The 56,888-nt window shown below is 68.6% G+C and carries 53 protein-coding genes (1 of these 53 running past the window's edge); 25 read left to right on the top strand and 28 right to left on the bottom strand.

Features of this window, described 5'->3' with window-relative positions:
• A protein-coding gene (locus tag OCW50_RS17215; protein ID WP_262298406.1) for a methyl-accepting chemotaxis protein crosses the window boundary here: on the bottom strand, window positions 1–455 show its 5' end (the start). Its footprint begins 1,471 nt before the window's first position; 455 of the gene's 1,926 nt are visible here — the first part of the coding sequence; the start codon lies at window positions 453–455; the stop codon falls past the left edge of the window.
• A 409-nt stretch (window positions 456–864) separates the two neighbouring features.
• Between OCW50_RS17215 and OCW50_RS17210 the strand changes: the two genes are divergently transcribed.
• From OCW50_RS17210 to OCW50_RS17195, 4 genes are read left to right on the top strand one after another with little or no spacing between them, the layout of a single operon-like run.
• On the top strand, window positions 865–1,776 hold the full coding sequence (locus tag OCW50_RS17210) for a vWA domain-containing protein (RefSeq protein WP_262298405.1): 912 nt from the start codon (window positions 865–867) through the stop codon (window positions 1,774–1,776).
• A 31-nt stretch (window positions 1,777–1,807) separates the two neighbouring features.
• Window positions 1,808–3,109: a protein kinase domain-containing protein gene (locus OCW50_RS17205; RefSeq protein WP_262298404.1), complete on the top strand. Its 1,302-nt coding sequence runs from the start codon at window positions 1,808–1,810 to the stop codon at window positions 3,107–3,109.
• On the top strand, window positions 3,106–4,401 hold the full coding sequence (locus OCW50_RS17200) for a metallophosphoesterase (RefSeq protein ID WP_262298403.1): 1,296 nt from the start codon (window positions 3,106–3,108) through the stop codon (window positions 4,399–4,401). The genes OCW50_RS17205 and OCW50_RS17200 overlap by 4 nt, the downstream gene beginning before the upstream one ends.
• The gene (locus OCW50_RS17195) at window positions 4,398–4,985 is read left to right on the top strand and encodes a hypothetical protein (RefSeq protein ID WP_262298402.1); all 588 of its coding nucleotides are present in this window, start codon (window positions 4,398–4,400) and stop codon (window positions 4,983–4,985) included. Before OCW50_RS17200 ends, OCW50_RS17195 begins: the two co-directional genes overlap by 4 nt.
• A 394-nt stretch (window positions 4,986–5,379) precedes the next feature.
• Here OCW50_RS17195 and OCW50_RS17190 read toward each other — a convergent pair whose 3' ends face one another.
• The 4 genes from OCW50_RS17190 to OCW50_RS17175 form a co-directional block, all read right to left on the bottom strand.
• Window positions 5,380–6,192 carry a carbohydrate ABC transporter permease gene (locus OCW50_RS17190; protein ID WP_262298401.1) on the bottom strand — a complete coding sequence of 271 codons (813 nt, stop codon included), beginning with the start codon at window positions 6,190–6,192 and terminating at the stop codon, window positions 5,380–5,382.
• A gap of 34 nt (window positions 6,193–6,226) precedes the next feature.
• Window positions 6,227–7,105, bottom strand: coding sequence for a carbohydrate ABC transporter permease (locus OCW50_RS17185; protein WP_262298400.1), 879 nt, complete (start codon window positions 7,103–7,105; stop codon window positions 6,227–6,229).
• 88 nt (window positions 7,106–7,193) lie between these two features.
• Window positions 7,194–8,450: an ABC transporter substrate-binding protein gene (locus OCW50_RS17180; RefSeq protein WP_262298399.1), complete on the bottom strand. Its 1,257-nt coding sequence runs from the start codon at window positions 8,448–8,450 to the stop codon at window positions 7,194–7,196.
• 647 nt (window positions 8,451–9,097) lie between these two features.
• The gene (locus OCW50_RS17175; RefSeq protein WP_262298398.1) at window positions 9,098–9,289 is read right to left on the bottom strand and encodes a hypothetical protein; all 192 of its coding nucleotides are present in this window, start codon (window positions 9,287–9,289) and stop codon (window positions 9,098–9,100) included.
• Between the two features lie 267 nt (window positions 9,290–9,556).
• Between OCW50_RS17175 and OCW50_RS17170 the strand changes: the two genes are divergently transcribed.
• From OCW50_RS17170 to OCW50_RS17085, 18 genes are all read left to right on the top strand, one after another.
• Window positions 9,557–9,889 carry a hypothetical protein gene (locus OCW50_RS17170; protein WP_262298397.1) on the top strand — a complete coding sequence of 111 codons (333 nt, stop codon included), beginning with the start codon at window positions 9,557–9,559 and terminating at the stop codon, window positions 9,887–9,889.
• Window positions 9,889–11,214 carry a hypothetical protein gene (locus tag OCW50_RS17165; protein WP_262298396.1) on the top strand — a complete coding sequence of 442 codons (1,326 nt, stop codon included), beginning with the start codon at window positions 9,889–9,891 and terminating at the stop codon, window positions 11,212–11,214. The genes OCW50_RS17170 and OCW50_RS17165 overlap by 1 nt, the downstream gene beginning before the upstream one ends.
• A gap of 319 nt (window positions 11,215–11,533) precedes the next feature.
• Window positions 11,534–11,992 carry a terminase small subunit gene (locus OCW50_RS17160; RefSeq protein ID WP_262298395.1) on the top strand — a complete coding sequence of 153 codons (459 nt, stop codon included), beginning with the start codon at window positions 11,534–11,536 and terminating at the stop codon, window positions 11,990–11,992.
• Entirely contained in the window at window positions 11,937–13,406 is a 1,470-nt protein-coding gene (gene terL, locus OCW50_RS17155) for a phage terminase large subunit (RefSeq protein ID WP_262298394.1), read from the top strand. Before OCW50_RS17160 ends, terL begins: the two co-directional genes overlap by 56 nt.
• A gap of 5 nt (window positions 13,407–13,411) precedes the next feature.
• A complete protein-coding gene (locus OCW50_RS17150) occupies window positions 13,412–15,151 on the top strand; it encodes a portal protein (RefSeq protein ID WP_262298393.1) in 1,740 nt (579 codons plus the stop codon).
• Between the two features lie 137 nt (window positions 15,152–15,288).
• The gene (locus OCW50_RS17145) at window positions 15,289–15,519 is read left to right on the top strand and encodes a hypothetical protein (protein ID WP_262298392.1); all 231 of its coding nucleotides are present in this window, start codon (window positions 15,289–15,291) and stop codon (window positions 15,517–15,519) included.
• Window positions 15,500–15,841 (top strand): hypothetical protein, encoded by a 342-nt coding sequence (locus OCW50_RS17140; protein WP_262298391.1) that lies wholly within the window; start codon window positions 15,500–15,502, stop codon window positions 15,839–15,841. The genes OCW50_RS17145 and OCW50_RS17140 overlap by 20 nt, the downstream gene beginning before the upstream one ends.
• Window positions 15,841–17,223, top strand: a complete 1,383-nt coding sequence (locus tag OCW50_RS17135; protein WP_262298390.1) for a packaged DNA stabilization protein — start codon at window positions 15,841–15,843, stop codon at window positions 17,221–17,223. Before OCW50_RS17140 ends, OCW50_RS17135 begins: the two co-directional genes overlap by 1 nt.
• On the top strand, window positions 17,223–18,191 hold the full coding sequence (locus OCW50_RS17130) for a hypothetical protein (RefSeq protein ID WP_262298389.1): 969 nt from the start codon (window positions 17,223–17,225) through the stop codon (window positions 18,189–18,191). The genes OCW50_RS17135 and OCW50_RS17130 overlap by 1 nt, the downstream gene beginning before the upstream one ends.
• Before the next feature lie 36 nt (window positions 18,192–18,227).
• Window positions 18,228–18,974, top strand: a complete 747-nt coding sequence (locus OCW50_RS17125) for a hypothetical protein (protein WP_262298388.1) — start codon at window positions 18,228–18,230, stop codon at window positions 18,972–18,974.
• A gap of 443 nt (window positions 18,975–19,417) precedes the next feature.
• A complete protein-coding gene (locus OCW50_RS17120) occupies window positions 19,418–19,750 on the top strand; it encodes a hypothetical protein (protein WP_262298387.1) in 333 nt (110 codons plus the stop codon).
• Entirely contained in the window at window positions 19,747–20,997 is a 1,251-nt protein-coding gene (locus tag OCW50_RS17115) for a hypothetical protein (protein ID WP_262298386.1), read from the top strand. Before OCW50_RS17120 ends, OCW50_RS17115 begins: the two co-directional genes overlap by 4 nt.
• Before the next feature lies 1 nt (window position 20,998).
• The gene (locus tag OCW50_RS17110) at window positions 20,999–21,298 is read left to right on the top strand and encodes a hypothetical protein (protein ID WP_262298385.1); all 300 of its coding nucleotides are present in this window, start codon (window positions 20,999–21,001) and stop codon (window positions 21,296–21,298) included.
• 115 nt (window positions 21,299–21,413) lie between these two features.
• Window positions 21,414–21,980: a glycoside hydrolase family 108 protein gene (locus OCW50_RS17105; RefSeq protein WP_262298384.1), complete on the top strand. Its 567-nt coding sequence runs from the start codon at window positions 21,414–21,416 to the stop codon at window positions 21,978–21,980.
• A gap of 54 nt (window positions 21,981–22,034) precedes the next feature.
• Window positions 22,035–22,208 (top strand): Pam3-gp28 family putative phage holin, encoded by a 174-nt coding sequence (locus OCW50_RS17100; protein ID WP_262268612.1) that lies wholly within the window; start codon window positions 22,035–22,037, stop codon window positions 22,206–22,208.
• Between the two features lie 56 nt (window positions 22,209–22,264).
• Window positions 22,265–22,489 (top strand): hypothetical protein, encoded by a 225-nt coding sequence (locus tag OCW50_RS17095; protein ID WP_262298383.1) that lies wholly within the window; start codon window positions 22,265–22,267, stop codon window positions 22,487–22,489.
• Between the two features lie 122 nt (window positions 22,490–22,611).
• Entirely contained in the window at window positions 22,612–22,914 is a 303-nt protein-coding gene (locus tag OCW50_RS17090) for a hypothetical protein (RefSeq protein WP_262298382.1), read from the top strand.
• Between the two features lie 282 nt (window positions 22,915–23,196).
• On the top strand, window positions 23,197–24,492 hold the full coding sequence (locus OCW50_RS17085; RefSeq protein WP_262298381.1) for an NAD(P)/FAD-dependent oxidoreductase: 1,296 nt from the start codon (window positions 23,197–23,199) through the stop codon (window positions 24,490–24,492).
• A 207-nt stretch (window positions 24,493–24,699) separates the two neighbouring features.
• On the opposite strand, the gene OCW50_RS17080 is transcribed toward OCW50_RS17085, so the two are convergent.
• The 3 genes from OCW50_RS17080 to OCW50_RS17070 all read right to left on the bottom strand — a co-directional run bounded on the left by OCW50_RS17080 (window position 24,700) and on the right by OCW50_RS17070 (window position 28,092).
• A complete protein-coding gene (locus OCW50_RS17080) occupies window positions 24,700–25,812 on the bottom strand; it encodes an amino acid ABC transporter permease (protein WP_262298380.1) in 1,113 nt (370 codons plus the stop codon).
• A gap of 3 nt (window positions 25,813–25,815) precedes the next feature.
• Entirely contained in the window at window positions 25,816–26,988 is a 1,173-nt protein-coding gene (locus tag OCW50_RS17075) for an amino acid ABC transporter permease (protein ID WP_262298379.1), read from the bottom strand.
• A gap of 66 nt (window positions 26,989–27,054) precedes the next feature.
• Complete coding sequence (locus tag OCW50_RS17070; protein ID WP_262268606.1) at window positions 27,055–28,092, bottom strand: amino acid ABC transporter substrate-binding protein; 1,038 nt, start codon at window positions 28,090–28,092, stop codon at window positions 27,055–27,057.
• A gap of 191 nt (window positions 28,093–28,283) precedes the next feature.
• Here OCW50_RS17070 and OCW50_RS17065 point away from each other — a divergent pair, with 191 nt between their 5' ends.
• Window positions 28,284–29,936, top strand: a complete 1,653-nt coding sequence (locus OCW50_RS17065) for an amidohydrolase (protein ID WP_262298378.1) — start codon at window positions 28,284–28,286, stop codon at window positions 29,934–29,936.
• A 556-nt stretch (window positions 29,937–30,492) separates the two neighbouring features.
• Here the strand turns inward: OCW50_RS17065 and OCW50_RS17060 are convergent.
• The 11 genes from OCW50_RS17060 to OCW50_RS17010 form a co-directional block, all read right to left on the bottom strand.
• Window positions 30,493–31,941, bottom strand: a complete 1,449-nt coding sequence (locus OCW50_RS17060) for an amidohydrolase family protein (RefSeq protein WP_262298377.1) — start codon at window positions 31,939–31,941, stop codon at window positions 30,493–30,495.
• A 50-nt stretch (window positions 31,942–31,991) separates the two neighbouring features.
• Window positions 31,992–32,663: an aspartate/glutamate racemase family protein gene (locus OCW50_RS17055; RefSeq protein ID WP_262298376.1), complete on the bottom strand. Its 672-nt coding sequence runs from the start codon at window positions 32,661–32,663 to the stop codon at window positions 31,992–31,994.
• 13 nt (window positions 32,664–32,676) lie between these two features.
• The gene (locus OCW50_RS17050) at window positions 32,677–34,119 is read right to left on the bottom strand and encodes an amidohydrolase family protein (protein WP_262298375.1); all 1,443 of its coding nucleotides are present in this window, start codon (window positions 34,117–34,119) and stop codon (window positions 32,677–32,679) included.
• Window positions 34,120–34,201: 82 nt separating this feature from the next.
• Window positions 34,202–35,668, bottom strand: coding sequence for a dihydropyrimidinase (gene hydA / locus OCW50_RS17045; protein WP_262298484.1), 1,467 nt, complete (start codon window positions 35,666–35,668; stop codon window positions 34,202–34,204).
• A gap of 492 nt (window positions 35,669–36,160) precedes the next feature.
• On the bottom strand, window positions 36,161–37,402 hold the full coding sequence (locus OCW50_RS17040) for an MFS transporter (RefSeq protein ID WP_262298374.1): 1,242 nt from the start codon (window positions 37,400–37,402) through the stop codon (window positions 36,161–36,163).
• Window positions 37,403–37,471: 69 nt separating this feature from the next.
• On the bottom strand, window positions 37,472–38,926 hold the full coding sequence (locus OCW50_RS17035) for an amidohydrolase family protein (RefSeq protein ID WP_262298373.1): 1,455 nt from the start codon (window positions 38,924–38,926) through the stop codon (window positions 37,472–37,474).
• Window positions 38,927–38,944: 18 nt separating this feature from the next.
• Window positions 38,945–40,687, bottom strand: coding sequence for a dipeptide ABC transporter ATP-binding protein (locus OCW50_RS17030; RefSeq protein ID WP_262298372.1), 1,743 nt, complete (start codon window positions 40,685–40,687; stop codon window positions 38,945–38,947).
• Entirely contained in the window at window positions 40,684–41,598 is a 915-nt protein-coding gene (locus tag OCW50_RS17025) for an ABC transporter permease (protein WP_262298371.1), read from the bottom strand. Before OCW50_RS17025 ends, OCW50_RS17030 begins: the two co-directional genes overlap by 4 nt.
• Window positions 41,595–42,566, bottom strand: a complete 972-nt coding sequence (locus OCW50_RS17020) for an ABC transporter permease (RefSeq protein WP_262298370.1) — start codon at window positions 42,564–42,566, stop codon at window positions 41,595–41,597. Before OCW50_RS17020 ends, OCW50_RS17025 begins: the two co-directional genes overlap by 4 nt.
• A gap of 65 nt (window positions 42,567–42,631) precedes the next feature.
• Complete coding sequence (locus OCW50_RS17015; RefSeq protein WP_262298369.1) at window positions 42,632–44,197, bottom strand: ABC transporter substrate-binding protein; 1,566 nt, start codon at window positions 44,195–44,197, stop codon at window positions 42,632–42,634.
• A 413-nt stretch (window positions 44,198–44,610) separates the two neighbouring features.
• A complete protein-coding gene (locus tag OCW50_RS17010; RefSeq protein WP_262298368.1) occupies window positions 44,611–45,318 on the bottom strand; it encodes a GntR family transcriptional regulator in 708 nt (235 codons plus the stop codon).
• Window positions 45,319–45,494: 176 nt separating this feature from the next.
• On the opposite strand from OCW50_RS17010, the gene OCW50_RS17005 reads away from it, so the two are divergent.
• Window positions 45,495–46,715, top strand: a complete 1,221-nt coding sequence (locus OCW50_RS17005; protein WP_262298367.1) for an amidohydrolase family protein — start codon at window positions 45,495–45,497, stop codon at window positions 46,713–46,715.
• Window positions 46,716–46,767: 52 nt separating this feature from the next.
• On the opposite strand, the gene OCW50_RS17000 is transcribed toward OCW50_RS17005, so the two are convergent.
• From OCW50_RS17000 to OCW50_RS16990, 3 genes are read right to left on the bottom strand one after another with little or no spacing between them, the layout of a single operon-like run.
• On the bottom strand, window positions 46,768–47,928 hold the full coding sequence (locus OCW50_RS17000; RefSeq protein WP_262298366.1) for a M20 aminoacylase family protein: 1,161 nt from the start codon (window positions 47,926–47,928) through the stop codon (window positions 46,768–46,770).
• 10 nt (window positions 47,929–47,938) lie between these two features.
• The gene (locus OCW50_RS16995; protein WP_262298365.1) at window positions 47,939–49,174 is read right to left on the bottom strand and encodes a Zn-dependent hydrolase; all 1,236 of its coding nucleotides are present in this window, start codon (window positions 49,172–49,174) and stop codon (window positions 47,939–47,941) included.
• Complete coding sequence (locus tag OCW50_RS16990; protein ID WP_262298364.1) at window positions 49,171–50,379, bottom strand: diaminopropionate ammonia-lyase; 1,209 nt, start codon at window positions 50,377–50,379, stop codon at window positions 49,171–49,173. Before OCW50_RS16990 ends, OCW50_RS16995 begins: the two co-directional genes overlap by 4 nt.
• Window positions 50,380–50,487: 108 nt before the next feature.
• Here OCW50_RS16990 and OCW50_RS16985 point away from each other — a divergent pair, with 108 nt between their 5' ends.
• The gene (locus tag OCW50_RS16985; RefSeq protein ID WP_262298363.1) at window positions 50,488–50,973 is read left to right on the top strand and encodes an Lrp/AsnC family transcriptional regulator; all 486 of its coding nucleotides are present in this window, start codon (window positions 50,488–50,490) and stop codon (window positions 50,971–50,973) included.
• A 309-nt stretch (window positions 50,974–51,282) separates the two neighbouring features.
• Here OCW50_RS16985 and OCW50_RS16980 read toward each other — a convergent pair whose 3' ends face one another.
• The 6 genes from OCW50_RS16980 to OCW50_RS16955 form a co-directional block, all read right to left on the bottom strand.
• Window positions 51,283–51,684 (bottom strand): hypothetical protein, encoded by a 402-nt coding sequence (locus OCW50_RS16980; RefSeq protein ID WP_262298362.1) that lies wholly within the window; start codon window positions 51,682–51,684, stop codon window positions 51,283–51,285.
• A gap of 136 nt (window positions 51,685–51,820) precedes the next feature.
• A complete protein-coding gene (locus tag OCW50_RS16975) occupies window positions 51,821–52,045 on the bottom strand; it encodes a hypothetical protein (RefSeq protein ID WP_262298361.1) in 225 nt (74 codons plus the stop codon).
• A 267-nt stretch (window positions 52,046–52,312) separates the two neighbouring features.
• Window positions 52,313–53,428, bottom strand: coding sequence for a collagen-like domain-containing protein (locus OCW50_RS16970; RefSeq protein WP_262298360.1), 1,116 nt, complete (start codon window positions 53,426–53,428; stop codon window positions 52,313–52,315).
• Between the two features lie 550 nt (window positions 53,429–53,978).
• Window positions 53,979–54,770 carry an ABC transporter ATP-binding protein gene (locus OCW50_RS16965; RefSeq protein WP_262298359.1) on the bottom strand — a complete coding sequence of 264 codons (792 nt, stop codon included), beginning with the start codon at window positions 54,768–54,770 and terminating at the stop codon, window positions 53,979–53,981.
• Window positions 54,767–55,543 carry an ABC transporter permease gene (locus OCW50_RS16960; RefSeq protein ID WP_262298358.1) on the bottom strand — a complete coding sequence of 259 codons (777 nt, stop codon included), beginning with the start codon at window positions 55,541–55,543 and terminating at the stop codon, window positions 54,767–54,769. Before OCW50_RS16960 ends, OCW50_RS16965 begins: the two co-directional genes overlap by 4 nt.
• Window positions 55,544–55,645: 102 nt before the next feature.
• Window positions 55,646–56,587 (bottom strand): ABC transporter substrate-binding protein, encoded by a 942-nt coding sequence (locus OCW50_RS16955; protein ID WP_262298357.1) that lies wholly within the window; start codon window positions 56,585–56,587, stop codon window positions 55,646–55,648.
• Between the last annotated feature and the right edge of the window lie 301 nt (window positions 56,588–56,888).

Here is a 56,888-nt window from a genome sequence, read left to right as displayed (position 1 = left end):
GGCGTCGCCATCGACAGGATCAGCTTCTTCGTCGAGGCATCGACATAGGGCTCGGTCAGCGTGCTGGCGCCTGCCGCGACAGCGTCCTTGTACCAAGGCCGCGTGCGCGGGTCATAGTCCTTCGGCATGTCGGAGGGCGGCCACATGGTGAAGCGGCCATCCTTCTCGCCGAGGTAGGTGGACTGGAAGCTGTCGACGAAGATCTTCTGCTGCAGGAGAGACAGGACCTGCGAGGACTCGCCGAAATTGGCCACGCCCTGAGCGACGCTCTGGTTCAGGGCAACCCGTCCGCCCAGCCAGTTCCCGATGCTGTCCGATGTGGCGGATCCCACATTGGTCAGGTAGCGCTCGATCTCCGAGCGCGTGGCCTGCCGCTGGAAAGAGTCGTTGTAGAGGGAAAACGCGGAGAATGCTCCGACAACCGTCAATGCAGCAGCGAGCAAGATGCGCAGCATGAGAGATGAGCGACGGGACGATGAACCAGACTGAACGGACGATAACACAGGATTGCCCCAGGAATATTTGTATAGTGATTGTCATGCCGCCGGCATGAACTCCCCAATCCTCATATGAGCCAACAATTAACGATGTTTATCCTTGTTCATGGGTTTCTGTCACAAGGCCGGCCATGACGTGGAGGGTGGTGTGACCCGGTGCGAACACCCTCCCACTGTCATCACCGGGCTCGTCCCGGTGATCTCGATACGGTGAAGCGCCGCGCCCTTCCGATCCCCGGCGGCTTGCCCGGGCGGGCTTCCATCTCCGAGCGCCTCGAGCGCAGCCGGGAACTTCGGTCTGGCCGCCCTGTTGTCGGAGTGCTCGGCGCGTGGCCGAGACCAAGGTGACGCCAAGCGGAGCTGACGCATGAGTGATATGGAGCATTCCGACCAGACGACCCCAGCGAACCCGCCTTCGTCGGAAACGACAAGTTCCACGGAAGCGGCGGTCGGAACGCCCGCGGAAGCGACCGGATCCACGCCGGATGTCTCGACGCAGACGGCTCGTGGCGAAAGCGCGACGGCCGAGGTCGCCGCTCCGCCCGGCGTGCAGGAGCGTCCGAAGACCAAGGGCGTGGCCGACATCGTCTTCCTCGTCGACGTCAGTGGCAGCATGTCGCCCTGCATCGATGCGCTCCGCCGGAACATCGAGGCCTTCATCGACTCCCTGAGCCGGGGCGATGCCAACAACGCCGCCCCCGTGAGGGACTGGCGCGGCAAGGTCGTCGGTTATCGCGACATCGAAGCGGCCCAAGGGGAGGGGCTGCCCTGGATCGTCGATCATCCGTTCGTGCGCGATGCCGGAGCCCTCAAGGCGCAGCTCGGCGCCTTGCAGGCGAACGGCGGCGGCGACGAGCCGGAATCGCTTCTCGACGCGCTCTACAAGGTTGCCGCCATGGAGGCGGTGCCGAAGGGTTCCCAGACCGAGGATCCGGCGAAATGGCGCTACAGGAGCGATGCGGCCCGCGTGGTCATCGTCTTCACCGATGCGTCGTTCAAGGAAACCATGAGCCTTCCCGAGGCGAAGGGCGGCTCGCTCCAGGATGTGGCGAACCTGGTCATGGCCAATCGCATCATCCTCAGCCTCTTCGCCCCGAACTTCGAGGGCTACGATCGCCTGAGCCAGATCGACAAGTCGGAATGGGAGGTCGTGGAGTACGAAGGCCTGAACCCGCAGGAGGCCTTGCAGAAGTTCACGTCCGATCCGGTCAATTTCCGCAACACCCTGAAGCAGCTGGCCGCCAGCGTCTCGCGCTCGGCCGCCACCGTGGCGCTGTAGGGACACCGCCTTGTCACAGTGAGCGTAAGCCATGGCCAAGAAGCTGAAGGTCGGTGATCGGATCCGGCAGTACCGTGTCACGAAGGTCTTCGGGCCGGGCATGATGGCGATCTCCTATGGCGCCGAGGGACCGACAGGAGAGAAGGTCTTTCTGAAGCAGTACAAGTCTCCCGCTCCGACGGTCGTCTGGTACAAGGCCTTCGTCGACTACCAGAACGAGCTCGGAGCCCGCGTCCGGACCGGGCGGGCGGCGCAGTTCGCGGTGCGCCAGGTGGACGCGTTCGAAGAGGTCTGGGGCGGCCCCTGCTACTTCCAGGCCTTCGAGTTCGTCGAGAACGGCGCCGACCTCCAGCACATGCTCGACGAGGAGCGGGAGCAGCATCGCCGCACCAAGGCGCCGGCCACCCAGAACCCCGCCGTCTGGGCCCGTCACGTCACCTGGGCCAAGGTCTTCATGACCGGAATGGCGGCTTTGCACGAATCCAGGATCGTCCATGCCGATCTGAAGCCGGCGAATGCCTATCTGATCCAGGATCCGACCATCGGCGCCGGCTACCAGCTCAAGCTGATCGACATGGACTTCTCGCTCCTGGCGGACCGCCGTGCGCCCTGGCATGGCCATCAGGGCTATGTCGGCACCGACAATTACCGCTCGCCCGAGCACATGACCCGAGGCGGCGTGCCGGGGCTTGCCTCGGATGTCTTTACCTGCGGGCTGATGCTCTACGAGCTTCTCGCCGGCTATCATCCCTACTGGGTCGAGGACCAGGCGGAATATGCCAGGCTCGTCCAGAGCCATGCCGCCAGACCTCCGGCGCTGGCCGGATCGATGCCGGCGCCGGCGAGCAATGCCGAGGTCAGCGCCTTCCTGCACCGCTGCCTTGCCCCGGACCCCGCCGCGAGACCGACGGCCGCGGAGCTGCGGGCTGTTCTGAGCGGGCGCGGCGCAGGGTCGTCCGCCGGCCAGGAAGGCACGGCAGCGGGCGACGGCGCTCCGCAGGCCGCCGCCGAGCCGATCCTGTCCGACAGGATCGAGCTGCTCGGCCCCGACGGACGCTCGCTGAAGATCGGGGTCAGGACGGAGCTCGGAAAAGCCCTGGTGCGGCCGTTCGGGCCGGACAGCGAGTTCTGGGACAGCCGCCAATGTGTCCTGGAACGCCAATCCGGGCGGCAATGGGTGATATCGCCCGTGGCCGGCACGACCAATGAAACGCTCGTGAACGGCGCCGCGCTCACGGCGCCTCGCCCGCTCCGGCAAGGCGACCGGATCGCTGTCGGACGCCAGGCCAAAGGCATCGTCAAGATGCCGCTCACCGCGCGGGCCCTCCCATGAGCGTCCCCGGCGAACCCGAAGCGCCTGAGCCTGTTCCTCCGGGCGAGAAGCCGGAGGAGCGGGGGGCGGAATCGACGATGGCCGGCGTTCCCAAGGATGACCCCGCAGCGCAGGATCCCGCGCAACCGCCGGATGCTCCCGGGGCGGATGCTCCCGGGCCGGCGCCGATTGCCGTCGTGGCGTCCCCTCCCGTCGAGATCGTGGAGGTCGAACGGCTGGACTGGCAGGCTGTCCGCGATGCAGCCGACCCGTCCGCCATCCGGTCCAACATGCGAGCCACGGTGGAGCGGATGGAGGCGCTGCTCGACAAAGCCGATGGACCCGGCCTGCTGTTCGACAAGGACCGCTCCGATCCCACCGACAAGGCCATCCGGATCTCCGACCTGGACGCCGGAAGCCCGCTGTGGATCATCGGTGATCTGCACGGCGATCTTCTGGCGCTCGAGGCCGCGCTGGCGGCGATGCGCGATCCGGCGCTCGAACCCGGCGGGGGCCGGCCGCCACGGATCGTGCTTCTCGGCGATCTCTTCGACGATGGAGGGTTCGGGCTCGACGTTCTTCTGCGGGTGTTCGAGCTGATCGGGGACGCCCCGGATCGGGTGTGCCTGATCGCGGGCAACCACGACGAGGCGCTCTCCTATGACGGCGTGCGGTTCGCCTCGAGCGTGATCCCGTCGGACTTCGCGGATTTCCTGAACGCCCATCTCGCGCATGAATGGATCGAGCGGGCCGGCAAGGTGGCCGTCCGTCTGTTCGCGCGTGCTCCGCGGGCGCTCTTCTTTCCCGACGGTCTCCTGGTGGCCCATGGCGGCTTCCCGCTGGTGGATCTGCATGCGCGGCTCGCCGACACGGGAGATTGGAACGATCCGCAATGCCTGTCGGACTTCGTGTGGACCAGGGCGCATCCGAAAGCCCGCAAGAAGCTCCCGAACCGCTTCTCGCGGGGAAGTCAGTTCGGGTACGAGGACTTCGCGGCTTTCTGTGACCTGAGCACCGGCCTGGGGCGTCCCGTCACGCACATGGTGCGCGGCCACGATCACGTCGAGGAGAGATACGCCGCCTATCCGGCCTACCGGACGCACCCGGTGCTGACGACCGTGGCCCTCTCCCGCCGCCTGAGCCGTGAGAGCTTCGGTCCTTACGAGCGCGTTCCCACCATGGCGCAATTCGTCGAAGGAAGGCTCCCGCGGATGTACCGGCTGCATATTCCCGCGGACATGATCCGCGAGGTCTATCCGGAGCCTGCCCCCGGCGGCCCCGAGCGTGAAACGATCGAGGAACCTCATCGATGACCGGCGTCATTCTGCGTTGCCCGAACTGCGGGACCTCGAAGGCGACCCCTGGCGAATGCGAAGCCTGTCACGAGGCGCAGGTCCGCTATTACTGCACGAACCACAAGCCCGGGCGCTGGCTCGATGCCTCCGTGTGTCCGGAATGCGGCGCGACGTTCGGCGATCCGGTCCGTCCGGCCGCAAGGCCGGTTCCGCCCGCCACCCCGCCCCGTCCACGGATCACGGTCTCGCCCGCCGCGCCGCCGCGCGCCGATCCTCCGCCACCGCGTCCGAGAACCGGCGCCACGCCCTGGGGCCGCAGGGAACGGGAGAGACCTCCCGGTCCGGACCCAAGCGCAAGCGACGAGGGCGCGGCGGTGCGCGACATGCGGACCGCAAGAATGCTGGAGATCCTCAGGGCTGCGTCCCGTGCCGGCCGTCTGTCCCGGGGAGCGCCCTATGCCACCCCCGAGGCGCCGCCGGTCGGAGCGGCTTTGGGCGGCTGCCTGATGCGCTTCGTCATCCTGGCGATGGTCCTGCTCGTCGGCTTTTTCCTGATGCTCTCGCTCGTCGGTGGATCCCTGCTCGGCGGCTATTACTACTGAAGCGCTGAGCGGATGTGCGAGGCGTGCTCCCACCACCCTCCACGTCATCACCGGCCCTTGCCACCTTCTCCACGTCATCACCGGGCTTGTCCCGGTGATCTCGATACGAGAGGCGCTGCGCTTTTCCGTATCGGGATGGCCGGCACAAGGCCGGCCATGACGTGGGGAGGGTGGCAGGAAGGGCGGAGGATGCCACGACGGGGGAGGGTGTTCGCACCGACCCTGACCACCTTCTCCACGTCATCACCGGGCTCGTCCCGGTGATCCCGATACGAGAGGCGCTGCGCTTCAAACAATCGGGATGGCCGGCACAAGGCCGGCCATGACGTGCGGAGGGTGGCGGGATGGCCGGCACGAGGCGGGCGGGAAACCGTCGGACACGGCCGGCCCTCTTCTATCCCTTGACGGCTCCCATGGTCAGGCCGCTCACCACGTAGCGCTGGAAGACCATCGTCAGGATGAGGGCCGGGGCCATGATGGTCACGGACGCCGCCATGACGCCGCCCCAGTCGATATCGGCATAGGAGAGGAAGTTGAACACCGCGATCGGCAGCGTCCTGGTCTTCTCCATGCTCAGCACCTGGGAAAACAGGAAGTTGTTCCAGGAGAAGATGAAGGCCAGGGTCGTGGCCGTGATGATGCCGGGTCCTGACAGGGGAAGGATGATCTTGAGAAAGATGTAGTTGCGCGATGCGCCGTCGACCATCGCCGATTCCTCGAGCTCGATGGGAATCGTCTCGAAGTAGCTCGACATGATCCAGACCACGATGGGCAGAGCGATCAGGACGTGGCTGAGCACCAGCGCCACGTAGGTATCCATCAGGCCGAGGCGGGAGAAGATGATGTACCACGGCATCAGGAACGAGATCCCCGGCATCAGCCGCGCCAGGAGGATCACCAGCGCAAGCCGCCGCTGGGAAAAGCGGGCGATGGAATAGGCCGCCGGCAGACCGAGCAGGAGCGACACGCCCACGGCGAAGAACGCCACGACGGTCGAGTTGATGAAATACCGGATGAAATCCTGCTCTTCGAACACCTTGTAATAGTTCTGGACCGTCGGACTGAAGACGAACTTGGGCGGCCACGCGACGATGTCCACCTGGGTCTTGAGCGAGGAGAGCAGCATCCAGAGGAAGGGCAGCAGGACGATCGCCACCAGCAGGGCGACTGCGCCGTAGAACACAATTCCGAGTCCAAGCTTTCTCATGACGAATTCTTTATCTCGCGCCGGATGCCGCCGTTCAGGCTGCCGTCCGCTTGTTGAGCCGTGTGATCCCCACGCTGCAGGCGAGGACGACCAGGAAAAGCACCACCAGGATGACCGCGGCCTGCCCCATGCGGAAATACTCGAAGCTGTACTTGTAGCCGATGAGGTTCAGCGTTTCCGAGGCGTAGCCCGGGCCTCCGCCCGTCATCGCAAAGATGATGTCGAAGGTCTTGAGGGCATCGATCAGGCGCAGGATGACGGCTGTGACGATGACGGGCATCACCATCGGGATCGTGATGAGCCTGATGATCTGCCATTCGCTCGCGCCGTCGATGCGGGCGGCCTCCGCCGGCTCGTCGGACAGGGCCGCGAGGCCGGCGAGCACGATCAGCGTGATCATGGGCGTCCATTGCCACACATCGACCACCACGAGGGAGAACAGGACGGTGCCGGCGCCGGAAATCCAGGAGCTGGGCGGCAGCCCGAGCGACTCCAGAACGTAGTTCGCCAAGCCGATCGTCGGATCGTAGAAGAGGTTGAACACGATGCCCACCGCGACCGGGGTCGCGACCAGCGGCAGGAGGAGCAGCAGCTTCACCACGCTCCGGCCCACGAAGGCGCGGTTCAGCAACAGAGCGGCCGCCACCCCGAGCACGGCCTCCACGGCCACGGCCGAGACGGTGAAAACCATCGTGCGCCACAAGGCCTGCAGAAAACGCGGCTCGACCAGCACCTGAGCGTAGTTGTTCAGGCCGACGAACGACGGTGCGGCGCCTGACGTCAGCGTCCAGTTCGTCAGGCTGATATAGGTGGTGTACAGGACCGGAAAGACCATCAGCAGCGCGACGAAGAGGATCGCCGGCAGGGGATAGATCCAACGGATGCTGCTGTCCGTGTAGCTGTTCTGGTTCATGAACTCTCGAGGGATGCAAGCGCCAGGGGCGCTGGGTCTTCCGGATCGAGGCCGCGCCGCCCGAAGGCGGCACGGCACTCTGGCGAGCTTACTGTCCGTACTCGCCCGTGTCGCGCAGCAGCGTGTTGACCTTGGCAACACGTTCCTTCGCCATGTCGTCGATCTGCGGCGACGCGCCCTTCGTGTTGATCGATTCGAGAACGATCTCGCCGATCAGGTCGCGGGCCTCGCCGACGGCGCTCATGAAAGGCCTGTCGGTGGGAGTGCCGTTCTTCGCCACGAACGCGCGGGTCTCGACGAGGCCGGGATCGACCTTGGCGACGACGGCCGGATCCTCCCACACGGATGTCCGGGCCATGGTGATGTTGGCCCCCATCGCCTTGGCGGCGAGCTCCTTGCTGGTCGCCCAATCGACGAAGGTCTTCGCCAGGTCCTTCTTCTTCGACTGGCTCGCCATCGCGATGCCCCAGGAGGTCGCGTAGAACGGAGAATGGGCCTTGGGTCCGGCCGGGAAGTTGGCGATGCCGACCTTGTCCGCCCCGAGCGACGTCTTGGCCGGATCGGTGATCTGTCCATAGAAGACGGACGCATCCGTCCACATGGCGACACGGCCCGCCTGGAACAGGGGCAGGATGTTTTCCCACGACATGGATGTCACGCCGCGGGGGCCGTAGCTCCCGACGAGCTTGCCGTAATAGCGGATGCCGTCGACGGCTTCCTTCGTGTCGAACACCGCCACGCCCTTGTCGAGGTACTGACCGCCGAAATTATAGACGTAGCTGGAGAGCTGCGTGACGGCCGCCGCGCCCTTGCCGCGGGACGCGAGGCCTGCCACGCCTCCGGTGTTGAGCTTCTCCGCGGCGGCGGCCAGCTCATCGAAATTCGTCGGGACCTTGATCCCCGCGGCGGCAAGAAGGTCCTTGCGATAGAACAGGACCTGCCATTCGGTGACCAGCGGAACGATGTTCGGCTTGCCCTCGTAGGTCACGATGCTGACCGTGTTCGCCGGGTAATCCGAGAAGTCGTAGCCGGTGAGGGGCTCGTACCACTTGTTCTTGGCGAAGAGCTTTCCGTCCTGCAGCGGACGCGTCATGAACACATCGACCGAGGACGAGTTCGTGGCGAACTCCGTGGTCAACTTCGTCGTGAGCTGACTTTCCTGCAGGCTCTCGACATTGACCTTGATGCCGCTCTGCTGCTCGAATTGCGGAATCGCCGCCTTGAGAATGTCGCCATACGGATGGTTGGCCAGAAGGACACGGATCTCCTTCGTCTGGGCCATCGCTCCGCCGCTCATGCCCAGGCCAAGGGCCAGGGCCAGACCGAATTTCAAAGTCGTTCTCATTTTTCCTCCCGAGAGAGCGCTGCCATCGTGAGCCCGCGCCGTGCCCGACATCGCGACCGTGAGCAACAAGGGCCTGTCGAGCCTTCGCTCCCGTCGCCGCCGGTTTGCGCGCCGTTCATACCGCCGACCCTCCGGAACGGCAAGCTGAACGGCCCGCCATGACGGGGGAGGGTGTTCGCACCGTCCCTTGCCACCGTCTCCACGTCATCACCGGGCTCGTCCCGGTGATCTCGATTGTTTGAGGCGCCGCGCCTCACCGCATCGGGATGGCCGGAACAAGGCCGGCCATGACGTGCGGAGGGTGGCGGGAAGGGTGGAGGGTGGCGGGAAGGGCGGAGGGTGGCGGCAAGGGTGGAGGGTGGCCATGACGGGGAGGATGTTCGCACCGCCTCACACCACCCTCCACGTCATCACCGGGCTTGTCCCGGTGATCTCGATTGTTTGAGGCGCTGCGCTTCTCCGTATCGGGATGGCCGGCACAAGGCCGGCCATGACGTGGGAGGGTGTTGTTACCGGGCTTGTCCCGGTGATCCCGACGACGATGCTCTCGCGGCTTGACAGCCGGTGTCGGACATGTCAGAAATCTAGCCTCAACGAAATCGCGCCCCGGCCTCACGGCTTTGGGGCGCTTTCTGTTTTTGCACCCCTCACCATCCAGCATCCTCATGAGCTTCATCGACACGGTGGCGGCGGATCTCGCGGCGCTCGAGAACGATCTGAGGCGCACCCCGACGCGCGCCTTGCGCGACGCGGACGCCATGGTCGAGTGGGTGGACGAGATCCGTCAGCGCCTGCGGCGTGCCCGGACCCTGCTGGCCGGCGATGCGCCGATCGCTCACGGGAACAGCCCTTCCCGATGCGCATGCGGACCCAGGCACGATCTCACACGTGGAAGGTCCACATCAGCAGCAGCCCGATCAGCCCGACGATCACGATCAGGGTGAACGCGATCCAGTAGTGGCGTCGTCCCGTGGGTAAATCGCCGAACATCATCGTCTCCTCAGGACCGCGCATCCTCTTTGCCAGATAGGGCGGAACCGGATTCAGGCTTGGCCGCGCCGCGCCGAGACGTGAGACAACCCGAACTCTCCGAAAGGTCCGACTTCATGGCTTTGGACGTTTTCACGCCCATCGGCGGCACGGTCGCGCTCGCCGTCGGCACCGCGACCGCCCGGGCGGCGCTCCCGGATCCGAGGATCGGGACCGAGGACCGCAGCCTGCGCATCCTGAACGCGGGCGACGACACCGCCTTCGTGGCCTTCGGGGGCAGCACGGTCGCGGCCGCCGTTCCGGACGACGGCGCGCCGGCGAACGGCATCCCGATCCCGCCCAGCCATGCCCCGGAGCCCTTCCGGATCCCGCCCGACGCCACCCACCTGGCCGCCATCTGCCGGAGCGGGTCGGCGACGCTCTACATCACGCTCGGCAGGGGCCTCTGATGCTGCGCTCCCGCCTCAGGTCGCGCAGCCGCAGCCCGGTCGCGGGCCGGCGCGGCGCGGTCGGCTCCCTGCTCGACCTCGATTATGTCCGCAATCTCTACCATGGGCGCAGCCTGGCCGACCACGTCGCCGGGCGGGCTTCCCAGGCCTATACGCCGGACCACGACGGCGTCTACCACCTGACGCAGGCCACGGAGCCCCGGCGCACCAGCGCCGGGTTCCTGCTCGAGCACGGCGCCACCAACGCGGTGCCGAACGCCTGGCTGCATGGCGCGGCCGCCGGCACGCCCGGCGCGCTGCCGACCGGTTGGGCCGTGACCGTCCCGACCGGCACGACCCTGTCGGTGGAGGCCGTCACGACCCATAAGGGCCTGCCCGTCATCGACCTGCGCCTGCGGGGCGCGGCCACCGGCGGCGGCTTCCAGATCCGCTTCGGCGGGCTCTCGGACATCCCGGCGGCGGCGGGCCAGAACTGGGCGTTCTCGGCCTTCCTGCATCTGCTCGAGACCTCCGGCAACCTGCTCGATCTGCGGCTCGCGCTCCAGGCGCTCAACGGCTCCGCCATCGGGCTCGGCGCGAACGACAGCGGCAACGTGCTCCCGCAGGCGGCCGCCTGGTCGCGGCCCGCCACGAACCTCGTCGGCACGCCGGCCGGCACGGCGAAGATCGTCGGCCTCCTCACGGCGGACCAGGATTTTTCCGGCTCGGTCGCGCTCGACGAACGGATCCGCATCGCCGTGCCGCAGATCGAGCCATGGAACCCGCTCTGGTGCGACGCCCCGTTCCCCACGACGCCGATCCGGACCGAGGGCGCGGCGGCGGCGCGCGATTTCGAGCACGCCCACGTGAGCCTCGACGGCCTCGGCGTCACCAACGCCTTCACGGGCATCGTCATCGGGCGCATGCCGCCCGCGATCCGCAGGCTCGGCACCCATGTGGAATTCGTGAGCGCCGCTTTCGCCCCGCGGCACATCCTGGGGCTGCGCACGGACCAGGCCGGGGCCGCCATGGAGCTGCGGATCCGGGCCTTCGACGAGGAGGCCGGCGTCACGGCGAGGGTGCCCCTGCCGGCGCCCGGCTCCCGGTTCTGCGCGGCCTTCTCGGTCGACGACCGGGCGGTGGCGCTCTCCGTCAACGGCGGCGCGGTCGGGTCCGTCACCTCCACGCACCCGGTCTTCGACGGCTACACGGACATGTTCGTGTGCGGGACCTGGGGCGGCGTCCACCAGGCGGAAGCACCGGTCGAGCGCGTCATCGTGTTTCCGGGACCGGTGCCGAACGGCGACCTGCCGGCCTGTTCGGTGCCGTCGCGGTGGGACCCGTGATCGCGCGTCGTTCGCCCTTCCGCTACCCTCCCACCACCCTCTCACGTCATGGCCGGCCTTGTGCCGGCCATCTCGATACGGAAAAGCGCGGCGCCTCTCGTATCGGGATCACCGGGACAAGCCCGGTGATGACAGTGGGAGGGTGTTCGCACCGGGTCACACCACCCTCCACGTCATGGCCGGCCTTGTGCCGGCCATCCCGATCGGAAGGGCGCCGCGCTCCACCGCATCGGGATCACCGGGACAAGCCCGGTGATGACGTGGAGAAGGTGGAAAGGGCCGGTGACACCACCCTCTCCCCACATGGGTGAATCCCCGCATGGCCCTGAACGACAAGCAGACGCGGTTCGTCGAGGAATACCTCGTGGACCTGAACGCCGCCGGGGCGGCGCGCCGGGCGGGCTACAGCGCGCGCAGCGCGGCGCCGATCGGCCATGCGAATCTCCGCAAGCCCGCCATCGCGGCGGCGATCGCGGCCGCCCGGGAGGCGCGCTCCGCGCGCACCGGGCTGACCCAGGACTGGGTCCTGGACCGGCTGCGCGAGATGGCCGAACGGTGCATGCGGCAGGAGCCCGTGCTCGACCGCCAGGGCCAGCCGACCGGCGCGTTCACGTTCAACGCCGCGGGCGCCGCGAAGGCGCTGGAGCTCATCGGCAAGCATCTCGGCATGTTCAAGGACAGGGTCGAGCCGGGCGGGCTGCGGAAACCGGAAGACCTGTCGGATGAAGACCTTGCCGCTCTCGCAACAGGACGCAGCCCGGGAGCTTCTGCGCCGTAGGCGGATCAGGCGCTCCTTCGTCGATTTCTGCCGCGCGACGGGGCTCGAGCCGGCGCCGCATCACCGTCTGCTGGCTACCAAGCTGCAGGACTTGGCGGAGGGCAAGATCCAGAACCTTCTGATCTTCATGCCGCCGGGCTCCGCCAAGAGCACCTACACGTCGCAGCTCTTCCCGGCCTGGTACTTCGCCCAGCCCCATGCCGGAAATATCATCGCGGCCTCGCATTCAACGGAGCTGGCGGAGCGGTTCGGGCGCAAGGTCAGGGGCTGGGTGCTGAATCAGCGGACGGCCCTCGGCTACGGCGTCTCGGGCGAGAGCTCGGCCGCCGGGCGCTGGATGACCACGCGGGGGCAGGAATACCTCGCCGCGGGCGTCGGCACCGGCATCGCGGGCTTCCGGGCCAAGATCGGCCTGATCGACGATCCGTTCCGCTCGCGCCAGGACGCGGACAGCGCCCTGGTCCGCAATCGGGTCTGGGAGTGGTTCAACGACGATTTCGACACCCGCATCGTCCCGGGCGGCGGGCGGGCGCTCGTCATGACCCGCTGGCACGACGACGACCTAGCCGGCCGATGGATCGCCCGGGCGCAATCGACCGGCGAGCGGCTCGAGATCATCTCCCTCCCGGCGGTCGCGGAGGATAACGACCCGCTCGGACGGGCGCCCGGCGAATGGCTGTGGGAGGGCGAATACGGCTACGCGGACCTGCTGCGGGCCAAGCGCCGGACGGCGGACCCGCGCACATGGGCGTCGCTCTACCAGCAGAACCCCGTTCCCGACGGCGGCGACTACTTCAGGGCCGAATGGATCCGCCCGGTCGCGGCCCTGCCGCCGACCGGAACGCTCAGGATCTACGGGGCGTCGGACTACGCGGTCACTGCTGATGGTGGGGACTACACGGTTCATGTGGTGGCCGGTCTCGATCCGGAGGGCCGGATGTACCTGCTCGATCTCTGGCGGCGCCAGGCCGCGTCCGACGCCTGGGTCGAGGCCTGGTGCGATCTCGTCCTCACGTGGAAGCCCCGGGAATGGGCGGAGGAGCAGGGGCAGATCCGCGCCGGCGTGGGGCCCTTCCTCGACAAGCGCGCGCGGGAGCGCGGCGCCTACTGCGCCCGCACCCAGTTTCCGACCCGGGGGGACAAGGCGGTCCGTGCCCAGTCGATCCGCGGGCGAATGGCCATGGAAGGGCTCTACGTCCCGGCCGCCGCGCCCTGGACGAACGATTTCGTCGCGGAGCTGCTGCGCTTCCCGGCCGGCGTCCACGACGATCAGGCGGATGCGCTCGGCCTGCTCGGGCAGCTCCTCGACACCATGAGAAACGGCACGGCGCCGGCCACGGCCGCGCGCCCACCGAGACCCGGATACCGACCGATCGGAGCCCGCGCGCCGGCTCCGAGCGCCAACACGTTGTGATGCCCATGAGCGAAACCCGACCCGCAGACGACGGGCCGTCCCACGACGGTCTGTCCCTGGCGGCCCTGCGCCGGCAATACACGGACTACGTCGCGGTCAAGGCCGCCGAGGTGGACGAGCAGCGCACCGCCTGGCGCTATTACCACAGCGCGCAATGGACCGAGGAGCAGCTGCGCACGCTTCGCGACCGCCGCCAGCCGCCGATCACCTTCGACCGGCTGTCGCGCAAGATCGACGGGCTCGTGGGCGTGGTCCAGAGGTTCAGGACCGACCCGAGGGCGTTTCCGCGCACGCCCCGGCACGAGGCCGGGGCCGAGCTGTCCACCATCGTCCTGCGCTATGCCCTGGACGCCAGCCGCTGGGAGGATATCGAGCCCGGGGCGCTGCTCTCGGCCGCCGTCCATGGCATCGCGGTCGTCGAGATGGGGCTCGAGCCGGGCGACGGCGCCGACCCCGACATCACCCTCTCGTCGGTCGATCCGACGACCTTCTTCTACGACCCGCGCTCGGTGCAGCCGGACTTCTCGGACGCGCGCTACATGGGCGTGTCCCGCTGGGTCTCGGCCGGCGAGCTCGACGAGATGTTTCCCGGCGCGTCCGAGCGCGTGGCCGGTTCCTTCGGCGGCGGCGACGGGACGGCGCACGAGATCGACCGGGCGCCGCTCTGGGTGAACGCGAGGACGAAGATCCGCCTCAACGAGCACTGGTACCGGCACCGGGGCGAATGGCGCTACTGCATCTACGTGAACACGGTGGCGCTGGCGCAGGGCGCGTCGCCCTTCGTGGACGCGCGCGGCCGCACGATCTGCCGCTACCGCGCCTGGTCCAACGGCGTCGATCACGACGGGGACCGCTACGGCTTCGTGCGCCGCCTCAAGGGCCCGCAGGACGCCATCAACCAGCATCGCTCCAAGGCGATGCACATCATGAACACCCGCCAGGTGATCGCCCGCAAGGGGGCGCTCGACGACATCGAGGCCGCGCGCCGCGAGGCCGCGCGGCCCGACGGCGTGATCCTGTACGACGGCGCCTCGGACGAGTTCCGCATCGAGCAGGCCGATCAGGAATTCCTGCAGCAGACCCAGTACTTCCAGGACGCCAAGGGCGAGATCGAGAATTTCGGCCCGAACCCGGCGGTGGTCGGCACCGGCGTGGAGGCCCGGTCCGGCCGGGCGCTCGCCATGATGCAGCAATCGGGCATCGCGGAGCTCGGGCCGTTCCTGGCCCATTACCGGGCCTGGAAGCTCGACGTCTACCGCTCGGTCTGGTGCGCCGTCCGCACCTGGTGGACGGCGGAGCGCTGGATCCGCATCACGGACGACGCCGGCCTGGCCCGGTTCATCGGCGTGAACCGGCTCGAGATCGGCCCGATGGGCAACCCGGTCATCGCCAACGCCCTCGGGCAGCTCGACGTGGACATCATCCTCGACGAGGGCCCGGACGTGACCAACGTCATGGGCGACGTGTTCGACATCCTGTCGTCCCTGGCGCAGAGCAAGATCCCGGTGCCGCCCCAGGTGTTCGTCGAGATGTCCGCCCTGCCGAAGGCGGTCAAGGACAAGGTGCTCGGCATGATGTCCCCCGAGCCCGACCCCGTCGCTCGGCGGCTCCAGGCCCGCCAGGCCGAGGCGGAGGTCGCCGGCCAGGAAGGCAAGGCGGCCGAGAGCTTCGCCCGGGCCGACAAGACCCAGGCCGAGACCGCCCGCCTCACCGGACCGGGATGGCCGGCACAAGGCCGGCCATGACGGGGGGAGGGTATAATCACCGGGCTCGTCCCACCCTCTCACGTCACCACCCGCTCACACCACCCTCCACCCCATCATCGGGCGGCGGCCGTCTCCGGACCGCCGCCCGTTCTGCGAACCCTTGAAGGAATGCCCCCATGGCGACCGTGATCTATCGCGACCGTGACCGCACGGCGCCCCGTGTGACCTGGCAGGGAATCGAGTTCCTGGACGGCCAGGCCGTCGCGGTGGACGACCCGGCCCTCCTGGCGAAGGCGGAAGCGAACCCGTTCTTCGAGATCGCGGGCGAAGCGCCCGCGCCGCGCCGCGGGCGGGCGGCGAAGGCTGTGACCCATCGGGAGGTGACCCATGACGAAAACCAGGACTGAGCTCGCTACCCGGGCGCTCGGCATCCTCAACCTCCTGCAGGCGGGGCAAGCGCCGCACCCCGAGGACCTGACGGCCGTCGCGGGCATCGTCGATCCCCTCGCGGCGCAGCTCGGTCTCGACAATGTCATCTATGTGGACGACACCGACGGGATCGACGACGCGGTGTTCCTGCCGCTCGCCGCGCGCCTGGCCCTGGAGATCGCGCCGGATTTCGGCCTTCCCGCCGTCGACGACGCCACGAAGGCGAGAGCCGAGGCCCCCCTGCGGCGCCTGGCGGCGCGGCCGCCGTCCTACCGTCCGCTCACGATGACGAGCTTCTGATGCCTAGCCTCCCTTATCCCCTGTCATCGACGCCGGGCCAGCGCCCGGGCGAAGGGCAGGGGCGGCTGATCAACGTCTATGCCGAGACGCTGGGCGAGAGCATCCGCTATCTCAGGACGCCGGGCCTCGCCGTCTTCGCCGATGCGGGCAGGTCCACCCCGCGCGGCATGATCGAGGTCAATGGCGACGTCTATGCGGTCTATGCCGCCGGCGTCGTGAAGGTGGCCGCCAACGGCGCGGTGACGGCGCTCGCCGGCTCCATTCCCGGCACGGACGGCGTGACGCTCGCGCGCAACAACAAGGTTTCCGGCGGCGTCTCGACGCCCGATATCGTGGCGGTGCGGGAGACGGGCGGCGCCTACGTGCTCACCCCGACGACGGTCTCGGCCTATCCCGATGCGGATCTGCCGGCGACAGCCAACAGCGTGGCATTCCTGGACGCCTTTCTCATCTTCAGCGTTGCCGACGGGCGGATCTTCGCCTCGGAACTCAACGCGACCGCCATCAATGCGCTGAGCGTCGCCACCGCCGAAGCCCAGCCCGACGGGTTGATCCGCTGCGTCTCCCATGCCGGCGTGGTCTACGCCATGGGCCGGGACACCATCGAGCCCTGGCTCAATGTCGGCGATTCCCCGTTCCCGCTCCAGCGCGGCACCTCCGTCCTGTCGGTGGGGCTGCTCACGGCCATGGCGATCGCGGGGTTCGGGGTCGGGTGGGACGACGTGCCGTATTTCGTGGCGCACAACAAGACCGTGCAGGCGCTGAAGGGCTACCAGACCGAGAAGGTCTCGACGCCGGACGTCGAGGCATTCATCGCGGCCTCCACGGTGTCGACCCTCGAGGCCTGCGTCTACACCCTCAACGGCAATGCCTTCTGGTCGCTCTCGTCCGACCGGGGCACCTGGGAGCTGAACGTCAGGACCGGGCAATGGCACGAGCGCGTCAGCGCCGGCCTCAACCGCTGGCGGGGCTCGAAATCCGTGAAGGCCAACGACAGATGGTTGATCGGCGACAGGCTGTCCACGAACCTTCTGACCGTCTCGGAAAGCGTGAAGACCGAAGCCGGAACCACCGTCGAGGCCACCTATGAGAGCGGCCCGTTGAAGGAGTATCCGACCAGGATGGTCGTTCCATCCCTGTTCGGGGAATTCACGCCCGCCGAGGAGACCGACGTCGCCGTCTCGTGGTCGCATGACGGCGGCAAGACCTGGTCGAACCCGGTGACGCGCCCGCTCGAACAGGCGGACAGGTTCCCGGTGCGGGTCAACCGGCTCGGGCTTTCGACCCATCACGGTTTCCGGGTCCGGTTCAAGACGTCGTCGGCGAAGGATTTCGCCTTCATGGGCGCGTCCGTTCCCGACCCGCAGGGGAGGACGCCGTAATGCCCACCGAGGACAAGATCGATCTGGCTAGGCTGCCGCCGGTCCTGCCCGTCACCGTGGCGCGCACGACGCCGGACGGCCTGCCGACCAAGGAACAGCTCGACTGGGACCAGTTCGCCCGCAACTGGTACAAGACGACGGTCGTCAACCTGAACACGCGCCTGACGGAGGTGCGCTCCGACACGGACGGCAACTCGGACTCCATCGTCGAGGAGACGAACGCGCGCACGAGCGCCGACGAAGCCCTGGCTGAGCAGATCACGACGGTCCAGGCGAGCGTCGGGACTTTCACCGCCGGCGGGCAGGTCTATTTCGGGGCCCGTGCGACGCCGTCCGGGGCCGAAGCGGCCTATGGCATCTACCTGACCGCCGGGAACGCCTTCACGGGCTTCGAGATGATCGCGAAGAGCGACGGCACCTCGGCCATCGGGCTGAGCGCGAACCAGCTCTACTTCACCGACAGCGGGACGGGCACGAACGTGTTCAGTTACGGGTTTGATACAGATCTCGGCCAGAACATCTTCACCTTCAACGTGCCGGTGCGGATCGGCACGGAGGAGATTTTCCCCAACTCGGTGACCAAGCCTCAGGATTCGACGATCAACGCCTCGAACCTGATCGGCGATACCGGCGGGAACTGGGTCACTTTCATCTCGCACACGGCGCAGACGGACGGCGGCGCCTATTCGGCCCTCATCATCGCCGATTTCATGTACCGTGTCGGCTCGAGCGGCGGCACGACGAGCGCCAATTGGCGGCTGATCCGCGAGCGGGACGGGAACATCAGAACCCTGAGATCCGGCGCCCTCTCGGTCTTCGTCGACTACACGCCCGTTCTCACGGCGCGGCTCATCACCGACGTGAGAGACAACGACATCTTCAGGCTGCAAGCCAGGATCGCCGCGACGGCCGGCTTCACCTTCCAGTTCGACGACAAGTCCATCCTTCTCGATCTGCGCAAGCGCTGATCACCTTCCCACAGCTTCAAACTTCGGGAGACGCTCATGTCTTCACCCTTCTCCGGCAGCGCCGGCCGCCGCGCCGCCGTGGCGGAAATGGCCTATCTGGACAATGCGCAGAAGGGCCTCGACCAGCGCATCAAGAGCGGGCGCAACGCCAGCCTCAAATCCCTCAACGGCGGCTACAAGAGCGCCCTTGCCGTGAACCAGCAGGAACAGGCGCTCTACAATCCCTACCGGGACACCGGCCTGAAGGCGCTCGGCCAGTATTCCGATGCCGCCGGCCTGAACGGGCCGGAGGGGCACGACCGCGCGGTGGCGGCGTTCCGCGCCGGCCCCGGCTACCAATACCAGGTCGACCAGGCGACCGACGCGGTCGCGCGCAAGGCGTCCGCGTTGGGCATGCTCGGATCCGGCAACACCGCGGCGGCGATCTCGGACCGGGCCGGCCACATGGCGGACCAGGAATACGACCGGTATCTCGGCCGCCTCGACGGGCTCAACAGGCTCGGCTACGACGCCACGGGCCGCCAGGCCGGCGTCCTCTCCGACCGGGCCGACCTGTTCACCCAGAAGGGACGGGACAAGGCCTCGGTCTATGGCGATGCGACGCGTCTTGGGGTCGGCACGGCCCAGCACACGGCGGACGGCGCCGTGAGCGCCCTGCACGGCGGCATGATGGCCGGGCAGAACGCCGCCGCGAACCGCTTCGGCGCCATCATGGGCGGCTTGCAGCTCGGCTCGAAACTCCTGGGCGGCGGCCTGGGCAAGCTCGGCAGCCTGTTCGGTTGAGGAGGGCGCGTCATGCCTGGTGGTTACGGCCCTCCCGATTGTTTGATGCGCAACGCCTCTCGGACGCGGGATCACCGGGACGAGCCCGGTGATGACGGGGAGGATGATCATCGCTGTGGCGTGACCTTTCCCACGTCATGGCCGGGCCTGTCCCGGCCATCCCGATTGCTTGAAGCACAACGCCTCACCGCATCGGGATCACCGGCACAAGGCCGGTGATGACGTGAGAGGGTGCTGTGAGCCGGTGATGACGGGGAGGGGCATCGGCGTGGCCCGCTCTCGTCCGCACCAGGCCTACCCGCCGCCGCTGCGCTGGTCGGCGGCGCGGGCGCAGCACCGGGAGCCGTCGCCGGCCCAATCACCCGCTAACCGATCAAGCCGCCTCCGGGCGGCTTTTCTCTTTCCAGGGCTCCCTCACGGGGGCCTTTTTCGTTGGAGCCGCCATGGCCAACTCCGCCCCTTACCAGTTCTGCTTGTCCGCATCCGACGATGCGACCGTGCTGTTCGCGCTCGACTTCGCGCTCGACGGCGAGACGGACTTTCCCTTCGAGGAATACGAGTTCGCGTATTCCGTCGGCGGCTGCGGTTCGAGCGTCCTGCTGACGGTCGGCAACGGCCTGACGGTCGACGCGCCCACGATGACCTTCCGCATCGAGAAGGGCGTGTTGCCGGTCGGCGACTATCCGCACGGCCTGCGCGCCACCAGCACGGTGACCGGTGACATCGTCCAGATCTTCGACGGCACGCTCACCATCAACGAGGGCAATTTCCCATGACGGCACGTCTCAGCGCCACCGGGCGCTCGAACCTCCGCCTCACGTTCCGGGCGGGCATTGCCGGGGCGCCCGGCTGGTCTCCGGTCTTCGCCGTCGTCCCGGACGGCGCCCGCCGCGTCCTTCGCGTCTCGGACTGGATCGGCGGCCGGCTCGACAAGCCCGCCACGGGTCAGTATGTCGGCGCCACGGGGCTCGTGAGCGACATTGCCGCCGCGGTCGACATAAGGGGCCCGCAGGGCATCCAGGGCGACAAGGGCTGGGCTCCGGTCCTGGCCGTAGTCAACGACGGCGCGCGCCGTGTTCTTCAGGTCTCCGACTGGACCGGCGGTACCGGGACGAAGCCCGCCACCGGCCACTATATCGGCGCCACGGGGCTGGTCTCGAGCATCACCGACGCCGTGGACATTCGCGGCCCGCAGGGCATTCGAGGAATCCAGGGGATCCAGGGCATTCAAGGCCCGACCGGCCCGCAAGGGCCGCAAGGTCCGCAGGGCCCGCCGGGTCCCCCGGCCACGCACACTCATCCGTCAACCGATATCGCGGACAGCACCGCGTTGGGGCGCTCCCTTCTGACGGCCGCCAGTCAGGCAGCCGCCCGCAGCGCCATCGCGTTCAACGAGGCCGTCGATGATCGGGTGGCGAGCCTCATCGTCGCCGGACCGGGGATCTCCAAGGACTACAACGACGCGCTCGACTCCCTGACGATCTCCACGAATGCAGCGCTGACAAAGCTCGCTGAAGGGTCTTCGACGTCCGCGAGCGTCATCATCATTTCGTTTCCGACGGGGTACAACAGGTTCAAGATCGTTGCGACCGGCCTCTATCCGACGACAGGCGATTCCATCCTGTACGGTCAGTTCAGCTATGCATCCGGGGCTCCGCAGAACCACTATGCCGGGAGCTGGGTCGCGAGCAACGGCGCGAGCGGTGTCTTCTCGGGAGCGAACGAATTCTTCATCCGCCTCTCCAACACGATCCGCGCCATCAGTTCCGATTACTTGCAGACAGGGTCTCTGCTCGACATGGATGTGGTTGTGGCCAACATCCCATGGAGCCTCTCGAATGTGCTGCGATCCAGCGTTTCGCACCACATGGCCGGGAACATCATGTCACAGGTCGAGGTCACCGGTCGATTCGATCCGGCCGGATTGGAGTCCGGAGGCTATCGCTCGAGCGGCGTTTCCTTGTTCTTCGGAAACGGGCAGCCGGTGAATGCCAAATGGGCGCTCTACGGATGGGAGGGATGACATGCCGCTCTACAAGAACATCGATGGCGTCGACGTCGAAATGTCGTCCGAGGCGGAGGCCGCCTTCATGGCGGCCCTTCCGCCGGCACCGCCGCGCTCTCTCGACCGCAAGTCCTTCCTGGTCGTGCTCGAAAACCTCGACGCGTACGAGGATTTCATGACCTGGCTCGCGAGCCGGCCGACCATGACGAAGATCAAGTTCGATGAGGATCCCGTCTTCTTCGAGGATGACCCGGACGTGGCGGACATGGCCGCCGCCCTCGACATCGAGGTCCCGGACATCTTCGACCCCGGGGTCTAGCGCACCGGACCACACACCACGTCATCACCGGCCTTGTGCCGGTGATCCCGATGACGAAGAGCGCCGCACCTCACCGCACCCGCCCTCGAGGCGGGTTTTTCATGGAGATTCCCTGATGGCCGCCGTGAACGTCCCGGGCGCGCTCGCGCTCGTCCTGCGCATCGAAGGGGGCTATGTCGACCATCCCCAGGACCCGGGCGGCGCCACGAAATACGGCATCACGCTCGCGACCCTGTCCGCGTGCCGCGGCCGGCGCTGCACGAAGGCCGATATGCGCGCCCTGACGGAGGAGGAGGCCGGGGCGATCTACCGCGCCCGGTACTGGGATCGCGTCCGCGCCGACGAGCTGCCGCCCGGCATCGATGAGGCCGTCTTCGATTTCGCGGTGAATTCCGGGCCGTCCCGCGCGGTCATCGCCCTGCAACGGGCGCTCGGCGTGGCGGATGACGGCGTCCCGGGCCCCGTTACCCTGGCGGCGGCCCGGCGCGCCAACCCGCGCAAGGTCGTGAACGCGATCTGCGACGACCGCCTCGCCATGATGAGGCGGCTGAGCACCTGGAAGACCTTCGGCAAGGGCTGGTCCCGCCGCGTCGCCGCGGTGCGCGCCGCGGCGCTCGCCCTGACCGACGCCCCGCCGACGCTCGCGGAGCGGGCGGCGTCCCTTCTCAAGCGGGCGGCCTGACATCCCCGGCCGCCGGGGATCGGGCGGCGCCATCCAAGACCGAGGACCAGACGCATGACCAGTGAAGTCGTGAAGAGCCTTGCCCGCCAGGTGCTGACCATCGCGGGCTCCTATCTCGTGGCCAAGGGCTACGTGGATGCCGAGAACGCGGCCGCCCTGGCGGGCGCCGTCGCCACCATCGCCAGCGTCGTGTGGAGCGTCACCGCCTCCAGGAAGCGCGCCGCGTAATCCCACCGACCGCGCGGAGCCGCCCGCCGGAGGCGGCCCGCCACAGGGGCGAACCGATGACCGATACCGACACCCGCGACCGGGTCATAGCCCAGGGCGTCCTGCTCGCGGCCTTGGAAAAGAAGATGGACGTCATGGACGCCAAAGTGACGGCCATGCACGAGCTGCTGCTTCAAGGGAAAGGCGTGGCCAGGGCCGGCCGATGGGTCGGCCCCCTGGTGTCGGCGCTCGTCGCCTTCGCCGTGTCGCAGCTGGGAGGCTTCATCTCCTTCCCCCGATAGGCGCCTGGCGTTGCGATCCCATCCGGCCCATGGACCGGGACATGAAAGCGCAGTAGCCTGTGCGACCATGGAGATGATCGACAGGGGAGGCCTACTCCCCGGCATCGTTTGGGGGCGGCACCGTGTTCACGTTTCTGGCTCAGTTCTTCCTCGGAGAGCCTCCGCGGCAGCAGGATTTCGACGTCGGGCCGATCTATCACTCACCCAACCTGCACGCGTTCTTCATGTTCGGCCTCATCCTGTTCTGCATGTGCCTGGCGCCGGCCGTGCTCGCCCTGTGGAAGTCCCAGAGGCGGGGATGGGCGCTCGCGATCGGGCTGTGCCTCGTCCTCGGGGCCGCCGTGGCGTCGGGCGGCGTCTACGCCAGCGGCTATTCGGAGGCCCGGTATCCGGGCTTCCAGGTCAAGGCCGCCCGGAGCTTCTGAGCCGCGGATCGAGCCCGGTGGTGACACCCCTCCGCACGTCATGGCCGGCCTCCGCCCCTCCTGCCACCCTCCCCACGTCATGGCCGGCCTTGTGCCGGCCATCCCGATACCGTGAGGCGCCGTGCCTCGAACCATCGGGATCACCGGGACAAGCCCGGTGATGACGTGGCGTGTTGGGAGAAGCCGGCGACACCACCCCGCGCCGGTTGTGGCCGAAAGGCGGATCCCCTTTTCCGAAAAATGCTCTAGGCTTCGCCCACCTTGCGAGGATCGGAGCCCTTCATGACCGGCTATGGCGACACCTATTATGCCCGCACCCTGACGGACCCGGCCCCCGGCTCGGCCCTGGAGGGCGCCACGCGCGCCGACGCGGTCGTCGTGGGCGGCGGGCTGGCCGGTCTCACAGCCGCTCTCGAGCTGGCGCGGGCCGGGCGCTCGGTGGTGGTCCTGGAGGCGGAGCGCGTCGGCTGGGGCGCGTCCGGCCGCAACGGCGGCTTCGTCGGTCCCGGCTACGCGACGAGCCTCGCCAACATCACCCGCATGGTGGGGGCCGACCGGGCCAAGGCCCTGCACCGGCTGTCGATCGAAGGCGTGCGCATCGTCGAGGACAATCTCGGGGCTCTCGGCATGACCGACAACGCCCGGGTCTACGGCAAGATGAGCGTTCTGCGGTACCATGATCCCGATGCCCTCGCGCGCCAGTGCGAGACGATGGACCGGGACTTCGGCTACCGCCTCGAGGTCATGCCGACCGACGCGGTCCGCACGGTCCTGCGTTCGCCGAAATACCATCAGGCGCTCTACGATCCCGCGTCCTTCCACTTCCACCCGCTCAACTACGCCCGCGCCCTGGCGAAGGCGATCCAGGGGCTCAACGGACGCATCTTCGAAGGGTCGCGGGTGGTCGGCTGCGATTTCGGAGGAGCCGAGAAGGTCGTCAGGACGGAGCGGGGCGAGGTGAGGGCCCGCGACGTGGTCCTGGCGGGAGGCGGCTATACGGACAACCTCGTGCCGCGCCTGCGCCGGAGCATCCTGCCGATCGCCACCTACGTGCTTCTCACCGAGGCGGCGCGCGAGCGGATCGCCCAGGCGGTCCGGACCCCCATGGCGATCAGCGACAACCGTCGTGCGGGCGATTACTACCGTCTCGTCGACGGGGGCGCGCGCCTCCTCTGGGGCGGCCGGATCACCACGCAGACCACGGAGCCCCGCCGCCTGGCGGACATGATGCGCCGGACGATGGTCTCCACCTATCCCCAGCTCGAGGGCGTCCGCGTCGAGACGGCCTGGTCCGGGCTGATGGCCTATGCCCGCCACCTGATGCCCCTGATCGGGAAGCTCCAGCCCGGAATCTGGCACGTGTTCGGCTTCGGCGGCCGCGGCATGAACACGACGGCCATCGGCGGGCGCGTCATCGCGGAGGGCATTCTCGGCACGAGCGACCGGTACCGGCTCTACGAGCCCTTCGGCCTGGCGTGGAATGGCGGCCCGTTCGGAGTGGCGGCCGCGCAGCTCACCTACTGGACCTATCAGGCCATGGATCTCGCCAAGGAGCGCCGGGCGGCCCGCGCGGCCTGACCGGCCGCTCGCACCACCCGCCCCGTCATCACCGGGCCTGTCCCACCCGCCACGTCATCACCGGGCTTGTCCCGGTGATCTCGATACGGTGAAGCGCGGCGCCCCAAAGGATCGGGATGGCCGGCACAAGGCCGGCCATGACGTGGGGAGGGTGGCAGGAAGGGCGGAGGGTGCCATGACGTCGACGGTGTCATCGCACGGAACGCGCTAGTCGTGCCCGAGGCGCAGGCGCCGCTCCAGGAACCGGCTGTAGGCGCCCATGCCGTAGGAGAACACCAGGAACACGAAGGCTGCGAAGACATAGCCCTCCAGAACCGCGATGCCGACCCAGTTCGGGTCCGTCATGGCCGTGCGGACCGTGGACAGGAAGTCGAGCAGGCCGATGATCGTGACCAGGGTCGTGTCCTGGAAGAACCCGATGGAGATGTTGACCAGGGGCGGGATGGCGATCTTCAGGGCCTGCGGCAGGACCACGAGACGCATGGCCTGCCAGTAATGCAGGCCCATGGCGCTCGCCGCCTCGTGCTGCCCGCGCGGGATGGCCTGAAGGCCGCCGCGGACCGCCTCGGCGATGTAGGCGGCCGCGAAGATGATGATGGCGATCTGCGCCCGCAGGAGCTTGTCCACCGTGATGCCGCTCGGCATGAAGAGCGGCAGCATCACCGAGGCCATGAACAGGATGCTGATGAGCGGCACGCCCCGGATCACCTCGATGAACACGATGGCGATCACCCGGATAGCCGGGAGCTTGGACGAGCGGGCGAGCGCCAGGACCAGCCCGAGCGGGAATCCCAGGGCAAGGCCCACCGCCGACAGCAGGAACGAGAGCGGCAGGCCGCTCCATTGCGTGGTCGGCACATGGGGCAGGCCGCGGACGCCGCCGCCGATCAGGACCGCCGTGGCGACGATCGTGACGGCCCAGAGCGCGATCAGCCGTCGGCTCCAGAACCGCGGGATCATGGTGACGGCCATCGCGCCCAGGAACAGCACCATGGCGAGCAGCACGCGCCAGTGCTCGTCGTAGGGATAGACGCCGAAGATCATGAAGCGGAGCTTCGCTTCGTAGAAGGGCCAGCAGGCTCCATGCCCGACCTTGCAGGCCTGGGCGCCGCCTTCGGTGACGGCCCGCGTCACGAGCCAGCCCCAGGCCCCCTTCACGGCGAGCCACAGGATCCACAGGCAGGCGAGCGTGACGACGGCGTTGACCGGGGTGCCGATCAGGGGCTTGAGCGTGCGGCGAAGGAGGCGGCGCTCCACGCCCGGCTCCCGCTGCAGCGGCATCTCGACTTGCGCTTCGGCCATGTCGGTGGCGGTCGTCATGGCTCAGCGCTCCTTCAGCGCGACGCGGCTGTTGTACCAGTTCATGAACACGGAGATCATGATCGACAGGCCGAGATAGACCAGCATGAAGATCGCGATGCCCTCGATCGCCTGGCCGGTCTGGTTCATGGTCGTGTTCGACACCATCACCAGATCCGGATAGCCGATGGCGATGGCGAGCGACGAGTTCTTGAACAGGCTCAGGTAGCTGCTGGTGAGGGGCGGGATGATGACGCGCAGCGCCTGCGGCAGGACCACGAGGCGCATGGTCGATCCGTCCCGCAGGCCGAGCGCCCGGGCGGCCTCCCATTGTCCCTTGCGCACCGAGAGAATGCCGCTCCGCACGATCTCGGCGATGCCGGCCGAGGCCGACAGGGCGAGGCCCACGAGAAGGGCGGTGAATTCCGGCCTGAGCTGGGCGCCCCCGGTGAGGCGGAAGCGCCCCTTTTCCGGAAGGTCCACCGCGAGGTCGGGCTGCGCGATCAGCAGCGCGAGCGCCGGCGGGAGCAGCACCGCCAGGGCGATCCAGGGCCACATGGTGCGCGCCTGGCCCGTCCTGATCCGCTCGGCGGTGGCGCGGCGGTGGAAGACGACCGCGAGGATTCCCCCCAGGACGAGCGCCAGAAGAACCGTCGTGTGCGCGCCGCTCCACACGAGGGACGGCACGGTCAGGCCGCTGTTGCTGAGGAACACATGGGGCATAACCTCCCAGGCTTCCCGGACGCCCGGCAGGCCCGTGACGATCAGGGCGTACCAGAGGAACAGGTAGAGCAGCAGAGGCACGTTGCGCAGCGCCTCCACATAGAGGAAGGCCAGGAACGCCAGCAGCGGATTGCGGGACAGGCGCGCGATGCCGACGAAAAGCCCGATGACGGTCGCGAGCACGACGCTCCAGGCCGAGACCCAGACCGTGTTGACGATGCCGGCCAGGATGGCGCGCCCATAGGTGTCCGTGGGCTTGTAGTCGATCAGGGTCTGGCTGATGACGAAGCCCGCTTCACGGCTCAGATAGCCGAAGCCCGTCGCGATGTTCTGCTCCGCGAGCTTCTGCGACACGTTCGAGAACAGATACAGGCCCAGAAGGACGATGCCCGCGACGGCGATGACCTGATAGAGAATGGCGCGGAACCGCAGATTGTAGAGGAGGCTCGTCCCGCTCATCGCTTCGGCGCGCATGATGATCCTTTCCGGCCGGAACCGAGGGGCGAGCGGGCGGCCGCGAGGCCGCCCGCCGGTCTCAGGCTACCGGAACGGCGGCGCATACAGCAGGCCGCCCTTGGTCCAGAGCTCGTTCGGGCCGCGCGTCAGGCCGAGCCGTGTCTTGGGGCCGAGATTGCGGTCGAAGACCTCTCCGTAATTCCCGACCGACTTGACGATGTTGTAGGCCCACTTGTTGTCGAGGCCGAGCATCTTGCCGAAATCCCCGTTCACGCCGAGCATGCGCTGGATCTCCGGATCCTCGCTCTTGAGGAACTCGTCCACGTTGGCCTGCGTGACGCCCTTCTCCTCCGCCCCGATGAGAGCATAGACGGACCAGTTCAGGATATCGCGCCAGTTCGGGTCGTTCTGGCGGATGGTCGGCGCGAGCGGCTCCTTGGAGATGGTCTCGGGCAGGACCACGTATTGCGACGGATCGTTGGCGATGGCGCGCACGGACGCGAGGTCCGAGCGATCCGTCGTGATGGCGTCGCAGCGTCCGTTGAAGAACGCATTGCGCCATTCGTCGGAGTTCTCGAACACCACGGATTCGTACTTGATGTTCCTGGGCCGGAAGAAGTCTTCCAGGTTCTGGAGCGTGGTGGTGCCGGGCAGCAGGCAGATGGCCGCATCGGCAAGCTCGCCGGCGCTCTTCACGTTGAGCTTGGAGGGAGCCATCAGCCCCTGGCCGTCGTAGAACACCACGGGGCCGAAATCGAGCCCGAGCGACGCGTCGCGCGTGAAGCTCCAGGTGTTCTGCCGGGACAGGATGTCCACCTCTCCGGACTGCACGGCCTGGAAGCGCACGTTGGTGTTCAGCGGAACGTACTCGACCTTGTCCGGATCGGCGAAGATGGCGGCCGAGACCGCGCGGCAGATGTCGACATCGAAACCGCGCCGCACGCCCTTGTCGTCAGCGTAGGAAAAGCCGGGCGCGACCGGCGACACGCCGCACAGGATCTTGCCGCGCTTCTTGACCGTGTCGAGCGTCGACTGCGCGGATGCCGGCGCTGCCGAAACGGCCGCGACGCCGGCGATGAGGCTCATTGCGAGCCAACGAACCATGGATTTTGGCTGTATCATAGCACTCCCTCTTTGTCCGCGCCTTATCTGGCCGCTGATGCGTCAAGCTAGACCCGAAACAACAAGGGTTTCAAGGACTGATTTTCCTCGCGCCGGACGTTTGCGCGCTTGCTGACCGGCGAAAAGCTATGCACACTCGCCCGCGTTCGACGCAGCGCCCGCTGCGCCCGCCCTTGCCGCGCGAGTGGTTCATGCCCATCCTTCCCAAAGCCGACATCGTCCTCACGAACGGCCGCGTCTTTCTCGGATATTCAGAACCGGTGACCGAAGCCATCGCCCTCTGGCGCGGGCAGGTCCTCGCGGCGGGAACCTCCGCCGACATGGAGCCCCTCATCGGGCCGGCGACGCGGGTGATCGATCTTCGCGGGCGCCTCGCGACGCCGGGCCTGTGCGATTCCCACATGCATCTTCTCCCCTACGGGGTGATCATGGGCCATGTGGATGTGCGCGCCTCGTCCGCCCCGACGCTCGCGTCCCTGCTCGACAAGGTGCGCCAGCGCGCCGCCGTGACGCCGCCGGGCCAGTGGATCCAGGGGCGCGGATACGACCAGTTCGCGCTCGATGTCGGCCGTCACCCGCTCCGGGAGGAGCTCGATGCGGCCGCGCCCGACCATCCGGTCGCGATCGTGAGGGCGTGCGGCCATGTGACGATCTGCAATTCCAAGGCGCTCGAACGGGCCGGCATCGACGAGACGACGCCCGTGCCGCAGGGCGGCGCCATCGAGCAGCGCGACGGCCGGCTGACGGGCCTGCTGGCGGAGACCGGCCGCGATCGCCTCAAGGCCGTGCTGCCGGAGCCGACCGATCAGGAACTGGTGCAGGCCATCGACGATGCCGGCCGGGCCTGCCTGTCCTACGGAATCACCAGCGTGATGGATGCGGGCGTGGGCATGAGGGCGGGCTACCGCGAGGTGGCCGCCTATCGCACGGCCCAGCGCCTCGGTCGTCTGCCCGTGCGCACCACCCAGTGCCTGCTCGGAGGGCCGGGCGGGATCGTCGAGCAGGCCTATGCGGACGGCGTGGTGACCGGCGTGGGCGATGCCATGCTGCGCGTCGGGCCGGTGAAGATCTTCACCGACGGCAGCGCCGGCGGCCGCACGGCCGCCATGAGCGAGCCCTATGTCGGCGAGCCGCGAACCACCGGCCTGATGCTTCTGCGCGACGACGAGATGAACGACCTCGTGCGCGATTATCACGCCAGAGGCTATCAGCTCGCCGTCCACGCGATCGGCGACGCCGCCATCGAGCAGACCCTCAACGCGTTCGAGCTCGCCCTCGAGGCGATGCCGGACCCCGACCGCCGTCACCGGATCGAGCATGCGGGCTATGCGAGGGCCGACCAGAATGCGCGCATGAAGCGCCTCGGCGTTCAGCCCGTGCCGCAGCCGGTCTTCATCTACGATTTCGGCGACCTGTACGTGTCCGTGGTCGGCGAGACGCGGGCGAAACCGTCCTATCCGCTCAGGACCTGGATCGATATGGGGTTCAAGCCCGCGGCCGGCAGCGACGCGCCGGTCTGCGACATCGATCCGTTCCCGAATTTCTTCTCCATGCTGACGCGCAAGACCTCGCACGGGACCGTCATGGACGCGCGGGAGGCGGTGTCGATCGAGCAGGCCATCATGGCCTTCACGGAGTTCGGCGCCTATGTGAACAAGGCCGAGCACGAATGGGGCCGCCTCGTCCCCGGCCTCGCGGCCGATGTGGCGGTGTTCTCCCGCGACCTGCTGACCGCGTCTCCCGAGGAGATCCTGACCGACACCCGGTGCGACCTCACGATCCGCGGCGGCGCGGTCGTGTTCGACCGCCATGGCGAGACGGGTGCCTCATCCTCCCCGTCATGACCGGGCTCGTCCCACCCTCTCACGTCATCACCCGCTCACACAACCCTCTCACGTCATCACCGGCCTTGTGCCGGTGATCCCGATTGTTGGGAGCGCCGCGCTTCACCGCATCGGGATGGCCGGCACAAGGCCGGCCATGACGTGCGGAGGGTGGCGGGATGGCCGGCACAAAGCCGGCCATGACGTGGGAAAGGTCCCGCCACAGCGATGATCATCCTCCACGTCATCACCGGCCTTGTGCCGGTGATCCCGCTCGTCTGAAACGCAGCGCCTCACCGCATCGAGATGGCCGGCACAAGGCCGGCCATGACGTGCGGGGGGTGGCAGGAAGGGCGGAGGGTGCCACGACGTGCGGAGGCTATCACCACCCGCTCACACCACCCTCCACGTCATCACCGGGCTTGTCCCGGTGATCCCGATTGTTGGGAGCGCCGCGCCTTCCCGTATCGGGATGGCCGGCACAAGGCCGGCCATGACGTGGCGAGGGTGGCGGGAAGGGCGGAGGGGGCCATGACGTCGAGGAGGGTCGCATCCTGCGACGGCCGCTCGCGGCGGGTCAGCCGCGGAGGGGGAAGACCCGAGGGCTCAGCTGCTCGAGGCTCCGTCCGGCCCAGTCGCGCTGGGGCGCGGCCGCGATGGCTTCCGCCTGGCCCCGGCGCAGCATGTCGAGATCCTCGTCGATGGCGAAATCGAGAACCTCGCCATCCCGGACCACCTGGCGTCCGTCGACATAAACGTCCTTGATGGCCCTGTCATTGGCCGAGTAGACGAGGCTGCGGATGGGCTCGTAGTCGGGCTGCATGAAGGGGTTGGCCATGTCGACGACCGAGAAGTCGGCCTTGCAGCCCGGGGCCAGGCGGCCGAGATCGGGGCGGCGGATCATGTCGGCCCCGACGGCCGTGGCCGCCATGAACGCGTCGTGGGTCGTCGCGGCCGTGAAGCTGCCCGCCACGATGCGGCCCGCATAGCAGGCCATGCGCAGTTCATCGAGCATGTTGTGCGGGAAGCTGTCGGTGCCGATGCCGCACCGGATGCCGGCCTTCACGTAGCGGGTCAGGGTGTTGAGGGCGATGCCGCGCCGCGCGAAGACCACCGGGCAATGCGCCACCTGGGCGCCGCTGTCGCGCAGGCGCTCGAAGTCGTTGGCATGCGGCCAGTGCAGCCAGGGATGATCGTTCAGGAAGATGCCGTGGCCGATGATCGTGTCCGGCCCGAGGGCGCCGATCCGGTCCAGCCACTCGATCGGGGTGCAGCCGTAGCGCCGCATGATCTCCTGGAACTCGACGATGCTCTGGGCGGCGTGGATCTGGATCGGCTGGCCGCGCTCCCGCGCCGCATCGAGCGCGTCGCGGATCTGCCCTTCGGTGCAGGTGTCGATCTGGGCCGGCCCGATGAAGCCCGTGATGCGCCCGCTCGGGTGCTTCGAGGCGGCATCGGCGATCTCGATCGCCTCGCGCAGGAGCCGGTCGCCCGTCGCGGGATCGAGATCGTACGCGACCGAGTGGCCGTTGGTGGTCTTCCAGGGTCCGGACCGGAACATGCCCCAGAGCACGGCCCGGATCCCGGTCTCGGCATATTCGTCGGCCCAGGACGCGCGCGGGCGGCCGAGGTCGCAGATGGTCGTGACGCCGCTTTTCAGCAGCTCCGATGTGGCGACGCGCAGCGCGGGACGCGTGTATTCCGGTCCGATCTGAAAGACCGGCATGAACTCGTAGAGCGAGCTCTGGCCCAGGCGCGGGCTGCCCAGCTCCTCGAGCATGCCCTTCCAGCCGGGCTCGTGGCCGGGATGGCTGTGAACATCCACGAATCCCGGGATGATCATCATGGTCCGGGCGTCGATCTCCGCGTCGACCGGGCCGGCGTAATCCTTGCCGACATGCACGATGTCGGCGCCCCGGATCACGAAATCCGCGCCCCGCAGGTAGACATGGGATCGCTCGGCCTCGTCCCAGGCGACGATCCAGTCGCAGTTGCGGAACAGGGTGGTCTTGGTGGCGCTGGTCATTGCAGGCTCCATGAGGGCAGACAGGGGACTGAATCGGGGGATGAACGGTCTTACGGCGCGGTGGCCTGCGACAGGCGCACGTGGCCGACCGCCATGACGACGGCGGCCTGGGTCGGTTCGACGACCGGAAGGCCGACCGCCTGTTCGACCGCCGCGCGGTAGCGCGCCATGCCGGCGCAGCCCATCACGAGAACGTCGGCGCCATGGGTCGCCCTCAAGGCGCGTCCGACCTCGATCATCCGGTTCAAGGTTCGATCCTCGTCGGACAGGTCCGCCACGCCCAAACCGATCGGCAGGTCGGCGGCGAAGCGGTCCAGGACGCCCATGGCGCCGAACATGCGCAGATGGCGCGGGATGGAGGTGGGCAGGATCGCCATGACGCCGAACCGCTGCCCGAGGGTGAGCGCCGCCAGCACGCCGCATTCGGCGATCCCGAAGACGCGATGCCGGCTCTGCTCGCGAAGGGCATGGAGCCCCGGGTCCGAGAAGCACGCGATGACGAACGCGCCCGCATCCCGTTCCAGTTCGGCGGCCTTGCGCAGCATGGGCATGACGACGCCGTCCACGTCGCGCTGCGACTGGATGCCGGGCGGCCCCTCGGCCAGGGACAGGCACACGATGCCGGGCCCGTCGGCGCCGCGCAGGGGAGCCACGGCGCTGTCGATGGCCGCCGTGACGGCCTGCGACGCGTTCGGGTTGATCACGTAGACAATCGGTCCCATGACGGTTTCATCCTCAGCGAGCGAGCGGCAGGGACGGGGGCGCCAGCACGGCCAGGGGACGGCCTTGCGGATCGTCCCGTTCGGCCCGCCGGCAGGCGCGTTTCTGCGCGTCCCGCAATTCCCGGACCGCGCCGTCATAGTCGAGACGGACGATGCGCCTGTCCTTCACCACCGCATGGCCGTCCACATAGACGTCGCGGATGGCGCGCTCCGCCGCGCAATGGATCAGGTTGCGCAGGGGATCGTGGACCGGCTGCATGGCCGGGTGGCTCAGATCCACGAGGGACAGATCCGCCTTCGCGCCGACGGCCAGGCGCCCGATGTCGCTTCGGCCGAGGGCGCGCGCGCCGCCGGTCGTCGCGGCCGACAGCAGGCCGCCGGTGTCGAGGTCGAAGACGCTGCGGCCGGCGACGCGCGAGCAGATCAGCGCCTCGCGCATTTCCTCCAGCATGTTGAAGGGATAGCTGTCGGTGCCGAGCCCCACATTGACGCCCGCGCGGCGATAGGCCCCGAGGCTTTCCAGGGTCATGCCGCTGCGCGCGAAGGTGACCGGGCAATGAGCGACGGACGTGCCGCTCCCGGCCAGGCGCGCGAGGTCGTCGCGGCTGCGCTGCCGGGTCCAGGAATGGTGATCGAGGAAGATGCAGTGGCCGAGGATCAGGTCGGGGCCGAGAACGCCCAGGCGCTCCAGCATCGCCGGGGCGGTCTCGCCGGTGCGCCGCAGCAATTCCTCGTGCTCGGCCATGGTCTGCGCCGCATGGATGGTGATGCGCAGGCCGCGGCTGCGGGCCTCGCCGACCGCCATCCGCAGCAGCTCTTCGGAACAGGTCTCGATCTGCGACGGCGCGACGACGCCGTCGATGCGCCCGCTCGGATGCGCGCGCGCCTCCTCCACGAAGGCCAGGGCCTCGGCATAGCGCTCCCGGCCGCGGGCCTCGTCCCAGTCGAAGTCGAGGCGGTGGCTCCCGGCCATGCGCCATTGCGCCTCCCGGAACCCGGGCGCCAGATAGGCCCGCAATCCGCTCTCCGCCGCGAGCGGGAGCCATTGCGGATAGGGCGACGCGATGTCGAGATGGGTGGTCACGCCGCTGCGCATCAGGTCGCCCAGCATCACCGTCTGGCAGGCCGCCTTGGCATCCTGGTCCGCGTCGATCAGGGCCGAGTACTCGTAGAGGGCGTTGCCCCACAGGGCGGCGGTTCCCGCATCCTCGAACAGGCCCTTGGCGATCGGCTCGTCGCCGGAATGGCAGTGAACGTTGACGAGGCCGGGCATGACCATCAGGCTCTGGCCGGCGATCTCCTCGTCGGCAGGCCCCGCATAGTCCGGGCCGATGGACAGGATGCCGGCCGTCGAGAAGGCCACGTCGGCGTCCTGCCGATAGACATGGCGCGAGGCCTCCTCGTCCCAGGCGACCACCCAGGCGGCCTTCCGAACAACCTTGATTGCGTCCGTCATGATCGATCTGTTCCATGCATGCGGGTCGGCATGCGGGTTGGGGACCGGCGGCCGGCGGGCCGACAGGCTTTCGCGATGTCTCTCACAGCAGCTGCGCGCCGAAATTGCGGCCCGGGTCGAACTCCGGAGAGAGGCGGCCCGTCGGCCGCATGGCGGGGGAGCACCCGCGCCGTTGCAGCCGTCCGGATCCCGGCGCCGCCTTGAGCGTGCCGTCCGCGACGAGGGTTTCGCCCCGGCGCAGGACGGTCTCCGGCCAGCCCTTCAGCCTTCGGCCCGCGAAGGGGTTGTAGCCCACATTGTCGTGCAGCCCGTCATCGGTGAGGACGACCTCCCGGTCCGGATCCCAGATGGCCACATCCGCATCGGCCCCGACCGCGATGGCGCCCTTGCGCGGATGAAGCCCGTAGATCCTCGCCGGGGCCGTCGCGGTCAGCTCCACGAATTTTTCGAGGCTCGAACGTCCCCGGCTCACCATGGCGTCGAAGAGCAGCGGCAGGCGGGTCTCCAGCCCGGGCAGCCCATTGGCGATCTGCTTGAAATCCGGATTCGAGCCGGCGGCGAGCTTGCCGCTCCCGTCGAACCGGTACGGCGCGTGATCGGAGGACACCACCTGGAGGTCGCCGAGGTCGAGACCGCGCCACAGGGCTTCCTGGTCCGACGGGGTGCGGGGCGGCGGCGAGCACATCCACTTGGCGCCTTCGAGACCGGGCCGGTCGAGGTCGTGGGCGGTGAGGAACAGGTATTGCGGGCAGGTCTCGGCGAAGACCTTGACGCCCTCGCCGCGGGCGCGCCGGACGATGGCCGCCCCCTCGGCCGTCGAGACATGGAACAGCATGATCGGCTGGTCCAGGAGCTGCGAGAAGCGGATGAGGCGTTCGAACGCCTCGATCTCGCCGACCCGGGGATGGCTCACGCCGTGGTATTTCGGCGCGCCGTAGCCGCGGGCCACCAGCCGGTCGGCCATCCATTTGATCATGCCGTGATTCTCGGCATGGGCGCAGACCATGGCCCCGTGCCGGCGGGCCACCATCATGACGTCGAGAATCTGCTCGTCGAGAAGACGGACCCGGTCATAGGTCATGAAGATCTTGATCGACCGGTGCCCGGCCTCGATCAGCCGGGGGAGATCCTGCTCCAGGGTTTCCGCACTCGGATCGGAGATCCACAGATGGAACGCGTAATCCGTCACGGCCCCGGCCGCGGCGAGGCGCGCGTAGTTGTCCACGACCGCGCCGAGATTGTCGCCGCGATGCTGCGCGGCGAAGGAAATGACCGTCGTGGTGCCGCCGAACGCGGCCGACCGCGTGGCCGATTCGAACGTGTCGGCGTTCATCAAGCCGCCGCCGGAGAGCTGCTCGATATGGCAATGGGCATCCACGCCGCCGGGAAGAACCAGCCTGCCGGCCGCATCGATGGTGGAGCGGGCCCGAAGCTCCCGGCCGAGGGCGGCGATCACCCCATCCTGGATCGCCACATCCATCGCGGCGACGCCGTCCGTCGACGCGACGCGTCCGCCTTTGATGACCAGATCATATTCGGCCAATGTCAGTTTCCCCCCGAGGATTCCCGGATGATCGCTTGTTGTTATGACGCTCAATCTATGCCGATGAAACGGGCGTCAGCAAGGGCAACGTGATGCGCGGGCGAGAGCAAGATCCGCGACGTCATCGCCGGCTCACACCACCCTCCACGTCATCACCGGCCTTGTGCCGGTGATCTCGATACGGTGAGGCGCCGCGCTTCTCCGTATCGGGATGGCCGGCACGAGGCCGGCCATGACGTGTGGAGGGTGGGAGGAAGGGCGGAGGGTGCCATGACGTGCGGAGGGTGGGAGGAAGGGCGGAGGGTGCCATGACGTGCGGAGGGTGTTCGCACCGCCTCACACAACCCTCCACGTCATCACCGGGCTTGTCCCGGTGATCCCGATTGCCTGAGGCGCCGCGCTCTTCCGATCGGGATGGCCGGCACAAGGCCGGCCATGACGTGGGTGGGTGGCAGGAAGGGCGGAGGATGCCATGACGGGGGAGGGGGCGCGCGACGGTCAGCCCGCCCTCAGATGCGGCAGGACGTGAGCCGGGACGGCGGCTTGCAGGCCGCACCAGGCGCAGGCCGCGCTCACGGTCACCACGATGATCGCCGGGCCGGCGAACGGATCGTGCCCGCCGCGCAGGAGGCCCACGGCGAAGGGACACAGGGACGCGCCGAGATAGCCGATGCTCTGCGACATGCCGGACAGCATGGCGGTCACCTCGGCGGTCGGCGCCCGGATGGTGACGAAGAGCAGCGCCAGGCTGAACAATCCTCCCTGGCCCAGGCCGAGAAGCAGCGCCCAGAGAAGCCTGCTCGCGAGCGGCGCGTAGATCAGCCCGAGAAAGCCGAAGCAGGTGGCCGCGAGGACGAGCACGATCATCAGGCGCGGCGATGCGCGCCGTGCCGCGAGCGAGGGAACCAGCAGGGCCGTCGCCGTCTGGGCCAGGATCGACACGGACGTGACGGCGCCCGCGTTCAGCACATCGAGCCCGCGGTCGCGCAGCAGGGTCGGCAGCCATCCGAGAACGATGAAGGCCAGCCCGGCCTGCAACCCCATGAAGGCCGTGACAGACCAGGCGAGGCGGTCGCGCAGCAGCAGCGAGAATCGCGGCAGAGACCCGGTGCCCGAAGCCGCGGCGCTCGACGCGGCGAGGGCCGACCACAGGAGACCGGCCACGAGGGCCGGAACGCTCCAGCCGGCGAGCGCCAGGGTCCAGGATTGCCACGCCCGCTCGAGAACCGGCGTCAGTCCCGCGGCGCTGGCGCCCCCGATGCTCAGGACCATCGTGTAAAGCCCGGTCATCGATCCGAGATGACCGGGAAAGCGACGGCGGATCACCACGGGCAGAAGGACGCCGGCCATCCCGATGGCGGCGCCGGCCAGGAGCGTGCCGGCGAACAGGGCCGGGCTCTGCGGCACCGCGCGCAGGCCGAGCCCGGCGAAAAGACCCATGAGGAGCAGGGCCATGGCGCGCTCGAGCCCGAGGCGCGCCGACAGGAGCGGCGCGAAGGGGCCGAAGAGTCCGAAGCACAGCACCGGCATCGTCGTGAGAACGCCGATCCCGACGCTGCCCAGGCCGAGCCCCTGCTCGATCTCGGTCGCCATGGTGGCGGCGGACGTGAGCGCCGGGCGAAGGTTGACGGCGGCCAGGACGATGCAGAGGATCGCGAAGGCCGCAGACCCGGAGGCGCCCCGCGCGGCGCGGCGCGGCGGCGCCATTCCTTCGAACTTCAGATCACGGCGTGTGAGCATGCCTCATCCTTCCGGTCACGGGACCATGACCGGCCTTGTCGTTTCGAGCCTTTCGGCGAACCCGGCCCATCAGGTTCCGATCTGGTCGGTCGCCCTCACATGCCGCCAGAACGTCTTCGGCGTTTCGAGCATGGGCCGGAAGCCGGTGCGGTCGAGCATGGCGTCGGTCTCCCGCTGCGCGTCGTCGAGGATCTCATCCTCGTCGACGAAGGTCGCCTTGCGGTCCCGCAGGGCGATGCGGCCGTCCACGATCACCGTGTCGACGTCGTTTCCATTGGCGAAGTAGATGAGCCGGAAGACCGGCATGTTGAGCGGATAGAGATGCGGGCGTCGCAGGTCGAGCAGCACCAGGTCGGCCTTCTTGCCGACTTCGAGGGAGCCGATCTCCTTGTCCATGCCCAGGGCCCTGGCGCCGTCGATGGTGCACATCTCGAGCACCCGACCCGGCGGCAGCCATGTGGGATCCTTGAAGTGGGTCCGGTGGTAGTGCATGCATTGCTGCATGTGCCGGAACATGTCGCCCGAGCGGTCGGGCGCGGTGGCGTCGGAGCCGAGGCACACATTGGCCCCGGCCTCCAGCAGCTCGGGAACCGGGCAGCGGCCGAGGATCGACGCGATGGCGCTCGGGTTGTGGGCGATGTGCGTCCCCGTGTCGGCCACGATCCTGATCTCGTCGTCGGTGAGGTTCGTGGCATGGGACAGGAGGGCGTTCGGCCCGAGGATGCCGAGCTCCCGCGCATAGGCGACGCTCCCCTTCGTGTGGCCGTCCTGCGTGAAGACGAGCCCGGCCTCCCGCGCCAGATCGGCCGTCATGCGCGCCTGGCGCCTGGCCTCGTCCAGATTGTCCCGCCCGAGCTCGTCCACGTGCTCGGCGCGCAGGGTGGGGGTGATGAGCGCGATGTTGAGGCGCCCCCCGTGGGCGCCGTGCCAGGTCTCGATGAGGGTCCGGCAGGTCTCGAACTGCTCCTCGAACGTCACGGGACGCTCCACGGCCTTGCCGTCCACGAAGCGGGCATAGGTGCGGGGATGCGGCGGCCGCGTCGGCCCGACCGCCACGACGGAGCGGGTCCCGACCTCGCGCACGCCTTCGCAATGGGCGTCGCCGTAGACCGGTTCGTCGGTGCGCAGGATCGTGTCGCCGCCGCCCAGGAGGGAGACGCCCGTGGTCACCCCGAAGCGCAGGCGCTCGAGCGCCGCCAGCCGGGCTTCGGCCCGCCAGAATTCCGGCGTCGACGCGACCGTGTAGGCCTGGTGGCAGGCCTCGTACCAGGCCTCGCCGTTGCCGCCCCCCATGGTCTTGATGAGGCCGTGGCCCGCATGGGCATGCCCGTCGATCAGCCCGGGCATGACGATCTTGCGGCTGGCGTCGATCAGAGTGGCGGCCCGATGATCCGCGAGCACCTCGTCGGTCGTCCCGACGGCCACGATGCGGTCCTTCTCGATGGCGACGGCGCCGTTCTCGATGACGCGGCGCCCGGGGTCCATGGTGACCACGATGCCGTTGGTGATGATGATGTCGGCCATGCCATATGCTCCGGTCGGTCAGGCGGCTTTGGGTTCGCCGCGGATGCGGTCGAGGGTGGGGACGAGGGACAGCAATTCCCGCGTGTAGGGATGCTGCGGCCTGTCGAAGAGCGTTTCCGAATCCGCCTGTTCCAGCAGCTGTCCCTGCCGCATCACGGCGACGCGGTCGCACATCTGGCGCACCACGGCGAGGTCGTGGCTGATGAGCAGCAGGGTGAGGCCGGTGGCGTCGCGCAGGTCCTTCAGCAGGTTGAGGATCTGCGCCTGGACCGACACGTCGAGGGACGAGGTGGGCTCGTCGCAGACGATGAGCCTCGGGCGGGCGCCCAGGGCCCGGGCGATGGACAGGCGCTGCCTCTGCCCGCCGGAAAAGGCATGGGGGAAGCGCTGCGCGGCCTCCGCCTCGAGGCCGACGGCTTCGATGAGCCGCGCCACGTCGCTCTCGGCCTGCGCGCGCGTGTCGGCGAGCCGGTAGAACAGGATCGGCTCGGACAGGATCGACCCGATGCGCATGCGGCCGTTGAGCGACGAATAGGGGTCCTGGAAGATCATCTGGATCGCCTGCCGCAACGGCCCGACCCGCCGGGTCGCGCCGTCGCCCGCGATGCTGCGCCCCTGGTAGAGGACGCGGCCGGCCGAGGGCCGCACGAGTCCCGACACCACATTGGCGATCGTCGTCTTGCCGCAGCCCGATTCGCCCACGAGGCCGAAGACCTCGCCGCTGCGGACCGAGAAGGACACGTCGTCCACCGCCCGGAACGGCCGGCCCCGCGAACCCGGGAGCCAGCCGCCCGCGCTGTAGTCGACGCACAGGTTCTCCACGGACAGGATGGGCGACGGGTCGGCGCGGGAATCCGGGCCTTGCGCCCTTGCGCGCAGTTCGGCGCGCAGTTCGGCGCGCGCCTCCTCGGCGCGGCCCTTGCCCTCGTCGCCGAGAACCGGGAACCGGTCGAGACGCTGATCGATGCGCGGCACGGCGCCGATCAGCGCCCGGGCGTAGGCGGCCTTGGGCCGGCGCAGGACCTCCTCGGTCGTTCCGGTCTCGACCACCTTGCCCCGGTGCATGATCGTGACCCGGTCGGCGATCTGGGCGACCACGCCCATGTTGTGGGTGACGAGCAGGATGCCGATGCCGCGGCTGTCCGCCAGGTCGCGCAGGAGCTTGAGGATCTGGGCCTGGACCGACACGTCGAGGGCCGTCGTCGGCTCGTCCGCCACCACCAGCCTGGGATTGCAGGACAGGGCGGCGGCGATCACCACGCGCTGGCGCTGGCCGCCGGACAACTGGTGCGGATAGGCCTTGAGGCGCCGCCGCGGCTCCGGGATGCCGACCGATTCCAGGAGTTCGAGCGCGCGGGCGCGGGCGGCCGCCTTGCCGAGCCCGAGATGGAAGCGCATGGCTTCCGTGAGCTGGCTCTCGATCGTGAAGAGCGGGTTCAGGCTCGTCATCGGGTCCTGGAACACCGCCCCGACATCCCGGCCGAGCACGATGCCGGCGGCCGATCCCCGGGTGGCGTCGAACCGCCTGCCGTCGATGTTGATGGCGCCGGCCGCGATGCGCCCGGGCTTCTCGAGCAGACCCATCACGGTGTTGCCGATGGTCGTCTTGCCGGCTCCGGATTCGCCCACCAGGGCGTGGATCTCGCCGGGGCGGATCACCAGGGACGCGTTCTCGACCGCCGTGAAGACCTCTCCGCCGGCGAGGGGATAGTCGACCCGCAGGCCCTCGATGGCGAGCACGGGAGGCGTTGGCGCGGTCATCGTTTGACCCTCAGCTTGGGATTGAAGCGGTCGCGGAGCCAGTCGCCGACGATGTTCACGGCCAGGACCAGGATCACGAGGGCGAGCGCCGGGAACAGGGCGATCCACCAGATGCCCGAGAACACGAACTCGTTGCCGATCCGGATGAGGGTGCCGAGCGACGGATAGGTGGGAGGCATGCCGACGCCGAGGAACGACAGGGTCGCCTCGGTGAGCACGGCGGCCGCGAGGTTGATCGTCGAGATGACGAGGACCGAGCTCATCACGTTCGGCAGGATGTGCCTCAGCATGATCCGCCGCGGCGGCAGGCCGATGACCTTGGCGGCGCGCACGTAATCCTTCGCCGTCTCCACCATGGTGGCGGCCCGCACGGTGCGGGCGTATTGCACCCATTCATGGATGGCGATGGCGCAGATCAGGATGAGGGGCGCCCATTCGGCCGTGGCCGCTCCGGGAAAGATCGCCCGGGCGATGCCGCTGACGAGAAGGGCCAGCAGGATCGTCGGGAAGCTCAGGATCACGTCGCCGATCCGCATGATCAGGGCATCGATCCGGCCGCCGTAATAGCCGGCGAGAAGGCCCAGCGTGACCCCGAGGGTGGCGGCGAGCAGGACCGCGCCGCCCCCGATGGCGATGGACACGCGCGCTCCGTAGAGCATGGCGGAGAGCAGGTCGCGCCCCTGATTGTCGGTGCCGAGGAGGAAGCGCGGGTCCCCGTCGGTCGCGAAGGCGGGCGGCAGCTCGGCGTTGATCAGCTCGAAGGAGGCGAGATCCGTGGGGTCGTAGGGCGCGATGAGGGACGCGAGCAGCGCGCAGGCCACCATGAGCAGGGCGAGGATCGCCGCGACGATGACCGAGATCGGAGCGCCCAGGCGCAGGAACAGGCCGGGCGTGGAAGCGAGCGTTTTCATGCGGACCTCGCGCGCAGACGGGGATCGACCACCGCGTAGAGGATGTCCACGACGGCGTTGATGAGGACGAAGAGCAGGCCGACGAACAGCAGGTAGGCGGCCATGACCGGGATGTCGACGAAGCTCACGGCCTGGATGAAGAGGAGGCCCATGCCCGGCCATTGGAAGACCGTCTCGGTCACGATGGCGAACGCGATGAGCGAGCCGATCTGCAGGCCCGTCACGGTGATGACCGGCATGAGGGCGTTGCGCAGGGCGAGCCGGAAGTGGATGTACCGCGTGGGCAATCCCCGGGCCCTGGCGAAGCGGATGTAGTCGCTGGACAGGACGTCGATCATCTCGGCCCGCACCAGCCGCATGATGAGGGTGAGCTGATACAGCGCCAGCGTGATGCCCGGCAGCAGGAGGGATTTCAGGCCGCTGACCGTGAGAAAGCCCGTCGACCACCAGCCGAGATCGACCACCTGGCCGCGCCCGAACGAGGGCAGCCATCCGAGCGACACGGCGAAGACCAGGATGAGCACGATGCCGGTCACGAAGGTCGGGGTCGAGATCCCGATCAGGGACAGGGCCTGGACCAGGCGCGCGGCGACCCCATGGGGCTTGAGGGCGCACAGCACGCCGAGCGGGATGCCGAGGGAAAGCGACAGGATCGTCGCGACCAGCACCAGCTCCAGCGTCGCGGGAAGCCGCTCGGCGATGAGCTGGGTCACCGGGCGCTGATTGCGGTAGCTGATGCCCAGGTCGCCGCTCAGAGTGCGGCCGAGAAAGCGCCCGTACTGGACGACCAGCGGCTGATCGAGGCCGAGGGAGCGCCGGAGCGCCGCCTTCTCCTCCACGGAGGCGTTCTCGCGCGACAGGGTCGCCACGGGATCGCCCACGTAGCGGAACATCACGAAGGACACCGCCGATACGACGAGCATCACGAGGGCGGCCTGGCCCAGCCGGGAGATGAGGACTTTGAGCATGAGAGGTTCCTCACAGGTTCCTCCGCGGCCCGCCGGGTCGGGCGGGCCGCGCGTCTCCAATGGGTCTATTTGACGTTCGCGAACCACAGGCGGACATACTCGTCCGGGAACTGCGGAACCTCGACGCCGTCGCGGACCGCCCAGGCCAGCGGCTGCTGGTGGAGCGGGATGTAGGCGACCGTGTCCCGCGCGACCTTGAGGGCTTCCGCCAGCATGGCGCGGCGCTTGGTCTCGTCGAGCTCGACGGCGGCCTTGCGGGTCAGCTCCTCGATCCTGGGATTGCTGTAGGTGCCCGCATTGGAGCCGCCATAGCCGTCCTTCTGCTCGGTCAGCAGGGACGACAGGACGCTGAAGCCGTCCATCGGCGGCAGGGTGGCCCAGCCCACCATCGAGACATCGAACTCGCCCCGGTCCTGGCGCGGGAAGTAGGTGGCGCGGGATTCGGTCTGGAGCTCCGCCTGGACGCCGACCTTGGCCCACATGGACGCGATGGCCACGCAGGTCTGCTCGTCGTTGATGTAGCGGTCGTTGGGGCAGTTCAGCTTGGTCTTGAAGCCGTTCGGATAGCCGGCCTCCGCCAGGAGCTGCCGGGCCTTGGCCTGGTCATAGGCCAGCGGCGCGTCGTTCTCCTTCGCATAGCCCGGGACGGGCGGCGCCACGAGCGTGCCGGTCGTCCGCGACTTGTCGCGCATGACCCGCTTCCTGATCGTCTCGAGATCGATGGCGTGCCACAGGGCCTGACGCACCTTGACGTCGAGCAGCGGGTTCTTCTGGCCCGGCATGGCCTTCAGCTCGGGACGGACATTGAGCGAGAGCATGATCAGGCGGAGCGACGGCTCCTCGATCACCTTGAAGCCCGGCGACGCGGCGATCCGCTGGAGATCCTGGAGCGGCGCCGGCGCGATCAGGTCGAGCTCGCCCGACAGGAGGGCCGCCACCCGGGTGGCGTCCGACTTCACGGGCTTGAACTCGATGCGGGTGAGGTTGTGCTGGGGCCTGTCCCACCAGTCCGGGTTGACCACGAAGGTGGTGCCCGCGTCCGGCTTGTAGGATTCCACCTTGAACGGCCCCGTGCCGACGGCGGTGGTCGAGGCCGCGGTCGTGACGCCGGTCGCGATATTGCCGGGCTTCAGGGCGCCGTTGGCCTCCATCCATTCCTTGTCCAGGATGTAGATGCCGGCGAGGTCGTTGAGGAGGAGCGGGTAGGGACCCTGGGTGACGATGTCGACCGTGAAGTCGTCGACCTTCTCGGCCCTGACCACGGTCGCCAGGTTGCCGCGGGCCCGCGCCCCGGGATCGAGGATGCGGGTGATCGACGCCACCACGTCGTCCGCGGTGAACGGGTTGCCGTTGTGGAATTTCACGTTCCGGCGCAGCGCGAAGCGCCAGGTGTCCGGCTTCACCGTCTGCCAGCTCACCGCCAGGGCCGGCTCGAGCTCGAGCGTTCGGCCGCGGCGCACCAGCGGGTCGAACACGTGGTGCAGCATGCTCGTGGTGAAGCTCTCCGTATGGGCATAGGGGTCGAGCGTGGTGATGTCCGTGGGCGAGGCCCACCGCAGGGTCTTGGCCTCTGCCGGCATCCCCATGAGGGCGCCGGCGATCGTCAGGCTGGCAGCGAGTCTGGTGTTCATTGCGGCCTCCACAGATCCTCTGGATTGGATTCTTTATTGGATACAATAGAGGTAAAACTTGCATACAAACCGGGAGGCGTCAATTCGCCCGATGCCCGAATGTTGGGCGCATCGGGGCGCAAAGACGGGCAGGCCTGCGCGCATGGTTCGGGCCCCTGTCCTGATGGCCCGGCCGATCCACCGCCCACCCCGTCATCACCGGGCCTGTCCCACCCTCCACGTCATCACCGGGCTTGTCCCGGTGATCCCGCTTCTGAGAGGCGCCGCGCCCCAAAAGATCGGGATGGCCGGGACAAGCCCGGCCATGACAGGTGGAGGGTGTTCGCACGGGCCCGTGCCACACACCCCGTCATCACCGGGCTTGCGCCGGTCTTCCGACGATTGTGGAACGGTCCGGCGGGCGATGACCCGGATCAGGAGGCGTAGCGGTCCAGGATGGACCGGATGTCGCGGGTCCTGTCGGAATGGGAGGACAGGAGGGCCCGGTCCGTCACGGCCTCGAGGTGGTGGTCCATGGCGTCGATGGCGGCCTGACCGTCGCGCGCCCGGAGGGCGTCGATGATCTGCTGGTGCTCGCTGATCGAGCAATCCGACGAATGGGGCCTGCCGTAGAGCGCCAGGATCAGGGAGCAGCGCGACACGACCTCGTCCACATAGCGGGCCAGGACGCCATTGCCCGACAGGGAGGCCAGCAGAATGTGGAATTCTCCCGCCAGGCGGATGGAAGCGGGCCCGTCATGCGCATTGGCCTTGGCCTCGAGCGCCACGTGCTGCTGCAGGCGCTCGATATCCTGGTCCGTGACCTTTTTCGCGAGCCGGACGAGCACTTGGCGCTCGAGGCACATTCTCGCCTCGAACACGTCCTGGGCCTCCGACAGGCTCGGCTGGGCGATGGTGGCGCCCTTGTTCGGCTGCATATCCACGAGGCCTTCCGCATGGAGACGCGCCAGGGCCGTCCTGACGATCGTCCGGCTGACGCCGAACCGGTCGCCGATCAGGTCCTCGGTCAGCTTGTCGCCCGGCATCAGGGCCTGCTCGATGATCGCCCGCCGCAGACCCGCATAGACGGAGTCGCTGCGGGTGCCGGTGGCGGATCGTGGCTTTCTGACCGGTGCGTTCATGACGGGGTGCGGGGCAACTCGGGGGACGAAGGACGAACCATGTTCCACAAAACGCCCCGGGCCGGAAGGGGAGTTTTCGCTGGCATTCTGTATTCATTATTGTATACAAATATGCCGAACCGGCAAGGCCCTCGGGACTGCGCCCGACGGGACGGGAGTCGAGAAGCGAGGACCCGATGCAGACTCTGTTCATCCGCAACGTTCGCCCGATGGGCGCAGACCCGACCTCGCTGACGATCCGCGACGGGCGGATCGCCGGCTACGGGCAGGAGGCCGGGGGCGGCGCCGAGTTCTTGGACACGGAGATCTTGGACGCCGAGATCTTGGACGCGGGCGGCGCGATCCTGATCCCGGGCCTCGTCGAGGCCCATACCCACATGGACAAGACCCTGCTCGGGATGGGCTGGTACCGCAACGAGGTGGGGCCGCGGCTGATCGACAAGATCGACAACGAGCGCGCGCAGCGCCGCCTCCTGGGGATCGATCCCGCCCGCCAGTCGGCCCGGCAGGCGGTGCTCGCCGCGTCCCTCGGCACGACCCATATCCGCACCCATGTGGACGTGGACACGGAGGTCGGGGTCGCGGGCATCGAGGGCGTTCTCGCGACGCGGGAGCGCTACCGGGACCTGGTCGACATCGAGCTCGTGGCCTTTCCGCAGAGCGGCATGCTCATCCGGCCCGGCACGGTCGAGCTCATGGACAGGGCCCTGCGGCTCGGCGCCCAGGTGGTCGGCGGGCTCGACCCGGCGGCGATCGACCGCGATCCGAAGGGTCATCTCGACGTGGTGTTCGGGCTCGCCGAGCGCCACGGCGTGCCGGTCGACATCCACCTCCACGAGGCGGCGGAGCTCGGGGCGTTCTCCATGGAGCTCATCATCGAGCGCACCAGGGCCCTGGGGTTGCAGGGCAAGGTCACGATCAGCCACGCCTTCTGCCTCGGCATGGCCGATCAGGACAGTGTCGCGGCGCTGATCGACGCCCTGGCCGAGGCGCGGATCCACATCCTGACCACGGCGCCGGCGTCGAGGCCGGCTCCGGCCGTCAAGCGTCTGGTGGAGGCGGGCATCGTCGTCGCGGCGGGCACCGACGGGGTGCGGGACACCTGGGGGCCGTACAACCATCCGGACATGCTGGAGCGCGCCGTGCTCGTGGGCCTGCGCAACAATCTGCGGCGCGACGACGAGGTGGCGCTGGCGCTCGACACCTGCACCCATGGCGGCGCCCGGATGATGGGCCTGGAGGGCTACGGGCTCGATCCGGGCGACAGGGCCGACCTCGTTCTCGTCGAGGGCGAGACCCTGGCGGATGCGGTCGTCGGCCGCCGTCCGCGCCGGCTGGTGCTGAAGGGCGGAAGGGTCGTCGCCCGCGACGGCGTCGCGCTGGTCGAGGCGCCGTAAGATCGCATCGCCCCGTCGAGGGATGCATCGATGGCGCGGCGCCTCTGCCGTCTCACCCGGGCGGGAGGCGCTTGCGGACGATCGCCGCATGGAAGCGCGCGCCGAAGAGCAGCCCGTCGTCGTTGAAGTCGTAGGCCGGGTTGTGCAGGGGCGCGGAATCCTCGCCGTTGCCCACGAAGGCGAAGCATCCGGGCACATGGTCGAGGAAGCGGGCGAAGTCCTCGGAGCCGGTCATGGGCTCGCGGGCCGTGGCCACATGGCCGTTTTCGAACACGGTCCGGGCGGCCGCGAGGGCTTCCTCCGCCAGGGCCGCGTCGTTCAGGGTCGGCACGAACTCGCGCGTGTAGGTCACCTCGGCGGCCACATGGTAGGCCAGCGCCGTGCCCTGCGCGATGGCGCGCATCTGGGTCTCGATCTCGGCGCTGATCTCGGGCCGGAAGCTGCGGGCGTCGCCGAGGATGCGGGCCAGCCCGGGCAGGGCGTTGCGGGTCCCGTCCGTGGTCAGTTCCGTCACCGAGACGACGGCCACATCGGTCGGGCTGAGGCGGCGCGACACGATGGTCTGGAGGTTCATGACCGTCGCGCAGGCGGCGACCAGAACCTCGCGGCCCGAATGCGGGCGGGCGGCATGTCCGCCGACGCCTGTGAGCACGATCTCGAAATTGTCCTCCGCCGACATGATCGGCCCGGCCCTGGTCCGGAAATGCCCGACCGGAAGGCCCGGCATGTTGTGCAGGCCGTAGATCTCCTCGAACGGGAACCGCTCCATCAGCCCGTCGGCCAGCATGGCGAGCGCTCCCTTGCCCCATTCCTCGGCGGGCTGGAAGACGAAGCGCACGGTGCCGTCGAAGCCGCCATCCTGGGCCAGCAGCTTCGCCGCCCCGAGCAGCATGGCCGTGTGGCCGTCATGCCCGCAGGCATGCATGGTGCCGGGGTTCCGCGAACGATACGCGCGGGCGTTCTGCTCCGTGATGCGCAACGCGTCCATGTCGGCCCGCAGGGCGATGGCCCGGTTGCCGCTGCCACGGGTCAGCGTCCCGACGACGCCCGTGCCGCCGACGCCCTCGGCGACCTCGTCGAGACCGAACGCGCGCAGCTTCTCGGCCACGAAGGCGCTCGTGCGCGTTTCCTCGAAGCCGAACTCGGGATGGGCGTGCAGGTCGCGCCGCCAGGCGGTCATCTCCCGTCGCAGGGCATCCGGATCCATGGCCATGGGGTTCTCCTTACTGGGCCGCGAGGCGGGCGACCACGTCGAGCAGGACGGTCGCGCCGGCCACCAGGTCGGCGTCCGGGGTGTGCTCGCGGGGATTGTGGCTGATGCCGCCGATGCTCGGAACGAAGATCATCGCGGCCGGCGCGATCCGGGCGATCATCTGGGCGTCGTGGCCGGCGCCCGACGTCATGCGCTTCACGGACAGGCCGCGGTCGCGGGCGGCGGCCTCGATCAGGGCCACCATGCGCCGGTCGAAGGTCACGGGCTCGAACCGCGCCAGCCGCTCGACCGCGATCGTGACCTCCTCGGCGGCGGCCAGCTCCGTCAGGTAGCCGGCGAGAGCCGCTTCCTCCGCCCGCAGCCGCTGCTCGTCGGGATCGCGCAGGTCCACCGTGAAGACGGCCCGGGAGGGAATGACGTTGATCGCGTTCGGCTCGAAGCTCATGCAGCCCACCGTCGCCACGGTGGGGGCGTTCGCCCGGCGGGCCCGGTCGCGCAGGAAGGTGACCACGCAGGCCGCCGCGTGGCCGGCGTCCCGGCGCATGGCCATGGGCGTCGTGCCGGCATGGTTGGCCTCGCCCTCGATGGTGACGCGCTGCCAGGAAATGCCCTGGAGGGTCTCGACCGCCCCGACGGACACGCCCTCGCGCTCCAGGACGGGTCCCTGCTCGATGTGCAGCTCGAGATAGGCATGGGGCGTGAGGAAGCCCGGCTCCTCGGAGCCGGCATAGCCGATCCGCTCCAGCTCGGCCCCGAGCACCGTGCCGTCGGTGCCCAGACTCGCCAGCGCCTCCTCGACCGGGAGGCCGCCCGCATGGACGAGCGAGCCCATCATGTCCGGGGCGTAGCGCACGCCTTCCTCGTTCGTGAACGCCGCGACCGCGATGGGGCGGGCCGGAATGGATCCGGCGGCCTTCAGGGTCTCGATGACCTCGAGGCCGGCCAGGACGCCGTAGCAGCCGTCGAGGATGCCGGCATCGATCACGGTATCGATATGCGAGCCGATCATGACCGGCGCCCGGTCGCGGTGATCGGCCGTTCTCCAGATCCCGAAGACATTGCCGATGCGGTCGACGGCGACCTCCAGGCCCGCGCCCCGGATCCAGGCGACGAGGGCGTCGCGTCCGGCCCTGTCGGCATCGGAGGCGGCGAGGCGCACGAGCCGTCCGCCGCCGTCCCGGCCGATCCGCCCCAGATCCCGCAGACGTCCGAGCAGTCGCTCCGCGTCGATGGACAACGGTGTCACGCCTCTACTCCCTGGCCCTGGGCCGCGACCGCACCGGGCGTCATCCCGACCAGCGCGGCGTAGCGCTCCGGATCGGTGGCGCCTTCGGTGTTGATGAGGAACACGCGCGACGCCCCGTCGAGGCCGAGCGCGGCCCTGATCCCGGGATCGGCCGCCGCGCGGACGAGACCGGCTAGGCCCACGCCGCCGCTCTCGCCGGCCACGATGGCCGGATCCCGTCCGGCCGGCCGGGCCAGGCGCCGCATCGCCGCGACGGCCTCGTCCTCGTCGACGGTCATGAAGGCATCCGCGACCCGCGACAGCACGCGCCAGGCGACGAGGGACGGCTCGTAGCATTCGAGCATGGCCATGATCGTGGGCTGGCCATGGCCGATCCTGACGGGATGTCCGGCCCGGGCGGTCTCCAGGAGGCAGGCGGCCCGCGCCGGCTCCACCACCGCGAAGGTGGGCCGCCGGTCGCCGAGCACGAGGGCGAGATGCCCCGCGACGGCCGCCGCGACGCCGCCGACGCCGGCCTGCACGAACACGTGGCTGGGCGGTGCGGGGAGCTGGCGCAGGGCTTCCCGCACCAGCGCCGTATAGCCCTGCATGACCAGTCCCGGGATGCGCTCGTAACCGGGCCAGGAGGTGTCGGAGACGACGGTCCAGCCCGTCTCGGACGCGACGCGGGCCGCCTCGGCGACCGAGTCGTCGTAGGTGCCCGCGACCCGGACGATCCGGGCGCCGAAGCGGGCGATGGCCGCCACCCGCTCGTCGCTGACGCCGGCATGCACGAACACGACGGCGTCCGCCCCCACGAGCCGGGCGCCCTGGGCGACCGAGCGCCCGTGGTTGCCGTCCGTCGCGCACACGAAGGTCATCCCGGCCGCGATGGCCCGAAGGTCCGGGGTGGCGAGGTCGGCGACCTCGAACGGTCGTCCGAGCCGCCGGCCCGCTTCCTCCAGCACGAGCCGGATGACCGCATAGGACCCGCCGAGAGCCTTGAAGCTGCCGAGGCCCAGGCGATAGCCTTCGTCCTTGACGTGGACCGCGCCCACGCCGAGCTCGGCCGCCAGGGCCGGAAGAGCCAGAAGAGGCGTCGGAGCATGGCCGTCGCGGTGGAGCAGATGCCGCTCGACCGCGTCGGCCGCCGTCACGCTCAGGGTTTCGGCATCCGCCGGATCGAGCGGCCGGTGGTGGTCGGGGTGCCTGTTGGGGAGAAACATCGCCGTCCTCGTGCCTGGAATGGCGAGAAGATATTGCAGTGCTCCCGAGAAATGCGCTCTATCTTTGCCGGCTCCGCGCAAGAATTTTTCATCCGGAAGGGCGTTGATGTGTCCCGGTCTCTGCCGTCGATCACCTTGGATCGTTACGATCTGGCCATTCTCGCCATCCTTCAGCGGAACAACACGACGCCGCAGCGGGTGATCGGCGAAGCCGTCAATCTCTCGGCCCCGGCGGTGCAGCGCCGCATCCGGCGGATGGAGGAGGCGGGCGTCATCGAGGCCAACGTGGCGGTCGTCGATCCCGCCCGGGTCGGGCACCCGATCACCCTCATCGTCGAGGTCGAGGTGATCAGCGAGACCGCCGCGCTGATCGACGCCGCCAAGCGGGACTTCGCCGCGGTCCCGGAGGTGCAGCAGTGCTACTACGTCACGGGAGAGGCCGACTTCGTGCTGGTCGTCGTGGTGCCGACGATGGCCGCCTACGAGGCGCTGACCCGGCGGCTGTTCTTCGGCAACAACAACGTGAAACGGTTCCGCACCCTGGTCGCCATGGACCGCATCAAGGTCGGTTTGACGGTTCCCGTGTCCGACTGAGGACAACGGGATGGCCGGCACGGGGCGGGTGATGACGTGGGGAGGGTGGCAGGAAGGGCGGAGGGTGCCATGACGTGGGGAGGGTGTTCGCTCCGCCTCACACATACACCACGTCATCACCGGGCTTGTCCCGGTGATCCCGCTTCCGTAGGGCGCCGTGCCCTTCCGATCGGGATGGCCGGCACAGGGCCGGCCATGACGTGGGGAGGGTGACAGGGAGGGCGGAGGGTGCCATGACATGTCGAGGGTGTTGTCACCGGCCCGTGCCACCCTCGACGTCGTCGCCGGGACAGGCCCGGTGATCCCGGTCTAGCGCGCCGATCCCGGCCCCGGTCGGCCCGAGGGCGTTCCGTCCGGGTTCATGCCGTATCGTCGGTAGGTCGCCTGCATGTCCTCGTCCTCGGCGGCCTTCACGCGGGCCTCGCTTCGGGCCTGGTAGGCCGCGTTCGACGCGTTCACCCCGATGAGCAGGGGAATGGACGCGGCGCCGGTCTTGTCCACGGAGGCCGCCAGGGCGGCGACGCCCTGGGCGGTTCCGAGCGCGCGGGCTTCGGCCTCGAGCTCGGCGTGGACCCGCGCGGAGGCCGATCCCGGCTCGTCGACGCTCACGCCGCGGGCCGTCGCCGCGGCCGTCGGGCCGGAACTCTGGCAGCCGGCGAGGACCATGAGGGATGCGGCGGCCAGGATGAGCTGTCCTGTGGCGGATGGCATGGAACGGACCTGCTTTGACAGAGCGTTATTGTGCCACGTTACCATGGTCCTTGGCCCAGACTTCCCATCTGAACGGGGAGGTCGGCACGATTCGAGGGGCGCACGACTTGTCCTGCGGCCCGAGGCGGGGGCGGGATCAGGATGAAAGCTGAACCACGTCCTTGTCGCGGTCGGGTTCCAGCTCCTTCGCCAGGATGGGACCGGATGGCCCGCGGGAGGCCTGACGGTGCAGGAGCAGGATGGCCGTGCGGGCGAAATCTCTGAACCGCTCCCGCAGGAAAGCGGGAGCCTCGTCCCAATCGCCTGGATGCTCGGCGCCGTAAAACGCCCGCGCGACACGTTCGACCTGGTCCGGCGTCATGCAAGTCTCCCTGCGGCCTGTCACCAGATAGTGGTCCGAAGAGGTATTCGTTCCCTGCCTCTTTCGAGGTAGAGCTTGCGGCATGGCGCAACCCTTTGGAATCATTGGCCTGACTACCCCTTTCGGATAGGATCAGACCTTAGGATGATTTCCATCCACGAGCCCGGGACAGGCGACGCTCACCCGGCGCCGTAACGGCCCGCTTTCAGGGCCTGTCCAGGGTGTTCGCGGGGCGAGCCCGCAACGCCCCGGGACGGATCCGGCCGCTCATTTCTTCGCGCAGATGGCGCGGGCGATCATGCCCCTCGGATTGTCCCCGGTGGAGAAGCAGTAGATTCCGGCTTCATCCATGTCGAGGCGGTCGCCGCGGTTGCAGGTGCCGTTGATCGGATACTCGTCCTCCTCGCAGCGTGCCATGCACCGGCCCTGCGCGGCGCATTCCTGAACGAAGACGCGCAGGATCGTTCCGGCGGGTCCGGCCTTGCCCTCGGGACCGGCCTTGCCCTCGGGGCCGGCCGGCCCGGTGAGGCCCGCAGGACCCGTCAGGCCCGCCGGGCCGGTCAGGCCTGCCGGGCCCGCGGAACCCGGAGGCCCGATGGGACCGATCGCGCCCGCCACGCCCTGCGGCCCGGGTGGTCCCGCGGGGCCGGGCTCGCCGCGCGGTCCCGGCACGCCCTGGGGTCCTTGCGGCCCCTGATGACCGGCCAGCCCCTGCGGCCCCTGGGGTCCGGGCGGTCCCACCGGACCTTCGGGGCCGACCGGCCCGGCGGGGCCGGGCTGATTGTCCGCCACGGGGCGCGCGTCCGCATTCGCCGGCAGCCCTGCCGCTCCGGCAGGACCGGGGGGCCCGGCGGGTCCCTGCGCGCCGACCGGACCGGCCGGTCCGGGCTCGCCCTGCGGTCCGGGCGGACCTGCCGGTCCGGGCGGACCTGCCGGTCCTTCGGGGCCGGCGGCCCCCTGTGGGCCGGGCGCTCCGTCACGGCCGGGCTCGCCCTGTGGCCCGGGCGGTCCGGCAGGCCCAGCAGGCCCGGCGGGCCCGGGCTCGGCCGGCGCGACGGCCGCGGATTGCTGCGCCGGGCCCGATCCTTCCGGTCCCCGTTGACCGCAGAACCCGACAACCGCCTGCCGCTGCTCGGTCTCCGCCTGGAGGGTCACGATGCAGCTGGCGGGGTGATAGGGAAGGCGGAAGGTGAAACGGCCGCCGGCGTCCGATTTCGCCTCGTACCGCTCATCGAGGAAGACAGAGACCTGACGCGGTTTGCTCAACCGTCCGACGACCCGCAATTCGCCCGCGGTGATCATCGCCTGGTCGATGACGATGTCGGCCATGGCGGGCATGCCGCTGGCGATCAGAATGGATCCGGCTAACAAGCGCTTGAGCATCGTGCCTTGTCCTGCATGACAGACACGAAGGGTCGCCCGAAGACCGTCGGAGCGTCAATTCACCCGGAAGAGTACCGCATAGGCCTTACGGTCGATGCGCGGCGCCTCTCGCATCGGGATCGCACGACATGTCCACGTCATGGCCGGCCTTGTGCCGGCCACCCCGATTGCTTCGGGCGCCGCGCATCGACCGGATCGGGATCACCGGGACAAGCCCGGTGATGACAGTGGGAGGGTGATCGTTCGGTTCGCGCTCCACCCTCCCCACGTCATGGCCGGCCCTGTGCCGGCCATCCCGATCGGAAGAGCGCGGCGCTCTACGGAAGCGGGATCACCGGGACGAGCCCGGTGATGACGTGGAGAAGGTGGCAAGGGCCGGTGCGAACACCCTCCGCACGTCATGGCATCCTCCGCCCTTCCTGCCACCCTCTCACGTCATGGCCGGCCTTGTGCCGGCCATCCCGATACGGAAGAGCGCGGCGCTCGTCGTCATCGGGATCACCGGGACGAGCCCGGGGATGACGGGGAGGGTGTGTGTGAAGGCGATGCGCTAATGCACGCCGTCCGCCTGCATCGCCTCGGCGCGGATCTCCTCGGTCAGCTGCGCCTTCAGGCTCGAGAACTCCGGCGTGGTCTTCATGGTGTAGTGGCGCGGATGCGGCAGGTCGACCGGGATGTCCGCCTTGATCCGCCCGGGACGGGCCGACATGACGACGACGCGGGACGCGAGGAAGATCGCTTCCTCGATGTCGTGGGTGACGAAGAGAACCGTCTTGCGCTCGCGCTCCCAGATGCCGAGCAGCAGCTCCTGCATCAGGCCGCGGGTCTGGTTGTCGAGGGCCCCGAAGGGCTCGTCGAGGAGCAGGATGTCCGGGTCGTTGGCGAGCGCCCGGGCGATGGCGGTGCGCTGCTGCATGCCGCCGGAGAGCTGCTTGGGATAATGGTTCTCGAAGCCGCGCAGGCCCACCTTGTCCGTGTAGGACGCGACGATCTCCCGGCGCTCCGCCTTGGGCATGCCCTTCTCGCGCAGGCCGTAGGCGATGTTGTCGGCAATCGTCAGCCACGGAAACAGAGTGTAGGACTGGAACACCATGCCCCGGTCCGCGCCCGGTCCCTCGATCGCGCGGCCGTTGAGCAGCACGCGGCCGTCGCTCGGCCGGTCGAGGCCCGCGACGATGCGCAGGAGCGTGGATTTCCCGCAGCCGGACGGCCCGAGAATGGTGATGAAGTCGTTCTGCGCCACCTGAAGGTTCGTGGGCTCGAGCGCCCGCACGGGCGCGCCGCCGCGCACGCCCGGAAACACGCGCGAGACGCCCTCGATCTGGAGGATCGTGCCGGTCATGCGAGCCTCCAGGGGAAGAGCGAACGGTTGAGGGCCTTGAACAGGAAGTCCGAGATGAGCCCGATGACGCCGATCACGATGATGCCGAAGATCATCTGGCCGGTCGCGAGAAGCGCCTGGCTGTCGATGATCATGTGGCCGATGCCCGACGAGGAGCCGATGAGCTCCGCGACGATCACGTAGGTCCAGGCCCAGCCGAGCACGAGCCGCAGGATCTCGGCGATCTCGGGCGCATTGGCCGGAATGAGCACGCGCCTCACCACGCCCCGGTCCTTGGAGCCGAGCGTATAGGCGGCTTCGACGAGATCGCGGCGGGTGTTGCCGACCGCGACCGCCACCATGAGGATGATCTGGAACACCGACCCGATGAAGATCACGAGGAGCTTCTGCATCTCGCCGATCCCGGCCCAGAGGATGAGCAGCGGCACGAAGGCGGAGGCCGGCAGGTAGCGCGCGAAGGACACGAACGGCTCGAGGAAGGCCTCGCAGGATTTGTACGCGCCCATCACGATCCCGAGCGGCACGGCGACGATCGCCGCGAGGACGAAGCCGCCCACCACGCGCCACACCGTGACGCCGATGTCGCTCAGGAAGCCGAAGCGGGTGAGCAGCAGCCAGCCGTCCTGCACCATGGTGATCGGATCGGCCAGGAACGTGCGGGACACGAAGCCGCCCAGGGTCGCGAAGGCCCAGGCGGCGAAGAACAGGACGAAGAAGGCGATGCCGAGCGCGACGCGCGTGCCCTGGCTGACCGGTTCGAGAGGACGGGGCATGGATGATCTGTTCTCGATCCGGCGGCTTTGGCCGGATGATGCGCGGGACGAAAAAACGATGCGGCGGCCCGCACGGGAGCGGGCCGCCGCAGGCCGAAGGCGCTACTGGATGAAGCTCGTATCCGCGAGCGCTTCCATGTCGGGCTTCTGCTTGATGATGCCGGTCTCGAGCAGCAGGTCGGCGGCCTCGGCCGAGAAGGTCTTGAACTCGCTCGCGAAGAACGCCTTGTTGGCCGCCCGGTCCTGCCAGCGCAGGAACTGGGCCGACTTGCCGAAGGCCTCGCCGGTCTGCTTCACGTCCGCGCCCATGATCTCGTAGGCCTTCGCCTGATCCTTGGCGATCATGTCGAGCGCCTCGAAGTAGCTGTCGGCGAAGGCCTTGGCGGCCCGGGGGTTGTCGGTGAGGAATTTCGGCGTGCAGCCGAACGTGTCCATGACCATCGGATAGTCGAGGGTGGTGGCGATGATCTTGCCGGATTGAGGCGCCGCGCGCACGGACGAGAGATAGGGCTCGTAGGTCATGGCCGCATCGTTCTGGCCGGCGATGAAGGCCTGGGCGGCCGGGCCCGGCTCCATGTTGACGACCGTCACGTCCTTCACCGACAGGCCGTTCTTCTTGAGCATCCAGGACAGGGCGAAGTAGGGCGACGTGCCGGGCGCGGAGGCCGCCACCTGCTTGCCCTTGATGTCCTTGATGGACGCGATGTCGTTCTTCACCACCATGCCGTCGGCCCCGTAGCTCTTGTCGAGCTGGAAGATCTGCCGGGTGGGCACGCCGTTGGCGTTCCACACGATCCAGGTCTCGACCGTGGTGGCCGCGCATTGGATGTCGCCGGACTGGATGGCCAGGTGGCGGCTGGCCTGCGGGACCTTCTTGATCGTGACGTCGAGGCCGTTCTTCTTGAAGATGCCGGCCTCCTTGGCGAGCGTCAGGGGCGCGAAGCCCGTCCAGCCCGAGATGCCGATGGCCACCTTCGTCTCCTGCGCCGAGGCCGAACCGGCCGCCAGCGCCAACAGGGCCAAACCACCCAATACCGTCTTCATCGCAGCCTCCGCTCTTTCGATTCCCTGACTCGTTCCGACCGCTGTTCCCCGGGACGGCATCGTCATCGGGGCGGCGTTCCTGGCAAGCGGCCGGATGGCACCATGCCGGAGCGGCATTGTCAAATGTATAGACATTTCGACCTGCCGCGGTTTTGGGCATCCCGGATTAAAATGTGCGCTCCTAGAGCATCGGACGGAAAAGTGGATCCGGTTTTCGCTGGCGCGGCCCGCTGGGTCCGTTCTGACCGATGCTCTCATTCAAGAGAGGGAGCCTCGGGCGTGAAAAGTGGACACCACTTTT

Origin of the sequence: Microvirga sesbaniae, assembly GCF_025460805.1 — a bacterium.
GTDB lineage: Bacteria > Pseudomonadota > Alphaproteobacteria > Rhizobiales > Beijerinckiaceae > Microvirga > Microvirga sesbaniae.
This window is presented reverse-complemented; position numbering and strand designations above follow the sequence as displayed.

Coding starts and splice junctions, on each gene's coding strand:
- OCW50_RS17210 (WP_262298405.1), top strand. CDS start 865: ATGAGTGATATGGAGCATTCCGACCAGACGACCCCAGCGAACCCGCCT.
- OCW50_RS17205 (WP_262298404.1), top strand. CDS start 1,808: ATGGCCAAGAAGCTGAAGGTCGGTGATCGGATCCGGCAGTACCGTGTC.
- OCW50_RS17200 (WP_262298403.1), top strand. CDS start 3,106: ATGAGCGTCCCCGGCGAACCCGAAGCGCCTGAGCCTGTTCCTCCGGGC.
- OCW50_RS17195 (WP_262298402.1), top strand. CDS start 4,398: ATGACCGGCGTCATTCTGCGTTGCCCGAACTGCGGGACCTCGAAGGCG.
- OCW50_RS17190 (WP_262298401.1), bottom strand. CDS start 6,192: ATGAGAAAGCTTGGACTCGGAATTGTGTTCTACGGCGCAGTCGCCCTG.
- OCW50_RS17185 (WP_262298400.1), bottom strand. CDS start 7,105: ATGAACCAGAACAGCTACACGGACAGCAGCATCCGTTGGATCTATCCC.
- OCW50_RS17180 (WP_262298399.1), bottom strand. CDS start 8,450: ATGAGAACGACTTTGAAATTCGGTCTGGCCCTGGCCCTTGGCCTGGGC.
- OCW50_RS17170 (WP_262298397.1), top strand. CDS start 9,557: ATGGCTTTGGACGTTTTCACGCCCATCGGCGGCACGGTCGCGCTCGCC.
- OCW50_RS17165 (WP_262298396.1), top strand. CDS start 9,889: ATGCTGCGCTCCCGCCTCAGGTCGCGCAGCCGCAGCCCGGTCGCGGGC.
- OCW50_RS17160 (WP_262298395.1), top strand. CDS start 11,534: ATGGCCCTGAACGACAAGCAGACGCGGTTCGTCGAGGAATACCTCGTG.
- terL (WP_262298394.1), top strand. CDS start 11,937: ATGAAGACCTTGCCGCTCTCGCAACAGGACGCAGCCCGGGAGCTTCTG.
- OCW50_RS17150 (WP_262298393.1), top strand. CDS start 13,412: ATGAGCGAAACCCGACCCGCAGACGACGGGCCGTCCCACGACGGTCTG.
- OCW50_RS17145 (WP_262298392.1), top strand. CDS start 15,289: ATGGCGACCGTGATCTATCGCGACCGTGACCGCACGGCGCCCCGTGTG.
- OCW50_RS17140 (WP_262298391.1), top strand. CDS start 15,500: ATGACGAAAACCAGGACTGAGCTCGCTACCCGGGCGCTCGGCATCCTC.
- OCW50_RS17135 (WP_262298390.1), top strand. CDS start 15,841: ATGCCTAGCCTCCCTTATCCCCTGTCATCGACGCCGGGCCAGCGCCCG.
- OCW50_RS17130 (WP_262298389.1), top strand. CDS start 17,223: ATGCCCACCGAGGACAAGATCGATCTGGCTAGGCTGCCGCCGGTCCTG.
- OCW50_RS17125 (WP_262298388.1), top strand. CDS start 18,228: ATGTCTTCACCCTTCTCCGGCAGCGCCGGCCGCCGCGCCGCCGTGGCG.
- OCW50_RS17120 (WP_262298387.1), top strand. CDS start 19,418: ATGGCCAACTCCGCCCCTTACCAGTTCTGCTTGTCCGCATCCGACGAT.
- OCW50_RS17115 (WP_262298386.1), top strand. CDS start 19,747: ATGACGGCACGTCTCAGCGCCACCGGGCGCTCGAACCTCCGCCTCACG.
- OCW50_RS17110 (WP_262298385.1), top strand. CDS start 20,999: ATGCCGCTCTACAAGAACATCGATGGCGTCGACGTCGAAATGTCGTCC.
- OCW50_RS17105 (WP_262298384.1), top strand. CDS start 21,414: ATGGCCGCCGTGAACGTCCCGGGCGCGCTCGCGCTCGTCCTGCGCATC.
- OCW50_RS17100 (WP_262268612.1), top strand. CDS start 22,035: ATGACCAGTGAAGTCGTGAAGAGCCTTGCCCGCCAGGTGCTGACCATC.
- OCW50_RS17095 (WP_262298383.1), top strand. CDS start 22,265: ATGACCGATACCGACACCCGCGACCGGGTCATAGCCCAGGGCGTCCTG.
- OCW50_RS17085 (WP_262298381.1), top strand. CDS start 23,197: ATGACCGGCTATGGCGACACCTATTATGCCCGCACCCTGACGGACCCG.
- OCW50_RS17080 (WP_262298380.1), bottom strand. CDS start 25,812: ATGACGACCGCCACCGACATGGCCGAAGCGCAAGTCGAGATGCCGCTG.
- OCW50_RS17075 (WP_262298379.1), bottom strand. CDS start 26,988: ATGCGCGCCGAAGCGATGAGCGGGACGAGCCTCCTCTACAATCTGCGG.
- OCW50_RS17070 (WP_262268606.1), bottom strand. CDS start 28,092: ATGATACAGCCAAAATCCATGGTTCGTTGGCTCGCAATGAGCCTCATC.
- OCW50_RS17065 (WP_262298378.1), top strand. CDS start 28,284: ATGCCCATCCTTCCCAAAGCCGACATCGTCCTCACGAACGGCCGCGTC.
- OCW50_RS17060 (WP_262298377.1), bottom strand. CDS start 31,941: ATGACCAGCGCCACCAAGACCACCCTGTTCCGCAACTGCGACTGGATC.
- OCW50_RS17055 (WP_262298376.1), bottom strand. CDS start 32,663: ATGGGACCGATTGTCTACGTGATCAACCCGAACGCGTCGCAGGCCGTC.
- OCW50_RS17050 (WP_262298375.1), bottom strand. CDS start 34,119: ATGACGGACGCAATCAAGGTTGTTCGGAAGGCCGCCTGGGTGGTCGCC.
- OCW50_RS17040 (WP_262298374.1), bottom strand. CDS start 37,402: ATGCTCACACGCCGTGATCTGAAGTTCGAAGGAATGGCGCCGCCGCGC.
- OCW50_RS17035 (WP_262298373.1), bottom strand. CDS start 38,926: ATGGCCGACATCATCATCACCAACGGCATCGTGGTCACCATGGACCCC.
- OCW50_RS17030 (WP_262298372.1), bottom strand. CDS start 40,687: ATGACCGCGCCAACGCCTCCCGTGCTCGCCATCGAGGGCCTGCGGGTC.
- OCW50_RS17025 (WP_262298371.1), bottom strand. CDS start 41,598: ATGAAAACGCTCGCTTCCACGCCCGGCCTGTTCCTGCGCCTGGGCGCT.
- OCW50_RS17020 (WP_262298370.1), bottom strand. CDS start 42,566: ATGCTCAAAGTCCTCATCTCCCGGCTGGGCCAGGCCGCCCTCGTGATG.
- OCW50_RS17015 (WP_262298369.1), bottom strand. CDS start 44,197: ATGAACACCAGACTCGCTGCCAGCCTGACGATCGCCGGCGCCCTCATG.
- OCW50_RS17010 (WP_262298368.1), bottom strand. CDS start 45,318: ATGAACGCACCGGTCAGAAAGCCACGATCCGCCACCGGCACCCGCAGC.
- OCW50_RS17005 (WP_262298367.1), top strand. CDS start 45,495: ATGCAGACTCTGTTCATCCGCAACGTTCGCCCGATGGGCGCAGACCCG.
- OCW50_RS17000 (WP_262298366.1), bottom strand. CDS start 47,928: ATGGCCATGGATCCGGATGCCCTGCGACGGGAGATGACCGCCTGGCGG.
- OCW50_RS16990 (WP_262298364.1), bottom strand. CDS start 50,379: ATGTTTCTCCCCAACAGGCACCCCGACCACCACCGGCCGCTCGATCCG.
- OCW50_RS16980 (WP_262298362.1), bottom strand. CDS start 51,684: ATGCCATCCGCCACAGGACAGCTCATCCTGGCCGCCGCATCCCTCATG.
- OCW50_RS16975 (WP_262298361.1), bottom strand. CDS start 52,045: ATGACGCCGGACCAGGTCGAACGTGTCGCGCGGGCGTTTTACGGCGCC.
- OCW50_RS16970 (WP_262298360.1), bottom strand. CDS start 53,428: ATGCTCAAGCGCTTGTTAGCCGGATCCATTCTGATCGCCAGCGGCATG.
- OCW50_RS16965 (WP_262298359.1), bottom strand. CDS start 54,770: ATGACCGGCACGATCCTCCAGATCGAGGGCGTCTCGCGCGTGTTTCCG.
- OCW50_RS16960 (WP_262298358.1), bottom strand. CDS start 55,543: ATGCCCCGTCCTCTCGAACCGGTCAGCCAGGGCACGCGCGTCGCGCTC.
- OCW50_RS16955 (WP_262298357.1), bottom strand. CDS start 56,587: ATGAAGACGGTATTGGGTGGTTTGGCCCTGTTGGCGCTGGCGGCCGGT.